This is a genomic window from Streptomyces meridianus (assembly GCF_023703325.1).
Classification (GTDB): Bacteria; Actinomycetota; Actinomycetes; order Streptomycetales; family Streptomycetaceae; genus Streptomyces; species Streptomyces meridianus.
Genome location: NZ_JAMQGM010000037.1, coordinates 170,146 through 215,246 on the forward strand (window position 1 = coordinate 170,146; position 45,101 = coordinate 215,246).

Below are 45,101 nucleotides of genomic sequence, written 5' to 3' on the forward strand. Positions count from 1 at the left end.
CGGAGGGCTCCCCGGCGGTCGACGCACCCGCGCCGCAGGGCGACGGGGTGCATCACGCCCGGACGATGTTGGCGGGGCCGGGTGGCGCCGGAGCGGCGGCGCCCGGCCCCGGAGCGCCCCCGCCCCCCGGTCCTCCGGGCCCTCCCGGACCGGTCGGGAAGCCGCAGGCGCAGTCGCCCGGGACTCCCGCTCCCGGTGTTCCCTCCGCCGGGCAGCGGCCCGGGGACGGCGGAGTGCACCATGCGGCGACGATGCTCGCCGGCCCGTCCGCGTACCCGGGCGGGCCCGGCCCCGGTGCGGCCCCGCCGGTCCGGCACGGTGCGCCCCAACCGCCCGCCGGGCAGCCCATGGTGGGGCCCGGGTACATGGCGGTGCTGCGTTACCGCGCGGCGGACGGGTCGGAGCAGCAGCTGATCCGGCGTTCCGCGCCCGGCACCCCGCATCCGGAGTGGCAGATCCTGCACGAGCTGCGGGCGATGAACGTCCCGCCGCAGCAGGTGCTGGAACTGCACACGGAGCTGGAGTCCTGTGAACTGCCCGGCGGTTACTGCGGCCGGATGATCCGCGAATCCTGGCCGCAGGTGCGGATCAGCCACACCGCCGGGTACGGCCGGGACCATGCGGCCCGCCGGCAGGGGATCGCCCATCTGATCGAGCACCAGGGCGAGTTGCACCAGGTCGCCGACGCCCCGGCGCGGCCGGCTCCCAACCGGGTTCCGCTGCCGCACCCGAGTCAGGTCCGGCCGGCGCCGCCGGTTCCGGTCGAGGGCATCGCGCACGAGCTGATGCAGGCGTTCGGCCCGCAGGCGGTCTTCCGGTTCGACCAGCGCGCGGTCTCCCGCCAGGGAGTGCCGGATGCGGTGGCGCAGACCCTGGTCCTGGCCGGCCTCCCGGTCGAGATCGGCCCGTTCTTCTGGGCACAGGTCCAGCCGGGCCGGCCGGTGCCGACGCTGGCGGAACTCGCCGCCGAGCACGGGGTGCAGCCCGGCCCGGACGCGGGGTCGTACCTGGTCATGGGCAGCGACTTCGGCCGTCGGCTGTGCGTCCGGTACGGCACGGCCGACATCGTGGCGGTGCCGATGGAGGCGCCGTCGGCGGGCGGCCCGCCGACGGCGCCGCAGTTCGTCAACACCGGTCTGCCGGAGTTCGTGCGCTGCCTCGCGCTGCTCGGCCGGATGTGGCGGCTGCGCTACGGGCTCAACCCGGAGCAGGCCGGCCGCTGGACGGTCGACTTCCAGGCGCAGCTCGCGGTGTTGGACCCGGCGGCGCTCGCGTCTCCGGAGAACTGGTGGGCCGTGCTGCTCGAGCAGATGTGGGACGGGATGCTCTGAGGCGCGTTTCCCCGTCCCGGGGCCGTGTCCGGCCGGTGTGCCGGGCGCGGCCCCGCGGTGTTCCCTGGTCCGCAGGGGGTCGTGCACGGGCGCCGTCCGGCTGCGGTGATGCCGTCACGTGTCCGCAAATGGCGCATTCTTGAGCGGCGATTTGGGCGGTGTGTCGCTTTATGTGTGCTTCGCTGTTATCCGTGAGGTGTCCACCGAAGCGCGCAGAGCGCCGCCTCGGGCTGTTCCCCAGGGATTGAAGGGCTTGAAGGATGCGTGCATCTGTCTCATCCCACGGCTTCACCGTCGCCCGCCGCGGATACCGGGCCGAGCAGGTCGATCGGTTGTTCAGCCGGTTGTCCGCCGCACGGGACGAGGCGTGGGAGCGGGTGGCCCGGTTGACCGTGCTGGCCAAGGAGATGGAGGAGCAGGCGGCCGTCCTGCGCGAGCAGGTCGGGCAACTCCCCCCGCAGACCTACGAGGAGCTGGGAACCCGCGCGCAGGAGGTGCTCGCCCTGGCGGAGGCGGAGGCGTCCGACCTGCGCGACCGGGCCGAGGCGGCGGCCGACGAGGTGCGGCAGGAGGCCGAGGAGAGCGCACGGGCGCTGCGGGAGGCCGCGCGGGCCGTGGCGACGACGGTGCGTTCGGAGGCCGAGCAGGAGGCCCGGGACCACGAGGCCGCGGCGCGCGAGGCGGCCGAGGGACTGCTCGCCGCGGCGCGTCAGGAGACCAAGGCGCAGCGGCAGAAGGCCGCCGCCGCCCTGAAGGAGACCCGAAGGAAGGCCGCGGCAGCCCTCGCCGAGGCGGAGAGGAAGCAGGCGCTGCGCGCCGAGACCGCGGAACGTGAACGCGCCGCGCAGGAGGCGGCGCTGGAGGCGGAACTGGCCGAGCGAGCCGAGGCGGCGGACCGGTTGCTCGCTCAGGCCCAGGAGCGGTCGGCGACGACGCGCGAGGCCGTGGCGACCCGCCGGAAGGAGGCCGAGGCACAGGGAGCCGAGCTGATCGCGCAGGCGAAGAAGCAGGCGGAGCGCATCGACCGGGACATCCGGCGCCGGCTGCGGGAGCACGGGCAGCAGCAGGAGGAGGTCCGTGCGCAGCTCGATCAGGTCCGCTCGGTGCTGGCGTCGCTGGCCGGCGGGGACGTGGGCGCGCTCCCGCACCCGGCTCCGGCTCCCGGCACCGAGGACTGAGGCACGGCGACGGGCCGCGAATCGCCGCCGCGGTGTCCCCGGACGCTCGGACGGGGTGGGCCCGCACCCATGCCAGGACTTCCCGGGCATGGGTGTTCGGCGGGGAACACCGGGTGGAAGACGTGTTCCACCCTGGCGTCCCGGACGATGAGCGTCAGGTGCCGGTACAGGGCCTGCCCGCCGGCCTCGAAGGCGGGACGACGCAGGGCTGCGGCCAGGTCGAGGTTCGTCGTCGGCGGCGGTGCACCGGGTGCCGGCGCCGTCCTTGTCGGGGCACCCCCGGGTATGGCCGACGTCCTGCGGGGAGCGGTGGTTCCCGCCACCCCGCAGGGGCGCGGACCGAGTCCACCAGGTGGATCCTCCGCCCGCGGGCCGAGACCCGTAGGGGGACGTACTGCAGATCTCCTACCTCCGCCTGGTACCGGCGGATGACGAACGGTCCTCGTGCGGTGACTAGCCTGGCGGAGCGGCCGGCCCGCCGGGAGTGACGGGGTTGCCGGCGCAGGCCGCGATGCGACGCCGGACCCGAGATTCCGGCGCGCGACCTCGCATTCGCCCGGCGACAGGAGACACGACGTGAGTACGGCTGTATCGACATCCACGACCGGGGGCAGCGGAGAACGAACGGCCGTGGCCGCCCGGGCGCGCAAGGTCGTCAAGGCCTTCGGCACCGGCGACACCCGGGTCGTCGCCCTCGACGAGGTCGATGTCGACATCGAGCGCGGGCAGTTCACCGCGATCATGGGGCCGTCGGGCTCGGGCAAGTCGACGCTGATGCACTGCCTGGCCGGCCTCGACACGGTCACGTCCGGGCAGATCTGGCTCGACGAGACCGAGATCACCACGCTGAAGGACAAGAAGCTCACGCGGCTGCGCCGGGACCGGGTCGGGTTCATCTTCCAGGCCTTCAACCTGATCCCGACGCTCGACGCGCTCGAGAACATCACGCTGCCGATGGCCATCGCCGGACGCAAGCCCGACCGGGAGTGGCTGGACCGGATCGTGGCCACCGTCGGCCTGGCGGACCGGCTGCACCACCGTCCCGCCCAGTTGTCCGGGGGACAGCAGCAGCGGGTGGCCGTCGCGCGGGCGCTGGCCTCCCGGCCCGAGATCATCTTCGGTGACGAGCCGACCGGGAACCTGGACTCGCGCGCCGGCGCCGAAGTGCTGGGCTTCCTGCGGCAGTCCGTGGACGAGCTGGGCCGGACCATCGTGATGGTCACCCACGACCCGATCGCCGCCTCCTACGCGGACCGGGTGCTGTTCCTGGCGGACGGCCGCATCGTCGACGAGATGGCCGATCCCACGACCGACAAGGTCATCGAGCGCATGCGCACCTTGTCCGTCGAGGACACCTCCCGGACCGAGGCCGCCGGGAGCGAGCAGTGACCATCCTCCGGACCTCGATGCGCAACTTCGTCGCGCACAAGGGGCGAATGATCCTCTCCGCGGTCGCGGTGATGCTGTCGGTCGCCTTCGTGTGCGGCACACTCGTCTTCTCCGACACGATGAGTGCCACCTTCGACCGGCTCTTCCGGACGACGGCCGCGGACGTCAGCGTCGCCGCCAAGGAGCAGCGGGGCGCGCAGCAGAACGGACAGCGGACCGCACAGCAGCAGAACGTCCCGGCCTCGCTCCTGGACACGGTGAAGAACGTCGAGGGCGTGGCGTCCGCCCACGGCACGGTCTCCACCGAGACCGCCACCCTCGTCGACGGCGAGGGCCGCAGCATCGGCCCGACCGGCGGCGCGCCCACCATCGTCGGCGCCTGGGGCCCCTCGGCGCGCAAGCAGTTCGACGTGGTCTCCGGTCACGCACCGCGCGGCCCGGGCGATCTGGTCGTCGACGCCGACACGGCGGACAAGAAGCACCTGGAGACCGGCGACCGGGTCAAGGTGATCGCGGTGCCCGGCACGTTCACGGCCCGGATCAGCGGCATCGCCGAGTTCCGCACCACGAACCCCGGGGCGGCGCTGGCCTTCCTGGACGCCGGCAGCGCGCAGAAACGCCTGCTCGGCAAGGGCGACGTGTACTCCTCGCTCAACGTCACGGTCGCCGACGGCGTCGCCGACAGGACCGTCAAGAAGCGGGTCGTCGCGGCGATCGGCGACGACTATCAGGTGCAGACGAAGGGGGAGAGCGTCGAGTCCGCGGGCGAGCAGATCGGCTCGTTCCTGGACTTCCTCAAGTACGTGATGCTCGGGTTCGCCGGGCTCTCCGTGCTGGTGGGCATCTTCCTCATCGTCAACACGTTCTCGATGCTGGTGGCCCAGCGCACCCGGGAGATCGGGCTGCTGCGGGCGATCGGCGCGGACCGGCGGCAGATGAACCGCTCCGTGCTCATCGAGGCGACCATGCTGGGCGTCGTCGGCTCCGTGCTCGGCGTCGGAGCGGGCATCGGACTGGCCGTCGGGCTGATGGAGTTCATGGGCACGGTCGGGATGAAGCTCGACACCTCGGAGCTCACCGTGAAGGCCACCACCCCGCTGGCCGGGCTGGCGCTGGGCGTCGTCGTGACGGTCGTCGCCGCCTACCTCCCGGCCCGGCGCGCCTCGAAGGTCTCCCCGATGGCCGCGCTGCGTGACGCCGGGATGCCGGCCGACCGGCGGGCCGGCCGGGTACGGGCCCTCGTCGGGCTGCTGCTGGCGGCCGCCGGCGGCGCGGCCCTGGCCGCCACCGTCGCGGCCGGCAAGGTCAGCGAGGGCTGGGGCTACCTGGTGGCGGGCATCGTGCTCACCCTCGTCGGGTGCGTCGTGGTCGGACCGGCGCTGGCGGGCCTGGTCGTGCGGGTGCTCGGGGCGGTCGTGCTGCGGGTGTTCGGACCGGTCGGGCGGATGGCCGAGCGGAACACCCTGCGCAACCCGCGCCGTACCGGCGCCACCGCCGCCGCGCTGATGATCGGCCTCGCGCTGGTCGCCGGCCTGTCGGTCGTCGGCTCCTCGCTGGTCGCCTCGGTCGGGGACGAACTCGACCGGTCCGTCGGCGCCGACTTCGTCGTCCGCAGCGACAAACCGGTGCCGGAGGCGGAGCGGGCGGTGAAGTCCGTCGGCTCGCTGAAGCACGTCACCGACATGAAGATGGTCAACGTCAAGTTGACGGCGCCGGACGGCGGGACCGAAACCACCGCGCTGACCGCCACCGACCCGACGTACACCGAGGACGTGCGGCAGAAGACGCTCTCCGGCAGCCTCGCCGACGCCTACGGCCCGGACGCGATGTCGGTGCGCAAGAGCTACGCGGTGCGGCACGGCATCGAGGTCGGCGACCGGATGACCGTCGAGTTCCTCGGCGGGCGCACCGCGAAGCTGAGGGTCGCCGCCGTCACCGCGGACGACTCGTCGATGGGCACCGGCGCCACCTACGTGGCTCTCGGCACCGTCGAGCGGTACCTGGACGCCGACCGGCTGCCGCCCAACGTCATCACCTTCGCCAAGGCGAAGGACGGCGAGGCGGACGCGGCCTACGCGGCGGTGAAGCGGAAGCTCGAGCAGTACCCGCAGTACATGGTGCGCAACCAGGCCGACTACAAGCAGGAACTGGAGGACCAGATCGGGCAACTGCTCAACATGGTCTACGGACTGCTGGGCCTGGCGATCGTCGTCGCCGTCCTGGGGGTGGTGAACACCCTCGCCCTGTCGGTCGTCGAACGCACCCGCGAGATCGGGCTGTTGCGCGCCATCGGCCTCTCCCGGCGCCAGCTGCGCCGGATGATCCGGCTCGAGGCCGTGGTCATCGCCCTGTTCGGCGCGCTCCTCGGCCTCGGCCTGGGCATGGGGTGGGGCGCCACCGCGCAGGACCTGCTGGCGCTGGAAGGGGTCAGGGTGCTGGAGATCCCCTGGCCGACCCTCGTCTGGGTCTTCTGCGGTTCGGCCTTCGTCGGCCTCGTCGCCGCCCTGGTCCCGGCGTTCCGGGCGGGGCGGATGAACGTCCTCGCCGCCATCGCGACCGAGTAGCGGGATCCGGGGCGGTACGGTTGACGGTCCGGCCCCGGTGCGTTCCTCCAAACGCACCGGGGCCGGACTCGTCGGAGCCCCGCTCTCGGCCGTTCGGCGGATTACGGGTGGTGCGCCCGGGGAACGCTGAAGTCCCAGTCCGCCGAGCACAGTTCGCGTACCCCGTGGTTGCGTGTGCGTGCACCGGGACGGTGGTGTCGAGGGCGATCACCGGTTCCCGTACGACTGGTCGCGCAGGCGTTCCCCAGCCCGCGCCTCGGGCCTCCGGCGGCAGAGACCGTCGCCGTCGACGCCGGCGCCCCTGAGAGTGAAGGCGCCGGTCCTGTCGTGCCGGGGCAGCTCCGACCGCAGGCCCTCCTCGACGAGCGCTCCGAGCGTTGTCCCCTCCCGCTGCGCGGTCCGACGGGCGCCTCGGCGGGCAGCGCGTCGGAGATCTCCACCGTGGTCTTCATGTCCCCACCCGGTCAGACGGTCATCAGCCGCACGTCGTATTGCGGAATCCACTTGTCGCGGGTGACCAGCGTCATCCCCTCGATCTGTGCCTGGGCGACCAGCAACCGGTCGAACGGGTCCTGGTGGTGCATCGGCAGCCGACCGGCCCGCACCCCGTGGCCGGCCGTGATCGCGAGCGCGGTGAACTGGCTGTCCCGGACGCGCTCCGCCAGATCGTCGGGGCCCTCGAGCTTGCCGAGCGACTGCTTGACGGCGATCTCCCACGGCGAAACAGCGCTCACGTGGACCGAGGGTTCCGTGTCGAGAAGGACCTTCACGTCGTCGGCCAGCTCGGGGGAGTCCTCCATCCACCACAGGACGACATGGGTGTCGAGCAGCAGCCTCATCAGCGCATCCCGAACGCTTCGGCGATGTCGCCGGGCAGCTCGTCGAAGTCGTCGTGGATGTGGATGCGGCCCTTGAGAGCGCCGCGTCCCGTCCGCCTCACGGTGGGGCGCAGCGGCACGACCTTGGCGACCGGCTGCCCTGCCTTGCTGATGACGACCTCCTCGCCGGTCGCGACCTGTTCGAGGATGCGGGACAGGTGTGTCTTGGCCTCGTGCACGTTGTACTGCCGGGCTGCTTCCACGACCGCCTCACGATATGGGGTGGACTAATGGGTGGACTAAGTCTACGCCCTGTCTCGGCAGATCGCCTGTGCCTCGGTGGAGGAGGCCACCGCCGGCGCCCTCCCGTGCCGGTCGGTCCGTGCTCGTGACCGGTCCGGGAGCCCGCTGTCACCCGGGCGTCGTAGTCTGGAGACCCCGGTCCGTCCCCGGGCCGCCGCGTAGGGGCTCATGCACCGGCCGGGATTTTCGCGCTGCTCACATCTCCACCCCGGGACGGGAAAGCCCTCATGAGCCTGCACGGTCTGCTCGACGCCGTCGTCCGCGATCCCGCTCTCGCCGAGGCGGTCAAGGCCGCCACCGACGGCAACCGCAGCCACCTCGACCTCGTCGGCCCGCCCGCCGCCCGGCCGCTCGCCGTCGCCGCGCTGGCCCGGGACGCCGGACGCCCGCTGCTGGCGGTCACCGCCACCGGACGCGAGGCCGAGGACCTCGCCGCCGCGCTGCGCTGCCTGCTGCCCCCGGACGGGATCGCCGAGTACCCGTCGTGGGAGACGCTGCCGCACGAGCGGCTCTCCCCCCGCTCGGACACCGTCGGCCGGCGGCTCGCCGTGCTGCGGCGGCTGACCCACCCGTCCCCGGACGACCCGGCGGCCGGACCGGTGCAGGTGGTCGTCGCACCCATCCGCTCCGTCCTCCAGCCCCAGGTCAAGGGACTCGGCGACCTGGTGCCGGTCTCCCTGCGCACCGGGCAGAGCGCCGACCTCGGCGAGGTCGTCGACGCGCTCGCGGCCGCCGCCTACGCGCGCGTCGAACTGGTCGAGAAGCGCGGCGAGTTCGCGGTCCGCGGCGGCATCCTCGATGTCTTCCCGCCGACCGAGGAGCACCCGCTCCGGATCGAGTTCTGGGGCGACGACGTCGAGGAGATCCGCTACTTCAAGGTCGCCGACCAGCGCTCCCTGGAAGTGGCCGAGCACGGCCTGTGGGCCCCGCCCTGCCGCGAGCTGCTGCTCACCGAGGACGTGCGCGAGCGGGCCGCGGAACTTGCGGAGAACCACCCCGAACTCGACGAACTGCTCGGGAAGATCGCCGAGGGCATTGCCGTCGAGGGCATGGAGTCGCTGGCTCCCGTGCTCGTCGACGACATGGAGCTGCTGCTCGACGTCCTGCCGGCCGGAAGCATGACCGTGGTGTGTGACCCTGAGCGGGTCCGCACCCGGGCCGCCGATCTCGTCGCCACCAGTCAGGAGTTCCTGCAGGCTTCCTGGGCGGCCTCGGCCGGAGGAGGAGAGGCGCCGATCGACCTCGGTGCCGCCTCGCTGTGGGGTGTCGCGGACGTCCGGGACCGGGCCCGTGAACTGGGCATGATGTGGTGGTCGGTGAGCCCCTTCGCCGGGGACACCGAACTCGACGACGACACCCTCCGCCTGGGCATGAAGGCCCCGGAGACCTACCGCGGCGACACCGCACGGGCCCTGGCGGACGCCAAGGGCTGGCTCGCCGACGGATGGCGCACGGTCTTCGTGACCGAGGGCCACGGCCCGGCGGCCCGGACCGTGGAGGTGCTGGGCGGGGAGGGCATCCCGGCCCGGCTGGAGGGCGACCTCGGAGAGATCGCACCGTCCGTCGTGCACGTCTCCTGCGGCTCCCTCGACAACGGGTTCGTCGACCCGGCGCTGAAGGTCGCGGTCCTCACCGAGACCGACCTGTCCGGGCAGAAGGCCGCGAGCCGCGACATGGGCCGGATGCCGGCCCGCCGGCGCAGGACCATCGACCCGCTGACCCTCCAGGCGGGCGACTTCATCGTCCACGAACAGCACGGCGTCGGCCGCTACATCGAGATGGTGCAGCGCACGGTCCAGGGCGCGACCCGCGAGTACCTGCTCGTTGAGTACGCCCCCGCCAAGCGCGGCCAGCCGGGGGACCGGCTGTACATCCCCACCGACCAGCTGGAGCAGGTGACGAAGTACGTCGGCGGCGAGGCCCCGACCCTGCACCGGCTGGGCGGTGCCGACTGGACCAAGACCAAGGCGCGCGCCAAGAAGGCGGTCAAGGAGATCGCCGCCGACCTGATCAAGCTGTACTCGGCCCGGATGGCCGCTCCCGGCCACACGTTCGGCGCCGACACCCCGTGGCAGCGCGAACTCGAGGACGCCTTCCCGTACGCGGAGACCCCGGACCAGCTCACCACCATCGCCGAGGTCAAGGAGGACATGGAGAAGTCCGTCCCCATGGACCGGCTGATCTGCGGCGACGTCGGCTACGGCAAGACCGAGATCGCGGTGCGGGCGGCCTTCAAGGCGGTGCAGGACGGCAAGCAGGTCGCCGTCCTGGTGCCGACCACCCTGCTCGTCCAGCAGCACTTCGGGACGTTCTCCGAGCGGTACGGCCAGTTCCCGGTCAACGTACGGGCACTGTCCCGGTTCCAGACCGACACCGAGGCCAAGGCCGTCCTGGAGGGGCTGAAGGACGGTTCGGTCGACGTCGTCATCGGAACGCACCGGCTGTTCTCGTCCGAGACCAAGTTCAAGGACCTGGGTCTGGTCATCGTCGACGAGGAGCAGCGCTTCGGCGTCGAGCACAAGGAGCAGCTGAAGAAGCTGCGCGCCAACGTCGACGTGCTCACCATGTCCGCGACGCCCATCCCCCGGACGCTGGAGATGGCGGTGACCGGCATCCGCGAGATGTCGACGATCACCACCCCGCCGGAGGAGCGCCACCCGGTGCTGACCTTCGTCGGCCCGTACGAGGAGCGGCAGATCGGAGCGGCGATCCGGCGCGAACTGCTGCGCGAGGGCCAGGTCTTCTACATCCACAACCGGGTGGAGTCCATCGACCGGGCCGCGGCGAAACTTCGTGAGATCGTCCCCGAGGCACGGATCGCGACCGCGCACGGTCAGATGTCGGAGACCGCCCTGGAGCAGGTCGTCGTCGACTTCTGGGAGAAGAAGCACGACGTGCTGGTGTCCACGACGATCGTCGAGTCCGGCATCGACATCTCCAACGCCAACACGCTCATCGTCGAACGCGGCGACAACTTCGGCCTCTCGCAGCTGCACCAGCTGCGCGGACGCGTGGGCCGGGGCCGGGAGCGCGGCTACGCCTACTTCCTGTACCCGCCGGAGCGGCCGCTGACGGAGACCGCGCACGAGCGGCTGGCGACGGTCGCCCAGCACACCGAGATGGGCGCCGGCATGTACGTGGCCATGAAGGACCTGGAGATCCGCGGCGCGGGCAACCTGCTCGGCGGCGAGCAGTCCGGGCACATCGCGGGTGTGGGCTTCGACCTGTACATGCGGATGGTCGGCGAGGCCGTCTCGGACTACCGGGCCTCGCTCGAGGGCGGGGTCGAGGAGGAGCCGCCGCTCGAGGTGAAGATCGAGCTTCCGGTCGACGCCCACGTGCCGCACGACTACGCGCCGGGGGAGCGGCTGCGCCTGCAGGCCTACCGGTCGATCGCGTCGGCGAACAGCGAGGAGGACATCGCCGCCGTCCGCGAGGAACTCACCGACCGCTACGGCAAGCTGCCGGAGCCCGTCGAGAACCTGCTGTTGGTGGCGGGCTTGCGGATGCTGGCCCGGGCCTGCGGCGTCAGCGACATCACCCTCCAGGGCTCCAACGTCCGCTTCGGGCCTGTGGAGTTGCGCGAGTCGCAGGAGCTGCGGCTGAAGCGGCTGCACCCGCGCGCGATGATCAAGCCGGCCACGCAGCAGATCCTGGTGCCGCGGCCTTCCACCGCCCGGATCGGCGGCAAGCCGCTGGTCGGCCGGGAACTGCTGGCCTGGACCGGCGAGTTCCTGACCACGATCGTCGGCTGATCCGCGCACGCGGTGCGGGGGCGGCGTCTGCCGGGCCGGCGGGGCACCTTCGCGTCGGCGGTCCGGGGGAGTCGCCCCGGCCCGGGCTCAAGCGATGCGGATCTGCTGGTCGTCGACCTCGAGGACGAGGGTGAGTTCCGCGCCGGGGCGCGACCGTCCTCCCCGGCGCGGACCACTCGGGGCACGCGGTCTGTCGGCGGAACCGGAGCAGCCATAGGGTGCGGTCCGTGACGAAACTCGGCGATCGAATAGTGCGGGCCCTGGCCTGCTCCCTCGTCCTCCCCGGTGTGCTCGGTCTGGCCGCGTGCGATCCGAGTGCGGTCGGCGGCCCGCAGGACGAGGCCCCGACCGGACCGTCCGCGTCGTCCGACGGCCACGGAACCAGCCCGCTGGACAACCCCGACGGGACGAAGCCGGGACTCGCGCCGCTCACCTCCGAGGCGGACAGGAAGGCAGCGCTCGACCTCATCGGCAAGGTCGCCACCAAGGGGCGCGGCCCGAAGACCGGTTACGACCGGGACGAGTTCGGCTACGCGTGGCTGGACACCGCCGACGTGCCGCTCTCGCGCAACGGCTGCGACACCCGCAACGACGTGCTGAAGCGCGACGGCCGCGACGTGACGTTTCGCTCCGGGTCCGACTGCGTGGTGGTCGGGATGGCACTCGACGACCCCTACACCGGCACCACGATCGACTTCCGCAAGGAGGAGGCGATGGCCGTGCAGATCGACCACGTCATGCCGCTCTCCTACGACTGGCAGATGGGCGCGGCCCGGTGGAACGAGGGCAAGCGCCGGCAGATCGCCAACGACCCGCTCAACCTGCTGCCGGTCGAGGGACGGGCCAACTCCGCGAAGAGCGACTCGGGTCCGGCTTCCTGGCTGCCTCCGAACAAGCGGATTCGATGCTCGTACGCGGTCCGTTTCGCCCAGGTGGCGTTGAAGTACGACCTCCCCGTCACCGCCCCCGACAAGCGGACTATGCAGCAGCAGTGCGGGAGTTGACCTCTTGCAGAGGCCCCGAGAGAGGACCGGCGGTGGCACACGGTGGGGCCAATGCCGGCGCCACGGTCACGTCCGCAGGCAGGACAATGGGGTGAGGATCGTGACCAGCCGGTCCGCGAGTGAGGTGAGCCGGTGCAGCTCCGGACCGCTGCGCGCGCGGCGGAATCCGTTGCGGCGCCCCCGGAATGCGGCCTGGACGGCATGGAACTGGGCCCAGCGTCGGACACGTTCGCGGTCGGATTCCGCCGCTTCGGTGTACACGTCCAGCAGCCGGTGCACACCCCGCGGCAGGTTGTCCGCATCGAGGAAGGTCAGCGCCCGCGCCTTGAGCAGCGTGCCGGCGTCGTAGGCGGGGTCCCCCGCGCGCCCCTTGGGGTCGACGGCCAGCCACGGCTCCCGGTCCGTGCGCAGGATGTTGCGCGGGTGCAGGTCCCCGTGGACCAGCGTGTCCGGCTGGACGCGGCCCAGCTCCTGTACGGTCGCCACGGCGAAACCCACCGCGTACCGCGGAAGTGAGTGGTTCAGTTCCCCGTCGTCGCGGCGAAGTCGGCACTCCCATGCGTTCGCCTGCTCGTGGAGGCGAGGCAGACCGGGGGGTGCGGGGACCGCCAGGCGACGGCTGATCCGTCCCGCGACCGTCGCGACCTCGTCGTTGTCCTCGATCTCCGCCAGGGTCGACGTCCGGGCCCGCTCGAGGAGCATCGCGAACCGCTCGTCGTCGCGTGCGTACAGCAGGACCGCACCGCGCCCGCCCCACGCCGCGAACGCGTCCGGCTCATGGACGTTGCCGGGGTGCGGAGACGACACCTTCAGCACGGCCGTGCCCCCGGATCGGCGCACCGGGACGATCAGCCCGACGCCGCCGTGCAGAACTTCGCCGTCCGGCAGGCATCCCCAGCGCCCCAGCGCGTCGTCGACCATGCCGGGCAACCCGTCGAGCCATGCCGCTCCACGAACCCCCTCGCGTTCGACGGTGCTTCGCGCGAACTCCTCCGGGACCACGATCATCCGGGCACCCTACGGGCCCGCTCGACGCCGCCACCAGGGAGCGGCGCCAGGTCGGCCACCGGTGCACATCCCTGCCTTCGGCAGGATCGACAACGACCTCCCCGTCATCGCCCCAGACAAGGGGATGACGCTCAAGCAGTGCGGACGGTGACAGGCGTAGCGGCAAGGTGGTGCCGGCCGGACGGTTCTCGACTCCGTGAAGGGGCTACGCCGCATCGGGGGCTGGGCGGCGAAGCCGCCCGAGGCAGCCCGCCGCACCGAGTGCGGCGAGCAGCGCCACCAACGTGCACACTCCCCGCCAACCGGCCCGGCCGTAGATCTGCACCCCGAGCCAGGAGCCGGCGCTGCCACCCAGATAGGCACAGGTCATGTAGGCGGTGTTGAGCCTGTTGCGGGCGTCGGCCCGGAGGGCGTAGATCCGGGCCTTGTTGGCAACCATGCCCGACTGCATCGCGACGTCGAGGAGCAGCGTGCCCGTGACCAGAGCGGTCAGTCCCGGAGTGCCGCCCCGGGCTCCTGCGGCGAGGACCGCTGCTGACACGAGAACCGCGAGCATGCAGACGAGATTGACCGGGTCCGGTCCGCGGCGGTCCGCGATGCGGCCGGCGAGCGGAGTGCACAGCATGGTCGCGCCGCCCACCAGGGCGAGCAGTCCAACGGCCTGGGCGCCCATGCCGTAGACCGGACCGGTGAGGAGGAGCGCCGAGCAGGTCCAGACGGCCGAGAACGCGGCGAACACCGTTGCCTGGTAGAAGCAGGAACGCCGCAGATCCGGCTCGGTGCGCAACAGGCGCAGTGGTTCGGTCAGGAGCTCGCGGAACGGTTGACGTGAGGGCGCGGTTGTGGCGGGCACCGTGCGGGCCAGAACGCCGACCAGCAGCAGAACCAGGGCCGCCGCCACCACATAAGGGGCTCGCCATCCCAGCCGTTCGCCGAGCGCCCCGCCGAACGCGCGGGCCAGCAGCATGCCGCCGATCGACCCGCTCAGCAGGGTGCCGATCACCGCTCCGCGGCGATCGGCCGCCACCAGCCCGGCCGCCAGCGGGCCGACGATCTGAGCAGCCACCGTGGTGAACCCGGTGAAGGCGCCGGCGGCAACGAGGAGCGGCAGGGTGGGGGCGCAGCCCGCGGCGAGAAGGCCCAGGCCGGTCAGAGCGAGCAGAGTGACGAGGAGAGAGCGGGGCGGAATCCGGTCACCGAGCGGTACGAGCAGGAACATTCCAGCCGTGTAGCCGATGTTGGTGGCTGTCACGACCAGGGAGGCGGCATCGGGCGACGTGTGCAGCCCTTCGGCGACCAGGGGAATGAGCGCCTGCGGGAAGTAGAGGTTGCCCACGGCCACCGCGCAGGTGAGCGCCAGCACCAGCGTCATACGACGGCTCATCACCACCGCGGCGCCTGTGTCGCCGACGCCACTTGCCGCCCGCTGAATGTGATGTGCAGGTGTCATGGACGGAAGTTCACGGCATCGACCGCGCATCTCCCATCAATGTAGCCTGTGGCTTAATGATCAGCTTTGTGCTCGGTGTCGAGGACCTGGCGGACACGCGCTTCGCTCTGTCGCCGATGCACGAGACCTTGCTCAGCCTGCGGGTTCTGCAGGACCCGGGGCTTTCCGCGATTCACCTCCCGTGGCGTCGCTCCACGCTCGGCGTGATCGGCACGCTCGACAGCCGGCTCCTGATGTCCCTGGTGGCGCGCAGGCGCACCATCCCCGACTTCCTGACCCCGCAACCGCCAGGCTTCGCGCCGACTTTCGAGGAGCAGCTGGCCGTTGTCCGCCAGGCGTCCCCTGCACGGGTTCGCCAGGACCTGCTGACCGCGCATGCGCCGGACCCGCTTCCCGGAGCCCTGCTCGAAGCCACCGCTGCCGACGACTCATGCGTGGTCCGGCTGCGCGATGCCATTTGCGATCTTCTGCGGCAGTACTGGGAGGTGGCCATCGATCCGGTGTGGCGGCAGATGCGGCTGCTGCTCGAAGCCGACATGACCTACCGCGCACGGCAACTGGCGGTCGGAGGAGCCCGTCTGCTGTTCGCGGACATGCACCCGAACCTGCGCTGGCACAACGGTGTACTGCACATCGACAAGATGATCAGCAGGCACAGCGTTGCCGCGTCCGGCCGCGGCCTGCTGCTTCTGCCCTCCGTGTTCGCGCACAAGCCGGCACCCCCGGTCGGTCCGGAGACACCGCCCAGGCTCGTCTATCCGAGCCGCGGTGTGGCCACGTTGTGGGCCACGCCGGCGACGGCCGATGTGGCAGCCCTCGCGTCACTGCTCGGCGCGCCCAGGGCGCGGCTCCTCACCCTGCTCGAAGAGCCGCTCGCCACGGTGGAGATCGCCCGACGCCTCCGCGTGACTCCGAGCGCCGTCTCGCAGCACCTGCGCGTGCTCCGTGCGACGGGGATGGTCACCCGGGCACGCGATGGGCGGCAGGTCCTGTATTGGCGCAGCCGGCTCGGCGATCGACTCGTCGACTCGAACCAGCCCCACGACCGCATGCCGTCGTGAACCCGCCGCCGTCGGCACTGTTGCGCCCGTTCGGTACGCGGAGGCCCGGCCTCCACGACATGGCGGTCATGACGCACGTGTGGGAGGCGGGCCCCGCCGCTGTCGGACCGGTCTGGAACGCTGTGCGCCATGGGTGAGTTGGTGGAACGGGTCGACGAACAGGACCGGGTGCTCGGCGTCGTCGAGCGGAGCGAAGCCATCCGGAACCGCTGGCTGCACCGCATCGCGACGACCGTCTGCCGTCGCGAGGACGGACGGATCCTGGTGCACCGGCGGCCGGACACCGTGTCCCGCTTCCCCGGCCGGTACAACTGGCTCATCGGCGGAGCGGTGGACGTCGGGGAGTCCTACGAGAGTGCTGCGGCGCGGGAGCTCGCCGAGGAACTGGGAGTCGGCGCATTGCCGCGGTTCGTCCTCAAATACCTGTGCGGCGGGGCCATCAGTCCCTACTGGCTGGGACTCCACGAAGTACTGATCACCGAGGAGATCGTGGTCGACCCGTCGGAGATCGCCTGGCACGCGTGGCTGACCCCTCAGGAGTTCCTGGACGCGATCGAGCGCTGGAGTTTCGTGGCGGACGGCCTCGAAGCGCTGGGCCACTACCGCCGGCACCCCGGTGTGGCCGTCCCCGAAGCGGGCAGCCTGCCGGTGCGTCGCCCCTGAAGCCGTGGTGGTTCAGGACGTCAGCGCCACTCCACGGGTCCGTAGAGTGCGGCGCGGGCGCCGGTGGCCAGGGCCCAGTAGCGGTCCCCGTAGGACCAATGCCACCACTCAGTCGGGTAGTTGACCAGGCCGGCAGCCGTCAGGGCGGCTCCCAGGGTCTCCCGGTTGGCCCGTGCTGCCGCACTGATTCCCGCCGCGTCCGTGTAGCAGGCCCCGTCGCTCTCCTCCGGAGAGGCGTTCATGCGGGTGCCGAGGTCGAGTTCCCGCCCCTGCCCATCGGCGAGGGTCAGGTCGACGGCCGCGCCGGCGCTGTGCGGGGCGATGTGGGGCGGGGAGACGTAGCGGCTCGCGGCGGCGCAGACCTCGGAGTCCGTCCACCCGGGGTTGGCGTCGCGCAGCTGTGCGGCGTACTCCCCGAAGTAGTGCCGCTGGAGGGAGAGCGGCCGGTAGCCCTCGACGAACAGCAGTCGGATTCCCTCAGGCAGCTTCTCCTGGGCGAGAAGCAGACGCTCGAGGACACCCGCCCGGAGACCGGCGAATGCCCCGTCGGTTTCCTCCTTGCGCGGGTCGACCAGGAGCGAACCGTCGGAGCGCACGTCCACTGGGGGTTCGCCGCATTCCCGGACCGGGACGGCCGCCACTCTCGGATCCGACATCAGCACAATTTCTTCCACCCGGCGATCATGCCCCGGCCGTCACCGCTCGCGGGCCGGATCCCCGAACTCCGGCCGAAGACTCAACTGGCTTCCCAGGTCACGGAATCCGAGGGACCGAGCGACCCTCCGGGACGTCTCGGGCCGTGCCCGCCACTGCGGCAGCAGGCCGTCGGCACGCGCATGCGCAACGGCGGCAGAGGCAACCCTGCGCGCCAGCCCGCGCCCGCGCAGCCGCTGATCCGTCAGCACGCTGAGGTGCGCGGTCGCGCCCGGCCAGGTGCGGTACCCCGCTGCCGCGACTACCACCGAGCCGTCGCGGACGACGAATACCGGGGACGTGACGTCCTCGATCCCGCTCTCGTTCGAGCCCTCTTCGCCCACGGACCGCGTCAGCTCTCCCAGGCCGGGATGCCTCGGATCCAGCGCATCGACGCGCTCCCCCGGTGACGGCCGGAAGTCGCCATCGGCGAGGTAGGCGAGGGCAGCCGGGCCCAGAACCTCGGCGACGGGCAGAACGCGGCGGAGGGCATCGGCATCCGTGCGCGTACCGGGCGGCACCGTGGACAGCGCACGGCGCAGCATCCGCGCGCTCCGGCGGTCGGGCGCCGTGACGATCGCCGAGCCGCCCAACTCGACCACGCCGGCCCAGGACGGCGGGCACAGACGGGAACCGGGTGAGGTCACCACCGACAGACCTCCGCGGGACGGGAACGACACCGGCTGCGCCGCCAGGAGTTCCCACAGGCCACGCGCCCGGGCCAGGAGCGGATCGACGTCCATGACCGGATCGTGCCATCGGCGGCCCCACCCCGCAGCGGTTTCGGGCACTACCGGACGCCGATGGCCGGGCCCAGGAGGATCGGGATACGCCGCCCGGCACCGGCGTCTGCGGGGCGCGTGGCCGTCACCGCAGGTCTCACCGCGGGCGCATCCGACCACCGGACCGGCTCGTTCACGAACCAGTGATGTCGAAGCAGTGGTTACCGCCCCCTCCACTGCCTAATATCGATCAACGCAAGGTCGGTGCACCGCCGCATCACCCGTTGCCTCCGGGAGGCTTGATGATCCGCCGTAGGACTGCGATCGGCGTGAGCGCCGTCGCGCTGCTCGCCACGACCCCGCTGCTCACGGCGTGCGGTTCCGACGCACACCCCGGGGCCGCCGCCGTCGTGGAGGGCGACCGGATCACGGTTTCGCAGCTCCAGGCCCAGGTCCGCGACGTGCGCGACGCCCAGGAGGCGTCCCCGCAGTCCGCCGAACTCATCGCCGGCACGGCCCAGCTCGGCCGGGCCACCCTCAATTCCATGATCTTCGACCGGGTGCTGGCGAAGGCCGCCGACGACGCCGGGATCACCGTCTCCCGCCGTGACGTCCAGCAGGCGCGGGCCGAGGCCGAACGCGCCGCCGGTGGGGCCGTGAAGCTGCGCCGGATGTGGCTCCAGCAGTACGCCATCGCGCCCGCACGGATCGACAACACCCTGCGCACGCAGGTGGTGATGGACCGGCTGTCCCGGAAGATCGGCGCAGACAGCTCCACCCCCGAGGGTCAGGCGAAGATCGTCAAGGCACTCGGCGACGCCTCGTCGTCGATGAACATCGACGTCAACCCCCGCTACGGAAAGTGGGACGCCAAGCAGGTCCGGCTCGGCGGCACCCAGGAGCCGTGGCTGCGTCCCGCCGAGCCGCAGGGCGGGGGCGGCGCCGGCATCGGCACCGGCTGACGGCCGCCCGGCGGCGCACCGGAACGCGTGGGTTACGTTCGAAGCGTGAACGCTGACGCCTCCGGCCGCATTGTCCTCCTGACCACCAGCCACCGGGTCGCGCCGGGACTTCTGTCCTGGCCGGCCTGGCAGGCCCTGCGCGGCGCGGACCGTGTGCTGTGCGCCGACCCCGCCCATCCGCAGCTGCCCTATCTGCGGGAGGCGGGGGTGCACGTCGAGGATGCGGTACCGGACGCGCGGGACCTGGTGGACGCCTGCACGGCCGCCGGGGAGTCGGGCGAGGGCCGGACGATCGTCGTCGTCGCCTCCGCCGACCGCGAGCCCCGGCTGACCGACGGTCTGGCCCGGCTCGCCGGTTCCGGCCGCGTCGCCATGCCCGCGCTGGAGCTCCTGCCCGCCTCGTACGACCTGCCGGGCGCGCGCCTGCTCGACCTCGTGCAGATCATGGACACCATCCGCCGGGCGTGCCCGTGGAGCAGCGTCCAGACCAACGAGAGCCTGGTGAAGTACGGGATCGAGGAGGCGTACGAGCTCGTCGAGGCCATCGAGTCCGGCGACCGGGAGGAACTGCGCGAGGAACTCGGCGACGTCCTGCTCCAGGTCGTCTTCCACGCCCGGATCGCGCAGGACGACCCGGACGAGCCGTTCTCGATCGACGACGTCGCCGGTTCCATCGTGGACAAGCTCATCCACCGCCACCCGCACGTCTTCGGCGAGGAGGCCGCCGAGACCGCCGAGGACGTCGAGAGTCACTGGCTGCGCACCAAAGCCGTCGAGAAACAGCGGGACTCGGTCACCGACGGCATTCCGCTCGGCCAGCCCGCGCTCGCCCTGGCCGCGAAACTGGCCTCCCGGGCGCGCAAGGCCGGGCTGGACGTCCCGGTCGACGAATCCGGCGACGACGTCGGTGTCCGGCTGCTGGGCCTCGCCGTCCGGGCGGAGGCGGAGGGCACCGACCCCGAGACGGCGCTGCGCCGGGCTGCACGGGAGTACCGGGACGCCGTTCGTACGGCGGAACGCGACGCGTGACGACCACAGGCCGGGGTACCCGTCGATCATGCTGGAACTGAGTTCGGCACTGGCCGCCAACCGTGACCTGCTGGTGGGCATCGGCCCCTTTGTGGTCGGCATCGCCGTGGTGGCGCTGCTGATCGCGGCGTTCGCCTTCGGCCGTCGGCAGCGTGCCCGCGAGCCCCGCGCCCCCCGCCACCCCGGAGGCCGTTCCGGTGCCTGGGAGACGCCTGAGGAGCGGGAGGACGACAACTGGCCGGAGAACCACGGCCCCGGCCATCAGGAGGACCGGCGCACGCCGATCGTCGAGGAGCACGAGCAGCACGCCCCGCAGGCGATGCCGCAGGACGGCATCCGCCGGACCCCGCACCACCTGCTCGACCCCGACACCTCGAAAACGCAGGAGACGGAGCAGAACGACCGGCGGCCTTCGGAATCGGGCGAAGGGCCGCACACCGCCGGCTGACTCGCGGCCGGGCCACCGGCCGGCGGGCCGGACGCGTCGACCTGCCCGTTGCCCGACGCGTTGCCCGACGTCTCAACCGGCGCTGTTGACCGGATGTCAGCAACGGCGGAACACTGCCGGTCATGGCGACCAGCGAGCGCGGCCGGGGCCCGCTCGTGGCGTTCGGGGCGCTGTCGGCCGCCGACCTTTTCGCCACCGCCCGTACGCCGCGCGGCGCGGGCCGGGTCGGCAAGCCGCTGCTGATGCCCGCCCTGGCGGCGCACGTCATGCGGCAGCGGCGGGTCGGCGAACGGTTGCCCGGGACGCTCGTCGCGGGCCTGGCGTGCGCCGCCGCCGGGGACACCGCCCTGCTCCTGGACGAGCACGAGCCCGCCTTCCTGCTGGGCATGGCCGCGTTCCTGGGCACCCAGGTCAGCTACACCGCCGGTTTCACCGGCCTGGGCGCGCTGCGCGGGATCGCCCGCAGGCCCTGGCCCGCGGTGGGGTGCCTGGCGGGCTGGGCGGTGGCGAACGCCGTCCTCGGGCCCTCGCTGGAGCCCCGGCTGCGGGCGCCCGTCGCCGGCTACAGCCTCGCCCTGGTGACGATGGCCGCCACGGCGCTGGGCGTCGGCGGCAAGGTGGCGGCCGGTGCGGTGTCGTTCGTCGCCTCGGACCTGCTGATCGGGCTCAAGGCCGCCGGGCGCCGGGTGCCCTCCCAGGAGGTGCTGATCATGGCGGGCTACCTGTTCGGACAGTATCTGATCACCAGCGGCTGGCTGGAGGAGCTGGACCGGCGGGCGGCCGGCCCGGCCTGATCCCGCGGGCATCCCGGCGGCCGCCTGCCCGACCGGGCCGGCACCGGCCCGGAGCATCGACGGTCCCGCGCCGGCGTCGTCCCGGGGCTCACGCGGGCAGTGTCACCGTGAACGCCGTGTGCCCGGGCCGGCTGTCCACCGCAACCGTGCCGCCGTGCGCGCTCACCACGGCCTGCACGATGGCCAGCCCGAGCCCGGTGCTGCCCGCGGCGCGGGACCGCCCGGCGTCGGCTCGTACGAAACGCCCGAAGACCTCGGCCCGCACGTCCTCCGGGATGCCGGGGCCGTTGTCGCTCACCGTCAGCCGTACCCGCCCGTCCTCCTCCTCGAGCCGGACCGTCACCTCGGTGCCCGCCGGGGTGTGCGAGCGGGCGTTGGCAAGGAGGTTGCCGACGACCTGCTGGAGCCGGTGGGCGTCGCCGCGCACCGTCACCGGCTCCGCGGCGAGGTCGAGCAGCCAGCGGTGACCGGGCCCCGCCGCCCGGGCGTCGTCGGCGGCATCGAGGACCAACCGGGTGAGGTCCACCGGATCGCGCTCCAGCGGGCGGCCGGCATCGAGCCTGGCCAGCAGCAGCAGATCGTCCACCAGGCGGCTCATGCGTTCCGACTCGGCCTGAATGCGCTCCAGGTTGCGGCGGACGTCATCGGGAAGGGGGCCGTGGTGGCGCAGGGCCAGCTCGGCGTGCCCGCGGACGTTGGCGACGGGGGTGCGCAGCTCGTGGCTGGCGTCCGCGGCGAAGTGCCGCAGCCGCTCCTCGCTCGCCTGCCGCCGCTCCAGCGCGTTGCCGACGTGGCCCAGCATGCGGTTCAGCGCCGTCGCGAGCCGGCCGGTCTCGGTGCGCGGATCACCCACCGGGACCGGGGCCGGCATCGCCACCTCACCACTGGCGAGCGGCAGTTCTGCCACGTCCGTCGCCGTCGCGGTCACCCGGCGCAGCGGGCGCAGCGACAGCCGTACCCACAGGGCGCCCGCGAGACCGGTGGCCGCGAGGGCCACGCCGAACACCACGGCCTCCACGATCTCGAGCCGGTGCACGGTCTCCTCCACCGGACCCAGCGGCTGACCCGTGATCAGGGTGTCGCCCTCGTCCCCGGTCTCGGCCACCACCCGATAGGCGCCCAGCCGGGAGAGCCGGATACTGTGCCCGCCGCCGTCGGCCGGGACCCGCGCGAGCGTGCGGCGGTCGCTCGCGGTGAGCGGAAGGTCCTGAACGGATTCGTCCTCGACGACCGCGGCCCGGGTGGTCCGGCCGTGCAGAAGCCGCGCCGCGAAGGTGTGCTCAGCCTGCCCGCGGGTGTCCGGGGCGTTGTCGGCGTCGGGACGCCGCTCGTCCTCCAGGCTGGTGGCGAAGCGCCCGTCGGAGGCGACGATCTGCTGATCCAGGCGCTGGACCAGGAAGCCCTCGAGCGCGATGACGGTCGTGACGCCGACGGCCAGGCAGGCGGCGGCGAGCAGGGCCACCAGCCCCGCAGTGAGCTGGCCGCGCAGGGTGTGCGGGCCGGGACGCCTCATGCCGGCCCCGGCTTCAGGACGTAGCCGACCCCGCGCACGGTGTGGATCATCGGCGGCCGTCCGGCGTCGATCTTCTTGCGCAGGTAGCTGATGTAGAGCTCGACGACGTGGGCACGGCCGCCGAAGTCGTACGACCAGACCCGATCGAGGATCTGCCCCTTGGACAGCACCCGCCGCGGGTTGCGCATCAGGTAGCGCAACAGCTCGAACTCGGTCCGGGACAGCTCCACCACCGTCCCGGCCCGGCTGACCTCGCGTGCCTCCTCGTCCATCACCAGGTCGCCCACGACCAGCCGGTCGTCGCCCCCCGGTTCCCGCGCCATCCCGGCCCGCCGCAGCAGGCCGCGCAGCCGTGCCAGCACCTCCTCCAGACTGAACGGCTTGGTGACGTAGTCGTCGCCGCCCGCCGTGATCCCCGCGATCCGGTCCTCCACCGCGTCCCGCGCGGTCAGGAACAGCACGCACACGTGCTCCAGTTCGCCGCGCAGGTCCCGCAGCACCTGCAGGCCGTCCGTGTCCGGCAGCATCCAGTCGAGGACCACCGCGTCGGGCCGGAAGCGGCGGCCCTCGGCGACCGCCGAGGTCCCGTCGGCCGCGGTGCGCACGTCCCAGCCCTCGTCGGCCAGGGCGGCCGAGAGCACCTCGGTCAGGTCGGGTTCGTCGTCGACGACCAGGACTCGGACGGGGGCGCCGTCGCTGCGGCGCAGGTGCGGGGCCGGGCTGTGGTTCTCCATGGTCACTCCAGCATCCCCCGGCGACGGCGGGGACGGGGCCGCGGCAGCCTCTGAGTTTCCTGAGAATCCGGCCGGAACGTCCCCGCTCAGAGGGTTCTCAGAGAATGCGTTGCCACGCTGGCGGCTCCTGACCCCCCCTGGAGGTGGAGCCATGGCGATCCGCACCGACGAGGCCGGGTCCGCCCTGGCCGAGGGCCCGCGTCCGGGGCCGCGCGTCACGGTGCCGCCGTCGCTGGTGCAGGCCGTGATCGCGGCCGGGGGCGCGGGCGTGCTCGCGCTGTGGTGGACCGGCACGTCCTCGGTCGTGGGTGCGGCCGGCTGGCTCACCGGAGCCGGGCGCATCACCGGCCTGCTCGCGGGTTACGCGTGCGCGGTGCTGCTATTGCTGATGGCCCGGACACCGCTGCTCGACCACAGCGTCGGCACGGACCGGCTGGCCCGCTGGCACGCGGCGGCCGGCCGCTGGACGATTTCCCTGGTGGCCGCGCACACCCTCCTGATCATCTGGGGGTACTCCCTCACGCAGCACCGGGGGCCGCTCGCGCAGACCGGGGACCTCGTCCTGCACTACCCCGACATGCTGAAAGCCACCGCGGCCTTCCTGATCCTGATCGCCACCGGTGTCCTCTCGGCGCGCGCCGCGCGCCGCCGGATGCGCTACGAGACCTGGTACCACCTGCACCTCGCCACCTATCTGGCGGTCTTCCTGGCCTTCGGGCACCAGCTCGCCGACGGGGCCGACTTCGTCGGCAACCGCGCCGCGCAGATCGCCTGGTACGCCCTCTACCTCGGGGTCGCGGCGCTGCTCCTGCGGTACCGCCTGCTCGTGCCGGTCCGCCGGATCCGCCGCCACCGCATGCGGGTGACCGGGGTGACCCGGGAGGCGCCGGGCATCGTCTCCGTGCACGTCACCGGCGATCACCTGGACGAGCTGCGCGCCGAGCCGGGCCAGTTCTTCCGCTGGCGCTTCCTCGCGCCCGGGCTGCGGTGGAGTGCGAACCCGTACTCCCTGTCCGCCCCGCCCGGCCCGCACGGGCTGCGGATCACGGTCAAGGCGGCCGGTACGCACAGCGCGGCGCTCGCCCGCCTGGAGCCGGGCACCCGGGTGTGGGCCGAGGGACCGTACGGCTCGTTCACCGCCCGGCGGCGGCGCACGGACAAGGTGCTGCTGCTCGCCGGAGGGGTCGGCATCACACCGCTGCGTGCCCTGTTCGAGACGCTGCCGGGCGAGGTCGCACTGATCTACCGGGCGCGCCGGGCGGAGGACCTGGCCCTGCGGGGCGAACTCGACGCCATCGCCGCGGCGCGCGGCGCGCCGGTTCGGTACGTCGTCGACGAGCCGGCCGTGCACCACTCGCCGCTGACCGCCCGCGCCCTCCGCCGGATGGTGCCGGACCTTGCGGAGCGGGACGTCTACCTGTGCGGGCCGCCCGGGATGACGCACGCCGCCGTGCGGGCTCTGAGGGCCGCCGGTGTGCCCCGCCGCCGCATCCACCACGAGTCGTTCGCCCTCTGAAGGAGTCCGCCCGTGCGCCGAGCCGTTCTCGCCACCGCCTCGACCAGCGCCCTGGTCGTCTCCCTGTTGCTGCTGAAGCCGCACCAGAGCGGAGCTCCGCAGACGCCGTCGCCGTCGCCGAGGGGGAACGGCACCCCGGCGGCGCCTGCGCACCGCACCGGGACGTTCGCCGGCGACCCGGTGGACACCCGGTACGGGACGGTGCGGGTGGCGGCAGTCGTCAACCAGGGGCGCCTCACCGCCGTCAAGGTCCTCGAGACGCCCTCGGCCAACGGGCGGGACCGGCAGATCGCCGCCGACGCGGTGCCCCGCCTGACGCGCGAGGCGCTCGCCGCCCAGAGCGCGCACATCGACGCCGTTTCCGGCGCCAGTTACACCAGCGAGGGGTACGTCCGGTCCCTGCAGAGCGCACTGGACCGGGCCGGTGCCTGAGCGCACGGTGCACGGGCTGCGCCACGTCGAGCACGTGATGGGCACGGTCTTCTCCTTCGACGTGCGGGGCCCGGACATTCCCGCGCTCCGCAGGGCGCTCGACGACGCGGTGACCCTGCTGCACCGGGTCGACGAGGTGTTCTCGACCTATCGCCCGGACAGCGCCGTCAGCCGCCTGGGCCGGGGCGAGACCGTGCTCGAGGAGTGCCCCTCGGAGGTCGCCCTGGTGCTGGGGCTGTGCGAGGAGGCCGGACGGGTGAGCGGCGGCTGGTTCAGCCACACCCCGGGCGGCACGCTCGACCCCTCGGGTCTGGTCAAGGGCTGGGCGATCGAGGCCGCCGCGCGACTGCTGCGGGAGGCGGGCGCGTCCGGCAGTTGCGTCAACGGCGGCGGCGATCTCCAGCTCTGCGGGGAGGCATCCGCGGGGGCCCCGTGGCGGATCGGCGTCGCCGACCCGCTGCGCCGCGGCCTGCTGGCCGCCGTGGTGTCCGGCCGGGACCTGGCCGTGGCGACCACCGGCACCGCGGAGCGCGGCCTCCACGTCCTCGATCCGCGTACGGGCCGGCCGGTGGCGCCGCTGGCCTCGGCCACCGTGACCGGTCCCGGCGCGGGTCTCACAGACGCCTACGCGACCGCGGCGTTCGCGATGGGCGGGGCCGCCCTCGACTGGGTGGCCTCCCTCGACGGCTACGAGGCTCTCCTCATCGGCCGGGACGGCCGGACCGCCTGCACCCCGGGTTTTCCGCGCTCCGGCTCCTGAGCGCGGCCGGGCCGCGACGTGTACCGGGCCCCGAGCACGCTCCTGCGGTACCCGGCACCCCGGACGATCCCCGGGGTGCGCCGGGCGGGCCCGGCGCACCGTGTCGAGTACCGTCGAGGCGTGCCCGACCAGAACGCCGCCTGCCCCGTCACCGGACCGTCGCCGACCCTCTTCACCTGGGAGTTCGCGACCGACCCCTACCCGGCGTACGCCTGGCTGCGGAAGAACGCTCCGGTGCACTGGACCGAGCTGCCCAGCGGCGTGCACGCCTGGCTGGTCACCCGGTACGCCGACGCGCGCCAGGCGCTGGCCGACCCCCGGCTCTCCAAGAACCCGGCCCAGCACAGCGAGTCGGCGCACGCCAAGGGAAAGGTGGGCATTCCCGGAGAGCGCAGCGCCGACCTCATGACGCACCTGCTGAACATCGACCCGCCGGACCACACGCGCCTGCGGCGACTGGTCTCCAAGGCGTTCACCCCGCGCCGCGTCGCCGAGTTCGCGCCCCGCGTCCAGCAGTTGGCCGACGAGCTGGTCGATGCGATCGTCGCCGACGGCACCGGCAGCGCCGACCTCATTCACGAACTCGCCTTCCCCCTGCCCATCTACGCCATCTGCGACCTGCTCGGCGTACCCCCGGAGGACCAGGACGACTTCCGTGACTGGGCGGGCATGATGATTCGGCACGGCGGCGGACCGCGCGGCGGAGTGGCCCGCTCGGTCAAGAAGATGCGCGCCTACCTCGCCGAACTCATCCACCGCAAACGGGCCGAACCGGGCGACGACCTCATCTCCGGCCTCATCCGGGCGAGCGACCACGGCGAGCACCTCACCGAGGGCGAGGCGGCGGCGATGGCGTTCATCCTGCTGTTCGCCGGCTTCGAGACGACCGTCAACCTCATCGGCAACGGGACCCTCGCGCTCCTGCGCCATCCGGACCAGCGGCAACGTTTCGAGGAGGCCGTGGCGGCGGACGACAACCGGCTGATGACCACGGCCGTGGAGGAACTGCTGCGCTACGACGGCCCGGTCGAGCTCGCCACCTGGCGGTTCGCCGCCGAACCCCTGGAGATCGGTGGCGAACGCATCGGCCGCGGCGAGCCGGTGCTGGTCGTCCTTGCCGCCGCGGACCGGGACCCCCAGCGCTTCCCCGACCCGGACCGGCTCGACGTCACCCGCCGCGACAACCAGCACCTCGGCTACGGGCACGGCATCCACTACTGCCTGGGCGCCCCGCTCGCCCGACTGGAGGCGCAGACGGCGCTGGCGACCCTGCTGCGCCGCCTTTCCGGCTTGCGGCTTGCGGTGGATCCTGACGATTTGCGCTGGCGGGGCGGGCTCATCATGCGCGGACTGCGGAAGCTGCCGGTCGAGTTCGACGTCTGACGAATGTGACGGGGTGTCAACAGCGTGACCTCGGCGTGATCCCCGGTACACCGCCTTGTGACGGCCGGGAACGCCGACTACGGTCTACCCGGCACCGCACCGTCGAAAGGCACCTCTCCATGCGCAACGGCAACGGCAGACACCGTCGGCCCCGTCAGGCCCCGGCCATCTTCGTGACCGCCGGAGTGACCGGCGCGGGGATCGCGATGCCGCTGCTGGGCGCGGGTGGCGCACACGCCGCGGATGCCGGCACCTGGGACCGGGTCGCCCAGTGCGAGACCGGCGGGTCCTGGAGCGAGAACGCCGGCAACGGCTTCTACGGCGGACTGCAGATGACGCAGGAGGCGTGGGAGCAGTTCGGGGGGCGTACCTACGCGCCGCGCCCCGACCTCGCCAGCCGTTCGCAGCAGATCGCGATCGCCGAGAAGGTGCTCGCGGGCCAGGGGATGGATGCCTGGTCCCGGTGCGGCGCACGCGCCGGCCTGGCCGGGGACGACTCCGACGCCGAGGTGGACCCGGGCCTGATCGATCTCGACCTCGATCTGGGCGACGCCCTGGGGGACCCGTCAGCCGGGGACGGCGGCTCCGGCTCGGCGGACCGGGAGCGTTCGGATTCCGGCAGTGGCCCGGACAGCGCGGAGTCCGGGAAGGCCGGTGGCGCGGACGCCGGCGCCGCGGACGGTGAGGAGGCCCGGAGCGGCGGGACTTCCGGGCCCGAGGCTCCGGCTTCGTCGGGGCGCCATCGCGGTGACCCCGCACCCGAGGAGGCCGGTGACGGCGCCGTACCGGACGGCCGCACCTCCCGCGACCACACCCGTGGCACGGGCGGGGACTACACGGTGAAGGCCGGCGACAGCCTGTCCGCCGTCGCCGCCGCGCACGACCTGAACGGCGGCTGGACCGCCCTGTACGAGGCCAACCGGGACCGTCTCGGCCCGGACCCGGACCTCATCCACCCCGGCGAGCACCTGGACTTCGACGGGCTGCGCTGACCGAACCGCACTCCGCCCTCCCCCGGGCCCGGCTCCGGCCGGGCCCGGGGGAGTCGTCGTCGTGCGGTGCCCGCGGGCGACGGCTGCGGGGATTCACCCGTGCGGAGGGGTGATCAGGTCGGGCCCGTTCCGGACGGTGTGCGCACTGCCGTGTCCGGAACCTCATCTCACGTGCGGGGACCGCACGTTGATGGCCACATGCCCCATTCGTTCCTCGGTGAGACAAGCATCTCACCCGCCCAACGCCCGGGCACCGCCTGCCGGATGGCCGTTCCCGGCCCGACCAGCGACGATGGTTGTTCCGCAGCGTCCGTGCCCCGCTCGGGGTCGTGATGTCCCGCTTTGATGCCGGGCCTTTCGTGTGCTTACGGTCTGAACCGCTCGCCATCGCGGGCACCGTCGATCATCACGCCGAATCCTGCCGGTGATCGGGGGGGAACCCGACGCGTCAAGCGCCGTAGGCAGGAGCGGGGGACCCAAGGTAAGCGCCGGGACGGCCTGTTCGGCAGGCCGTTCGGCTAGGGGTGAAGCGGGGTGCGTCAGCATCCGGCCGGGCTACTCCCTGCCCGAACCCGACAGCTCACCTCGTAGGCGTCGGTTGAGGAGTCATCATGCTGTTCTCCGGCAAGGGCACGCACCGCGCCCCGTCGAAGGCCGTCCGTCTCGCCACGCTCGCCGGTGTCGCCGGCAGCGCGCTCGCCGTCCCGTTCGTCGGCGCCACCTCCGCCTCCGCGGCCTCGGTGTCGACCTGGGAGAAGGTGGCCGAGTGCGAGTCCAGCGGCAACTGGTCCATCAACACCGGCAACGGCTACTACGGCGGCCTGCAGTTCTCGCAGTCCAGCTGGTCCGCCGCGGGCGGCACCCAGTACGCGGCTCGCGCCGACCTGGCCACCAAGTCGGAGCAGATAGCCACGGCCGAGAAGCTGCTCGACATGCAGGGCCCGGGCGCCTGGTCCTGCGCCGGCCAGGCCGGTCTGACGGCCGGCGGCCCGACGGCGGACGTCGACACCGACCGTGGTTCCGCCGGACGTGCCGACCGTACGGACCGCGCCGACCGTCCGGCCGCCAAGCCCGCATCCAAGATCAAGAAGGGTGACGGCGACTACAAGGTCAAGTCCGGTGACACGCTCGGCAGGATCGCGAAGGCCGAGGACGTCGAGGGCGGCTGGAAGAAGCTCTTCGAGCTGAACAAGGACATCGTCGAGAAGGCCGACCTGATCTTCCCGGGACAGCGGCTCCACCTGAGCTGACCTCGGCCGGCTCCGGCCGGTAGCAGGCCGCAGGCCCCGGCAGTCCCGCCATCCCCCTCGGCGGCACCCTGCCGGGGCCTGCTCGGCTGTTCCGCCCGCCTCTCGGGCCGTATGCCGTTGTTGTCAGCATGTGTGGAGCTTTCGGGCATATGGCCGTCTCGTCGAGCGGGCGCGGGCCGGACGCCTCGGCCGGTCCGGTTAGGCTCATCCGCAGAGGCGGCCCTCGGAGCCGTCCCGAAGCAAGCGTCACACCCAGAAGGAGATGCTCGTGCCGTCCATCGACGTCGTCGTAGCCCGGGAAATCCTCGACTCACGAGGCAACCCCACCGTCGAGGTCGAGGTCGGCCTCGACGACGGCAGCACCGGTCGTGCCGCCGTTCCGTCCGGCGCCTCCACCGGTGCCTTCGAGGCCCTCGAACTGCGTGACGGCGACAAGGGCCGTTACGGAGGCAAGGGCGTCGAGAAGGCCGTCCTCGCCGTGATCGAGCAGATCGGCCCGGAGCTCGTCGGGTACGACGCCACCGAGCAGCGGCTGATCGACCAGGCGATGTTCGACCTGGACGCCACCCCGGACAAGTCGTCGCTCGGCGCGAACGCCATCCTCGGCGTCTCGCTGGCCGTCGCGCACGCCGCATCCGAGGCGTCCGACCTGCCGCTGTTCCGCTACCTCGGCGGCCCCAACGCGCACCAGCTGCCGGTGCCGATGATGAACATCCTCAACGGCGGCTCGCACGCCGACTCCAACGTGGACATCCAGGAGTTCATGATCGCGCCCATCGGCGCCGAGTCGTTCTCCGAGGGCCTGCGCTGGGGCGCCGAGGTCTACCACACGCTCAAGGGCGTGCTGAAGGAGCGCGGCCTGTCCACCGGTCTCGGCGACGAGGGCGGTTTCGCGCCGAACCTCGACTCCAACCGCGAGGCCCTCGACCTCATCGTCGAGGCGATCGAGAAGGCCGGCTACGCCCCCGGCCAGGACATCGCGCTCGCTCTCGACGTGGCCGCCAGCGAGTTCCACAACGACGGTGGCTACACCTTCGAGGGCAAGTCCCGCACCGCCTCCGAGATGACCGACTACTATGCCGAGATCGTCGAGGCGTACCCGCTCGTGTCCCTCGAGGACCCGCTGAACGAGGACGACTGGGAGGGCTGGAAGACCCTGACCGCCCGGCTCGGCGACAAGGTCCAGATCGTCGGCGACGACCTTTTCGTCACCAACCCCGAGCGCCTCGCCCGGGGCATCGAGGAGAACGCGGCCAACGCCCTGCTGGTCAAGGTCAATCAGATCGGCTCGCTCACCGAGACCCTGGACGCCGTCGAGCTGGCCCAGCGCAACGGCTTCAAGTGCATGATGTCGCACCGCTCCGGTGAGACCGAGGACGTCACCATCGCCGACCTGGCCGTCGCCACCAACTGCGGCCAGATCAAGACCGGCGCTCCGGCCCGCTCCGAGCGCGTCGCCAAGTACAACCAGCTGCTGCGCATCGAGGAGATCCTCGACGATGCCGCGGTGTACGCCGGCCGCAGCGCCTTCCCCCGCTTCAAGGGCTGACGACATCCCGAGGCGGGCGCTGCACGGCCCGGCGCACCGTCCGGCCGCCGCGCGTGACACCGCCGCGGTGAGCGGAACGGCGCAAACGCCACGTCCCCGGCCACGGTCCCGTACCGTGACCGGGGACGTAGTGATGTCCGATGCCGTACGGGAGGCGATGTGGCCGCGGACCGGGACCGGTTCTCCACCGCGACCAGGCTGATGCTGGGCGAGCAGGCCGCCGCCCGGGTCTACCGGGCCGGCCCGGCGGCCCGCCGCTCCAAGCTCACCGGCCGGGCGGCGCTGCTCGCCCTGGTCGTGTGCTCGCTCGTCGTCGCGCTCGCCTACCCGACCCGGCTCTGGATCTCCCAGCGCGCAGAGATCGCCGACCAGCAGCGGCAGGCCCAGGAGGCGCGGGAACGCGTGGAGCGGCTGCGCGACCTCAAGGCGCGATGGCAGGACCCGGCGTATGTCGAGCGGCAGGCCCGCGAGCACCTGCACTACGTTCGACCCGGCGAGACCGGCTACACCGTCGCCGACGGCGACGAGGGCGAGCCCCGTCGCGGCCCGGCCGGCGAGAGCCCCGACCAGCCCTGGTACGGCAGGCTGTGGGACGGGCTGGACACCGCCGACGCTTCCTAGGAGCGCACCCGAAGATCTCTCCCGGGCCCCGGAGCCGGGCCAGGACCTTCACCTCGCTCCTGCGGCCGCCGGGAGATGATGGGACGGCCCCGCCGGGGCCGCATCCGAACCGACCACCGACGAAGAGACCCACGCAGGCATGGACACGCCCCCTCCCAAGACCGATCCCACCCCGCCGACGGAAGCCGACATCCGGGCCATCGGTGACCAGCTGAGCCGCGTGCCGCGTGGCCTGCGCACCATTGCGCACCGCTGTCCCTGCGGACAGCCGGACGTGGTCGAGACCGCGCCGCGGCTCGAGGACGGCACCCCGTTCCCCACTCTCTATTACCTGACCTGTCCGCGGGCCGCCTCTGCCATCGGCACACTGGAGGCGAACGGGGTCATGAAGGAGATGACGGCCCGCCTCGCGGAGGACCCGGAGCTGGCCGCCGCCTACCGGGCCGCCCACGAGGACTACATCCGGCGCCGGGACGCGATCGAGGTGCTGGAGGGGTTCCCCAGCGCCGGCGGCATGCCGGACCGGGTGAAGTGCCTGCACGTCCTCGTCGGCCACGCACTGGCCGCCGGCCCCGGGGTCAACCCGCTGGGCGACGAGGCGATCGCCATGCTCCCCGAGTGGTGGCGCAAGGGCCCGTGCGTCGGCTGCCCCTCCACGGAGGGCGACCGATGACCCGGGTCGCCGCCGTCGACTGCGGTACCAACTCGATCCGGCTGCTCGTCGCGGACGTGGACCGGGAGACGGGTGAGCTCGTGGAGCTCGACCGGAGGATGAAGATCGTCCGGCTGGGCCAGGGCGTGGACCGGACCGGCCGGCTCGCGCCCGAGGCGCTCGAGCGCACCTTCGCCGCCTGCCGCGAGTACGCCGAGGTGATCCGGGAGCTCGGGGCGGGCGCGGTGCGCTTCGTGGCCACCTCGGCCTCGCGCGACGCCTCGAACCGGGACGACTTCGTGCGCGGGGTGACCGGCATCCTCGGGGTCGAGCCCGAAGTGATCACCGGCGACCAGGAGGCGGCGTTCTCCTTCGCCGGGGCGACCCAGGAGCTGGGCGGACCGGACGCCGGTGCGAAGCCGCCGTCCCACCCGGAGAAGCCGTACCTGGTCGTCGACATCGGGGGCGGCTCGACCGAGTTCGTCCTTGGCGACGACCAGGTGCGCGCGGCGCGGTCCGTCGACATCGGATGCGTCCGGCTGACGGAACGTCATCTGACCGTCTCCGGCCAGGTCTCCGACCGGCCGGCGCCCGGTGCGGTCACCGCTGTGAAGGCGGACATCGAGGCCGCCCTGGACGAGGTGGAGAAGACCGTTCCGCTGCGCCCGGGCAGTGAGGGCGGTGCGCGGACGCTCGTCGGGCTGGCCGGTTCGGTCACGACCGTGGCGGGTATCGCGCTGGGGCTGGAGGCCTACGACTCCGCTGCGATCCACCATGCGCGGGTCTCCGTGGCCGACGTCCGGGAGATCACCGGCAGGCTGCTGTCGTCCACACATGACGAGCGTGCGGCCATCCCCGTGATGCACCCGGGGCGGGTGGACGTCATCGCGGCCGGTGCGCTGGTGCTGCTGGCGATCATGGAGCGGACGGGGGTGCCGGAGGTCGTGGTCAGCGAGCACGACATTCTCGACGGCATCGCCTGGAGTTGCGCGCCCGCCGAGTGACTTTTGTGCGCGAGCCTCGACGGCACAGCCTGGAGCCCTTGCCGGCTGCCGTCACCGCTCGTCCTCGTCAACGGTGCGGTCGATGTCGCGCGCCAGCCTGCGCGTGATCACCACGTCCCGACGGTCCGCTCCTCCGGTAGCGGCGGGCCGGTGGCCGGGTCGGCTGTCCGACGGGGCCGCCGGGCGGGAGCGCAGGTGGTCGGCCCGCACGGTGGACGAGGCGTCGATGACCGGGCCGCCGGCTTCGCCTCCCGCGGACCTTCAAGGCGGATGCCCGTCGGACTCGCCGCCCTCCCGCCTGCGCCTCGGGCGGCGAGGCGCGGTGTCGTCGTCCCTGCCCCTCGCCATGCGCTCCCGGGTCCGCCCGGCGGAACCGGCCCTGCCCGCCGACTTCTTCGCCGCCCGGGCGGACTTGCCGCGGGTCTTCCCGCCGAGCCCGCCGGCGGCCTCTGCGGTCCGCGCGGCGCCGTCGACCGCCCCCCCGGCCCCTTCCGCCGCCTTCCCGGCTCGGCCGCCGACCTCCTCGGCCACGGCTTCTCCGGCTCCGCGCCCGACGCCTTCTACGGCTTCTCCGGCGTGCTCGCCGACGTCCTCCACGGCTTCTCCGGCTCCGCGCCCGACGTCCTCGACGGCTTCCCCGGCACCTCTGCCGAGCTCGCCGACGGCTCGACCCGCGTCGCTCGCCAGATCCTCGGCGCCCGCGCCGAGTCCCGAGGTGATCTGCTCCAGGATCTGCGGGTTGCGGTCGATCGTCGTCAGCACCCTTCCGACGACGGCCACGACCTGGTCCAGTCGCACCTTGAGCAGCGCCTGCGCCTCCACGCCCTTGATGTCAAGGTGCACGCTGCCCAGCGACACGTCCGCTCCGACGCTGAGCTTGAGCAGGTCGAGCACCTCGGCCCGCAACGACACCCGGGCCCGGAGGTCTTCGACGTCCAGGGTGATCTCGTCGACGCTGAGCTGCGGTACGTCGAGAAGGACGTCCGGATCCGCGGACCGCTCGCCGACCGGTTCGCCGGTGCCGTCGTCGTACGCGTCGGGCTCGGCGTCCGGGTCGTCCGCGTCGTACAGCTCCCTGCTGTTCCCGTCCTCGACCATGCTGTGCCTCCTGGAGGCGACCGACGCATGTCCCTGCCTGCGCATTTCACGATAGGGCGACCTCGGGACGGTTGCTTTGTGGCGAGGGGGCCGCGGGGTGCCCGAGCCGGTTCCGGCAGGCCCGGGAGCCCTCTTCGGACCGCCGCCGCGACGAACTTCGTGAAACTCTTCACATGAAAAAGTGCGCTTGTGGGCGCGGGATCCGGCCGTAAGGACGGTGTAAGCGGGTCGTGGTGGGGCCGTGCACCGGAATCCGTGCCTCCGTCGGGTCCGGGCACCGCCCGGATCGCAGGCAAGTGGTCTACTCATGGGTAGCCGGACATGGCCAGTTCAAGAGGGGTTCCAACGCTGATCCGGCAGTCGTGGTTCCCGCTCTGCGGCATGACCTCGGTCACGGGGCGGCGGAGTGTAGCAGAGGGTGGGAAGGGGCTTGTGAAGGGGCTCACGAGCGACCCCTCCGAGGGTGCTGGATACTCGATGCCATGAGCACCACGGAGCGTCCACGGATCCTCGTAGTAGGCGGCGGTTACGTCGGCCTGTACGCGGCGCGTCGCATTCTGAAGAAGATGCGCTACGGCGAGGCGACTGTCACAGTCGTCGACCCGCGCTCGTACATGACGTACCAGCCCTTCCTCCCCGAAGCAGCTGCCGGCAGCATCTCGCCGCGCCACGTCGTGGTCCCGCTGCGCCGTGTGCTCCCCAAGGCGGAGGTCCTCACAGGCCGCGTCTCCACCATCGACCAGGACCGCAAGGTCGCCACGATCGCCCCCCTGGTCGGCGAGGCGTACGAACTGCCCTTCGACTATCTGGTGGTCGCGCTCGGCGCCGTCTCCCGTACCTTCCCGATCCCCGGCCTCGCCGAGAACGGCATCGGCATGAAGGGCGTCGAGGAGGCCATCGGCCTGCGCAACCACGTGCTCGAGCAGCTGGACAAGGCCGACTCGACCACCGATGAGGACGTCCGCCGCAAGGCCCTCACCTTCGTCTTCGTCGGCGGCGGCTTCGCAGGTGCGGAGACCATCGGCGAGGTCGAGGACATGGCCCGCGACGCGGCCAAGTACTACCCCAACGTCAGGCGCGAGGACATGCGCTTCGTCCTGGTCGACGCCGCGGACAAGATCCTTCCCGAGGTCGGCCCCGAGCTCGGCAAGTGGGGCCTGGAGCACCTTCAGAACCGCGGTGTCGAGGTCTACCTCAGCACCTCCATGGATTCCTGCATCGACGGCCACGTCGTACTGAAGAACGGCCTCGAGGTCGACTCCAACACCATCGTGTGGACCGCGGGCGTCAAGCCCAACCCGGCGCTGGCCCGCTTCGGCCTGCCGCTCGGCCCGCGCGGCCACGTCGACACCGCTCCCACCCTCCAGGTGCAGGGCACGGACTACATCTGGGCCGCCGGCGACAACGCCCAGATCCCCGACCTCGCCGCCGGCGACGGCAAGTGGTGCCCGCCGAACGCGCAGCACGCCCTGCGCCAGGCCAGGGTGCTCGGCGACAACGTCATCTCCGGCCTCCGGGGCTTCCCGCAGCAGGAGTACAAGCACGCCAACAAGGGCGCCGTGGCCGGGCTGGGCCTCCACAAGGGCGTCGCCATGCTGGTGTTCGGCAAGGTGAAGGTCAAGATCAAGGGCCGCCTCGCCTGGTACTTCCACCGCGGCTACCACGGCCTGGCCGTACCGACCTGGAACCGCAAGATCCGGGTCTTCGCCGACTGGACGCTGGCGATGTTCCTCAAGCGCGAGGTCGTCTCCCTCGGCGCGATGGAGAACCCGCGCGAGGAGTTCTACGAGGCCGCCCGCCCCGTCTCCGACGCCGCCGCGGCCGAGACCGTGACCGCTTCGCAGGGAGAGAAGGCCAAGGCCTCCTGACCCCAGCAGCTCCGCCGAAGGGCGCCCGCCATCCGTGGTGCGGGCGCCCTTCTGCATGTCCGGCCGGCCGCGGTCCAAAACCGCCCCCCGAACGGGGGTCCGTACCCGGCGGGCGGGTGGAATTGGACGGCCTTCGGGGGCGAACGGGAAGTTCCGGGGCCGGTGTTGACGTTTCCTGTTTGACGGACGGGATCGCCACATCTGTCGTCTCGGAGGTACAGGACATGACCGGTGCCGCGCCGCGGCTCGCAGCTATCGCCGAAACACTTCTCGACGCCCCACTGCCGGTGCGCCTGCGCGCCTGGGACGGCAGCGAAGCCGGGCCGCCCGGCGCGCCCGTCCTCGTCGTCGGAGACCGTCAGGCCCTGCGCCGGCTGCTCTGGCGGCCCGGGGAGCTCGGGCTGGCCCGCGGCTGGGTCGCCGGCGAGATCGACATCCCCGGCGACCTCTACGAGGTGCTGGACCGGATCGGCGGACTGCTCTGGGAGCGCAGCTCCGGCACCCGCACGGGGCGCAGCGCCGTCGCCCGGATCGCCTCGCTGCGCGATCCCCGCATGCGCGGCGCACTGCGTGAACTGGTCTCCCTCGCCGGGCCCGGCCTGCCGCCGCCCCCGCCCGTCGAGGAGGTGCGCCACCGGCACGGTGCCCTGCACACCCTCCGGCGCGACCGGGCCTCCGTCAGCCACCACTACGACGTCGGCAACGACTTCTACGCCCTCGTCCTGGGCCCCTCCCTGGTCTACTCGTGCGCCTACTGGGAGGACGGGACCACCCTCGAGGAGGCGCAGCGCGCCAAGCTCGACCTGGTCTGCCGCAAGCTCGGGCTCCGGGACGGCGACCGGCTGCTCGACGTCGGCTGCGGCTGGGGGTCGATGGTGATCCACGCCGCCCGGGAGTACGGCGTGGAGGCGGTCGGCATCACCCTCTCGTCCCAGCAGGCCGCCCTGGCCCGCAAGCGGGTCGCCGAGGCCGGCCTCTCCGGCCGGGTGGACATCCGCGTCCAGGACTACCGGTCGGTCGCCGACGGGCCGTACGACGCGATCTCCTCGATCGGCATGGCCGAGCACGTCGGCACCGACCGCTACCGCGACTACGCCGCCGCGCTGCACCGCCTCGTGAAACCCGGCGGGCGGCTGCTCAACCATCAGATCGCGCGACGCCCCGAGCCCGACGAGGACGCCTACACCGTCGACGAGTTCATCGACGGCTACGTCTTCCCGGACGGCGAGCTCGCCCCCCTGGGCCGTACGGTGGGGCTGCTCGAGGACGCCGGATTCGAGGTGCGCGACGTGGAGGCGATCCGCGAGCACTACGGGCGCACCCTGCGCGGCTGGGTCGCCAACCTCGAACAGCACTGGGACGCGGCCGTCCGGCTCACGTCCCCCGGGCGGGCCCGGGTCTGGCGGCTCTACATGGCGGCCTCGGCGCTCGCCTTCGAACGCAACCGGATCGGCGTCAACCAGGTCCTTGCCGTGCGTACCCCGGAAGCGGGGGACTCCGGAGTGCCGCTGCGCACGCGTGCCTGGCTGAGCTGAGGATTTACGGCCTCCGCCCCTCGCGGGTCCGGCCGTGCCGCTTTCTTGCCCGGGCCGGCGTGCCGTGGGGGACCGGGGAGGAGCCGGCGGGCCGCTGCGGGGGCGGGTGAGTTCGGCGTTCCGTCGATATTGCGTCATTCCCGGGGCGGGGAGCCGGCCGGCGTGGTCCGTACGGGAGGTGGCAAGCGCCGTGAAGCGTCATCTGACGGCCCCTCACGCATCGATAAAATCAGACAACCTCACTGTATGAGGCCTGAGTTGGGGACCTGAAGCCGGATAGGCTCGGACCGCGCCCCGGGGAGGACCGTACGCAGCGCGTGCGGTCAGGCATGCCTGCTCCCCGGCCCCCACGCGCAGTTCCGGGGGCTCGGTGCGGGGATCGCCCGGATGGTGGAATGCAGACACGGTGAGCTTAAACCTCACTGGCCTACGGGCCGTGCCGGTTCAAGTCCGGCTCCGGGCACACCTTCGGTCCCCCGGGCGCACCCTCGTCGCCGGGGTATCCGGCTCCGACCTCCTCGGGGCTCCCCGGGTTTCTCAAAAATCATCCCAGGGCACTAGAGTGCAATCTTTGCCTACCCATTACTCTTGAGCGAAGGTCGCACAGGGTGGCCATGGAGGAGTGAGATGAGGAGCAGCAACCCGGTCTTCTCGCGACGGGGATTCAGCCGTGACAGCGGCTACGCGGGCTTCAACGCCGCACCGCAGGCCGGGGGGCCCGTGGCGGCCCCGGGTGGCAACCCCTACGCCGGCGGCAACCCGTACGCCCAGACCACCGAGCCGTACGCACCCCCGGTAGGCCCGCCGCAGGCGGGCCGCATGACGATGGACGACGTCGTCATGCGCACCGGCATGACCCTCGGCACCGTCGTCGTCGGTGCGGCCGTCGCGTGGATCATGCAGCTCCCGCTGGGGCTCGCCATCGGCGCCGCGCTCGTCGCGATGGTGCTGGCCCTGGTCCAGTCGTTCAAGCGCAAGCCGTCGCCGGCGCTGATCCTCGCCTACGCGGCGTTCGAGGGCCTGTTCCTCGGGGCGCTGAGCGGACTGATCAACGCCAAGTTCGAAGGCGCCCCCATGCAGGCGGTCCTCGGCACGATGGCTGTCTTCGTCGGTGTGCTGATCGCCTACAAGACCCGGCTGATCCGGGTGAACCGTCGCTTCTACCGCTACGTGATGGGCGCCGCGATCGGTTTCCTCCTCCTGACCGCGGTGAACCTGCTGTTCGCGGCCTTCGGCGGCGGTGACGGCCTCGGCTTCCGCTCCGGCGGCCTGGGCATCCTCTTCGGTGTGATCGGTGTCATCCTCGGCGCCTGCTTCCTCGCCCTGGACTTCAAGATGGTCGAGGACGGCATCGCCTACGGCGCTCCGCGCGAGGAGTCCTGGATGGCCGCCTTCGGCCTCACCATGACCCTGGTGTGGATCTACCTCGAGCTGCTGCGCCTGATCTCGATCCTGCGCGGCGACTGACCGCGGTCGGCGAGCCGTAGCCTGGCTCTGTCCGCCACACATCCGAAGGGCCCGCGAGACGCGTCTCGCGGGCCCTTCGGATGTGGTGGGCGGGTCCGGCTCAGGCGAAGTGCCGGGCGGCCCGCCTCATGTCGTACTCGTGGATGATCGCCTTGGCGTGCCCGTAGGCGAGGTTGTGCTCGCCGCGCAGCCAGCTGACCTTCTCCTCGAAGCGGATGAGGGTGGGTCCTTGGTCGACCATGCGCAGCCAGTCGGAGATTTCACGGCCGGTGCACTCGGGGATTCGGGAGAGCATATTCCGGTGGGTCTCTTCGGAGAAGACTTGGGACATCGGCGCCTCCGGGCGGTTCCGACACGGGCCCTGACGCGGCCCGCGGGTGGTCCTTGACGCCACGGTGCCTGACACTCGGCCCGTTGGCAACAGTCCCGGGGAGGCGCACGGTCTCACGCGGGCTCCCGCCCCCGCTGCGGACGGCCGACGTGCCCCGGGCGCACCGGCCGTCCGTGACGCCTGAGGTCAGCGGGTGACCAGGGCGAACCCTCCCGGCGGCACCGTGATCCGCAGCTTCCGGCTGCTGTCGGTGCGGGCCGTCCGCTGCCGTCCCGAGGCGTCGTAGCAGCGGATGTCGGCCTCGCCGCCGCCGGGCACATCGATCTCGACGGTGCGGCCGGTGGCCGCGGCGCTGTGCAGCAGGGCTGCACCCGTGCCGTCCTGCCCGAGAACGATGCGGGACACCAGGGGCTGCAGCATGAGCGCGTCGATACGGCCGGTGCCGCCGGTGGTGCGGGCGGTCAGGGTGCCCGCCTGCGCCGGGAACGGCTTGTCCAGGGTGGTCGGCAGCAGGGCTCCCGGCGCCGGAGAGTCGCCCTGCGGGCCGACGGCCCCGTGGTCGAGCGTTCCGAGGGCGCTGCCCTCGCGGGTGAAGCGGGTGACGGCCTTGGAGCCCGGGGCGAGGTCCGCCACGACCCGCACCGAGCGCGGCTGGCCGGCCGCCGGGAGATTCCAGCGCAGGGACGAGCCGGGACCGGCCGCGGAGTACGCCCCGCCACTCCACTGGGACTCCCCGGTCCAGGCGCTCTCCGGCTTCACCGTCTCCGCCTCACCGGAGACCTCACCGGACTCGGCCTCGATCAGCTTCCGGCCGTCGCGCTCGACGACGTGGGAGGCGGCGCCCTGCGCGAGCTCCCTGAGCTCGGGTGCCGCGTCCAGGGCCTGCATCGTCAGCAGCCCGTGGATCGTGGACTCGGCTCCGGAGTTGCGGTTGATCCGGCCGTCGACATCGACCCCGTCGAAGGTGACACCGGTCCGGGGGTCGTACACGGGCGTCCCGGAGCGGTTCTGGCCGAAGAACCAGCCCGCGGCGAACCCGGCCAGACGGCGCAGGCCGGGCCGGTCCGCCGCCTCGGCGACGGAGAGCAGGTTCTGGACGCGCGAGTCTGCGCCGTAGGCGATCTGGGAGCGGTCCACGGGGGTGGGCAGCAGACCGTTGTCGGGGCCGGACGAGGTGAGCAGGTCCGGGGTGAACACGGCCGCGTCGCGCACCGCGCCGTCCAGCAGCCGCGGCTTGCCGAGCACGTCGGAGGCGCGGGCCAGCGCCGACGGCATCTGGGCGCCCCAGCCGTGCCAGACCGAGCGGGACTTCGCCCAGGGCATGGCGGCGCCGTACGGCCATTGCCCGGTGTCCGTGCCGCCGCTCATCGCAGCGATGCCCTCGGCCAGCCGGGAAGCGGCGCGCACGGCCGCGTCGCGGCTCGCGGAGTCGGGCGCCGCCTCCGCGTAGGCGGTCAGCCCGAGCACGGCCTCGGACGAGGCGTCGGCGCCGTCGGCGATGAGCCAGGCCGGGGTCTGCACCCCGTCGATGTCGAGGTAGTCGCCGTACTCGTCGAACGCGTCCCGGTCGAGCGCCTGCACCGCCAGGTCGAGCCGCTCCCGCAGGAACGCGGCGAATTCGGGATCGGCCTTCTCGTACGCGGCGTAGCCCTCGCCGAGCGCCCAGATGGTGCGGGCCAGCCAGTAGGAGTCGTCCGAGTCCGACGGGTCGGGCTCCTCCCGGGGCTTCGCACTCGGGTTGAGGGTGCCGTCGGGCTGCATCCACAGCACGACCTCGCCCGCGTTCGGGCCCGTGGCGGTCTGCATGTAGGTGAGGCCGCGCAGCATGCCGTACGCCTGGTCGCGGGCGTGCTCGTCACCGGTGGCCCGCCACTGGCGCAAGTTGACGACGGCCGCGCGGGATATGTCGTCGGCGTCGTAGGCGCCCTGCTCGTAGGTGTCGGTCGCCGGGTCGTACGCGCCGCCGCCCACGTTGCGGTAGCCGCCGTCGTCCTGGTGGTCGGCGTACACCCACAGCACCCCGATCCCGGGCTGCTCGTCCAGCCGGTAGGTGGTGTGACCCGGCTGGTCGGGCGGGGTGACGGTGGTGCTCAGCCGGTCCAGGTGGGCCAGGTTGGTGAGCGGGGCAGTGCCTGCGGCAGAGTCGGTGGCGGAGCCGGTGGCCGGGCCGGCGGCGGCCAGGGTGGCCGGCACCAGTGCGGCGCAGAGGCCGATCGCGGCGGCGAGCGCCGTCCATCGTCGTCGGGACATGCTTTCTCCAGAGGGTGCGGGCCGGGCCGAGGGGGATCGGCAGTCGGAAAACGGCTTTCCGGTGACGCTCGGTCGGGGGCGGCCGCCGTGGCTCGCACGGCGGTGATGCGGACGGTGGTGCGGTTCTCAGAGCGGCGGCGCGGTGGACCTCCTCAGCACCAGCTGCCCCGGGGGCAGTTCGACGTCGTCCGGGCGGTCGCCGGCGACCAGGCCGAGCAGCAGCCGGGCGGCGGTCCGCCCCCACTCGAGGGCGTCGGCCGTCACGGTCGTCAGCGCCGGGTGGACGTGCGCGGCGAGGGTCATGTCGTCGAAGCCGGTGACGGACAGGTCGTACGGCAGCCGCAGGCCGCGCTCGCTCGCCACGGACATGCCCGCCACCGCCATGAGGTCGTTGGCGTAGACGATCGCGGTCGGCCGTTCCGCCAGGTCGAGCAGGGTCCGGGTGGCGGCGGCGCCCGAGGCCGCGCTGAAGTCGGCCTCGACGCAGGCGCGGGCGTCGAGGCCGGCCTCGCTCATCGCCTCCTCCCAGGCAAGGCGCCGGCTCACGCCGTGCAACAGGCCGACAGGCCCGCCCACATGGGCGATGCGGGTGTGGCCCAGGGCGGCGAGGTGTTCGACGGCGGCCCGGATGCCCGGCCGGTCGTCGAGGCAGACGGCGGGGAACGGGGACGGCCCGCCGGGGCGGTTGAGCGTGACGGCCGGGATCCCGAGTTCGCCGAGCAGGGGGATGCGCGGGTCGTCGCGGCGCAGGTCGGCAACGAAAACACCGTCCACCCTGCGTTCGCCGGCAAGGCGGCGGTAGGCGGCCTCCTCCGTCTCCGCGTCCGGCACCACCTGCAGCACCAGGGACTGCTTCGTCCGCCACAGCACCGTCTCGACCCCGGCGATGAAGGAGGGGAAGAACGGGTCTGCGCCCAGCAGTTCGGGAGGCCGGGCCGCGACCAGGCCCAGGGCCAGCGCCTGACGGGTGGACAGCGAACGGGCCCGGGCGCTGGGCTGCCAGCCCAGCTCCGCGGCCGCCGCGAGGATGCGCCTGCGGGTCTGCTCGCCCACGCCGGGCTTGGCGTTGAGCGCGAACGAAACCGCCGCCGCGGAGACGCCGGCGCGGGCGGCGACATCGGCGATGGTGGGACGGAGTTCTGCCAACGTTCCGATCCGTGGTCGTCGCTCCGGCTCGGGTTGCGGAGCGAGGGTGGCGGCAGGGCGGCCGAATGCTGCTTAAGCGCTTAAGCTCGCGCCTTGGGGACCAGCCAAGCGTCCGGCACGGGAGGCGTCAACCCTTCGGAACGGTCCGATGCCCGGGAAGCCGGTGAAGTGGTGGCCGGTGCACGCATTGGCGACCGGCCCGAGCAGCCGCATAGGGTCGCGGGGTGCCTGACGTGATGCCCTTGGTGACCGCCGTGGACCAGCTCGCCGACCGGCTGCGCTCTCTCCCGCAGAGCCGGCTCCGGCAGGGAGCCGCAGCCCACGGCCTGGACCTGGCCCGAGAACTCTCCGCGCGTGCCCAGCGGTTGGAGTTCCCCGACCGCGAGCCCCGGAGCGTCCCGGACGAGGGGCTGTTCGTGGTCGCCGACCAGGTGGCCGTCACCGGCCGTGATCTCGCCGAGGCCATGCGGACGGCCTCCGCCCACGAGGTGGCGGAGGCCGTGAAGCTGGTCGAGGAGGCGGCCCGGCGCTGCGAGGGGACCGGCTGAACCGGGCGTCGCGCCCCGGGTGCCGGTGCAGCCCGATCAGACGGAGGCCACGACCCGGTCCGCGATGATGTAGACGTTCGAGTCGCCGTAGGCGAACGTCAGCGTGTAGGCGCCCGAGACCCCGGAACCCCCGAGGAGGACCGGCGCGTCACCGCGGCGAAGTGCGTCCCCGAGCTGCTCGGCGGTCGCCCGCTGGCCGGGAGTCATGCAGACCGTGGTGCCGTCGGCGAAGACGTAGACGTCCAGTGTGCCCAGCGGCCCGGGGCGGACGTCGGCGAGCGGCGTACCGGCCTCGGCCAGCTCCGTGAGCCGGGCGACCGTGCGCTCGTGGTCCGCGACGGCGGTGACGGGCCTGAAGTCCGGGTGCGAGGGGTGACGGCGCCTGGCCGCGGCCAGCTCCGGCGACTCGTCCGGTCCGTCGCCGGCAGGGGCCGCCGTGCCGTCCGGGAGTTCGGTGTCCGGCGCGTCGAGGACCGCTTCGTCCCGGTCGAGCGCCTCGTGGGGGAGGGGGTCGGCCCCGAGCAGGGGCTCGAGGCCGGCGAAGTCGGCCTGCCGCGGGACATAGATCGCGTCCACCGCGGCGTCGAAGTGCTCGTCGATCTCGTCGGGGGCGCTGTCGAACCCGGAGAGGCTGCCGAGGAGGGGCGGAGCGTCGGACGGGTCGCGGACCTCCTGCGCGGCCCAGAAGGCGCGGGCCTCGGCGAGTTCCCGCTCACGCTCGTCGGCGAGGGCCTCGGCGACGGCCGTGCGTATCTCGGTCAGAGTCTCGGTCCCGAGCTCCGTGCGCGCTGCGGGGACCCGTGCCGCTTCCGTGCCGCTGCGGGCGGCGAGCTCGGTACGCAGGGCGCGCAGCTCCTTGCGCAGCCCGTGAGCCGTGTACAGAGCGGCTGCGCCCACGGCTGTCGCGCCGGTCGCGGCAAGCAGCAGGGCAAGGGATTGAGCGCTCACTGACGTACTCCCGGTTCGTCGATCCCCCGAACTCCTACCTCAGCTTGGTCCGTCCCGAGCCCCCGCGTCAGTGCAAAACGTCACTTAACGTCCGGGACTTTGGGCCCGAGCAGCTTAGCGGCAGCGGGCTCGCCCCCGAAAAGAGGGCTCCCCCGGGACGGGCGTCCATCCTGGGGGAGCACACGCCGAACGGGAAGCCCTGTGGACCGTCCGGCCGGGCTCGGTCACGCAGTGCGGCCGGCCGTGCGGATGTTGTCGCCGCCTGTGCTGGGCTTCGCTTGCGCTGTGGGCGGGTGCCCGCTTCGTTCCTCGGCGGACCCCCACCCTCCGCT

The 45,101-nt window shown here is 72.5% G+C and carries 39 protein-coding genes, 1 tRNA gene and 1 riboswitch (1 of these 41 running past the window's edge); of the genes, 27 read left to right on the forward strand and 13 right to left on the reverse strand.

Annotated elements, in window-relative coordinates; translation table 11 throughout:
* From M1E25_RS17615 to M1E25_RS17630, 4 genes are all read left to right on the forward strand, one after another.
* Positions 1-1,331 carry the 3' portion of an SUKH-4 family immunity protein gene (locus M1E25_RS17615; RefSeq protein WP_251416607.1) on the forward strand. 1,054 nt of this gene lie to the left of the window's left edge, so the window shows 1,331 of its 2,385 coding nt (coding positions 1,055-2,385); the start codon falls outside the window, past its left edge; its stop codon occupies positions 1,329-1,331.
* A 260-nt stretch (positions 1,332-1,591) separates the two neighbouring features.
* Positions 1,592-2,509 carry a coiled-coil domain-containing protein gene (locus M1E25_RS17620; RefSeq protein ID WP_251416609.1) on the forward strand — a complete coding sequence of 306 codons (918 nt, stop codon included), beginning with the start codon at positions 1,592-1,594 and terminating at the stop codon, positions 2,507-2,509.
* A 576-nt stretch (positions 2,510-3,085) separates the two neighbouring features.
* Positions 3,086-3,898, forward strand: a complete 813-nt coding sequence (locus tag M1E25_RS17625) for an ABC transporter ATP-binding protein (RefSeq protein WP_251416611.1) — start codon at positions 3,086-3,088, stop codon at positions 3,896-3,898.
* Entirely contained in the window at positions 3,895-6,462 is a 2,568-nt protein-coding gene (locus M1E25_RS17630; RefSeq protein ID WP_251416613.1) for an ABC transporter permease, read from the forward strand. Before M1E25_RS17625 ends, M1E25_RS17630 begins: the two co-directional genes overlap by 4 nt.
* A 464-nt stretch (positions 6,463-6,926) precedes the next feature.
* On the opposite strand, the gene M1E25_RS17635 is transcribed toward M1E25_RS17630, so the two are convergent.
* Both M1E25_RS17635 and M1E25_RS17640 read right to left on the reverse strand, forming a co-directional pair.
* Positions 6,927-7,301: a type II toxin-antitoxin system VapC family toxin gene (locus M1E25_RS17635; RefSeq protein WP_251416615.1), complete on the reverse strand. Its 375-nt coding sequence runs from the start codon at positions 7,299-7,301 to the stop codon at positions 6,927-6,929.
* Positions 7,301-7,543 (reverse strand): type II toxin-antitoxin system Phd/YefM family antitoxin, encoded by a 243-nt coding sequence (locus M1E25_RS17640; protein ID WP_251416617.1) that lies wholly within the window; start codon positions 7,541-7,543, stop codon positions 7,301-7,303. Before M1E25_RS17640 ends, M1E25_RS17635 begins: the two co-directional genes overlap by 1 nt.
* 267 nt (positions 7,544-7,810) lie before the next feature.
* Here M1E25_RS17640 and mfd point away from each other — a divergent pair, with 267 nt between their 5' ends.
* Positions 7,811-11,338: a transcription-repair coupling factor gene (mfd, locus tag M1E25_RS17645; protein WP_251416619.1), complete on the forward strand. Its 3,528-nt coding sequence runs from the start codon at positions 7,811-7,813 to the stop codon at positions 11,336-11,338.
* Between the two features lie 227 nt (positions 11,339-11,565).
* A complete protein-coding gene (locus M1E25_RS17650; protein ID WP_251416622.1) occupies positions 11,566-12,342 on the forward strand; it encodes an HNH endonuclease family protein in 777 nt (258 codons plus the stop codon).
* Positions 12,343-12,408: 66 nt separating this feature from the next.
* Here the strand turns inward: M1E25_RS17650 and M1E25_RS17655 are convergent, their stop codons facing one another.
* Both M1E25_RS17655 and M1E25_RS17660 read right to left on the reverse strand, forming a co-directional pair.
* Entirely contained in the window at positions 12,409-13,350 is a 942-nt protein-coding gene (locus M1E25_RS17655) for an aminoglycoside phosphotransferase family protein (protein WP_251416624.1), read from the reverse strand.
* Positions 13,351-13,555: 205 nt separating this feature from the next.
* A complete protein-coding gene (locus M1E25_RS17660) occupies positions 13,556-14,800 on the reverse strand; it encodes an MFS transporter (RefSeq protein ID WP_372500998.1) in 1,245 nt (414 codons plus the stop codon).
* A 56-nt stretch (positions 14,801-14,856) separates the two neighbouring features.
* Here M1E25_RS17660 and M1E25_RS17665 point away from each other — a divergent pair, with 56 nt between their 5' ends.
* The gene (locus M1E25_RS17665; RefSeq protein WP_251416809.1) at positions 14,857-15,861 is read left to right on the forward strand and encodes an ArsR/SmtB family transcription factor; all 1,005 of its coding nucleotides are present in this window, start codon (positions 14,857-14,859) and stop codon (positions 15,859-15,861) included.
* A 129-nt stretch (positions 15,862-15,990) separates the two neighbouring features.
* Positions 15,991-16,524 carry an NUDIX hydrolase gene (locus M1E25_RS17670; RefSeq protein ID WP_251416626.1) on the forward strand — a complete coding sequence of 178 codons (534 nt, stop codon included), beginning with the start codon at positions 15,991-15,993 and terminating at the stop codon, positions 16,522-16,524.
* A 20-nt stretch (positions 16,525-16,544) separates the two neighbouring features.
* Here the strand turns inward: M1E25_RS17670 and M1E25_RS17675 are convergent, their stop codons facing one another.
* Together M1E25_RS17675 and M1E25_RS17680 are read right to left on the reverse strand one after the other, a co-directional pair.
* On the reverse strand, positions 16,545-17,198 hold the full coding sequence (locus M1E25_RS17675) for a M15 family metallopeptidase (RefSeq protein WP_251416627.1): 654 nt from the start codon (positions 17,196-17,198) through the stop codon (positions 16,545-16,547).
* A gap of 21 nt (positions 17,199-17,219) precedes the next feature.
* Positions 17,220-17,960: a GNAT family N-acetyltransferase gene (locus M1E25_RS17680; RefSeq protein ID WP_251416629.1), complete on the reverse strand. Its 741-nt coding sequence runs from the start codon at positions 17,958-17,960 to the stop codon at positions 17,220-17,222.
* Between the two features lie 281 nt (positions 17,961-18,241).
* On the opposite strand from M1E25_RS17680, the gene M1E25_RS17685 reads away from it, so the two are divergent.
* The 4 genes from M1E25_RS17685 (at position 18,242) to M1E25_RS17700 (ending at position 21,172) form a co-directional block, all read left to right on the forward strand.
* On the forward strand, positions 18,242-18,901 hold the full coding sequence (locus M1E25_RS17685) for a SurA N-terminal domain-containing protein (protein WP_251416631.1): 660 nt from the start codon (positions 18,242-18,244) through the stop codon (positions 18,899-18,901).
* Between the two features lie 45 nt (positions 18,902-18,946).
* Positions 18,947-19,930 carry a nucleoside triphosphate pyrophosphohydrolase gene (locus M1E25_RS17690; protein ID WP_251416633.1) on the forward strand — a complete coding sequence of 328 codons (984 nt, stop codon included), beginning with the start codon at positions 18,947-18,949 and terminating at the stop codon, positions 19,928-19,930.
* A gap of 28 nt (positions 19,931-19,958) precedes the next feature.
* The gene (locus tag M1E25_RS17695; RefSeq protein ID WP_251416635.1) at positions 19,959-20,378 is read left to right on the forward strand and encodes a DUF6479 family protein; all 420 of its coding nucleotides are present in this window, start codon (positions 19,959-19,961) and stop codon (positions 20,376-20,378) included.
* Positions 20,379-20,500: 122 nt separating this feature from the next.
* Positions 20,501-21,172 carry a lysoplasmalogenase gene (locus tag M1E25_RS17700; RefSeq protein ID WP_251416638.1) on the forward strand — a complete coding sequence of 224 codons (672 nt, stop codon included), beginning with the start codon at positions 20,501-20,503 and terminating at the stop codon, positions 21,170-21,172.
* 88 nt (positions 21,173-21,260) lie between these two features.
* Here the strand turns inward: M1E25_RS17700 and M1E25_RS17705 are convergent, their stop codons facing one another.
* Positions 21,261-22,685, reverse strand: coding sequence for a sensor histidine kinase (locus tag M1E25_RS17705; RefSeq protein ID WP_251416641.1), 1,425 nt, complete (start codon positions 22,683-22,685; stop codon positions 21,261-21,263).
* Positions 22,682-23,419, reverse strand: a complete 738-nt coding sequence (locus M1E25_RS17710; protein WP_285830873.1) for a response regulator transcription factor — start codon at positions 23,417-23,419, stop codon at positions 22,682-22,684. The genes M1E25_RS17705 and M1E25_RS17710 overlap by 4 nt, the downstream gene beginning before the upstream one ends.
* Before the next feature lie 151 nt (positions 23,420-23,570).
* Between M1E25_RS17710 and M1E25_RS17715 the strand changes: the two genes are divergently transcribed.
* The 10 genes from M1E25_RS17715 to M1E25_RS17765 all read left to right on the forward strand — a co-directional run bounded on the left by M1E25_RS17715 (position 23,571) and on the right by M1E25_RS17765 (position 33,578).
* A complete protein-coding gene (locus M1E25_RS17715; protein ID WP_251416644.1) occupies positions 23,571-24,935 on the forward strand; it encodes a ferredoxin reductase family protein in 1,365 nt (454 codons plus the stop codon).
* Between the two features lie 12 nt (positions 24,936-24,947).
* Positions 24,948-25,367, forward strand: coding sequence for an FMN-binding protein (locus M1E25_RS17720; protein ID WP_251416647.1), 420 nt, complete (start codon positions 24,948-24,950; stop codon positions 25,365-25,367).
* A 37-nt stretch (positions 25,368-25,404) separates the two neighbouring features.
* Positions 25,405-26,127 (forward strand): FAD:protein FMN transferase, encoded by a 723-nt coding sequence (locus tag M1E25_RS17725; RefSeq protein WP_251416814.1) that lies wholly within the window; start codon positions 25,405-25,407, stop codon positions 26,125-26,127.
* A 120-nt stretch (positions 26,128-26,247) separates the two neighbouring features.
* Positions 26,248-27,510 carry a cytochrome P450 family protein gene (locus M1E25_RS17730; protein ID WP_251416649.1) on the forward strand — a complete coding sequence of 421 codons (1,263 nt, stop codon included), beginning with the start codon at positions 26,248-26,250 and terminating at the stop codon, positions 27,508-27,510.
* A gap of 119 nt (positions 27,511-27,629) precedes the next feature.
* A complete protein-coding gene (locus tag M1E25_RS25675) occupies positions 27,630-28,502 on the forward strand; it encodes a LysM peptidoglycan-binding domain-containing protein (protein WP_285830874.1) in 873 nt (290 codons plus the stop codon).
* Positions 28,503-28,901: 399 nt separating this feature from the next.
* Positions 28,902-29,112: riboswitch (cyclic di-AMP (ydaO/yuaA leader) on the forward strand.
* A 1-nt stretch (position 29,113) separates the two neighbouring features.
* Positions 29,114-29,752 (forward strand): LysM peptidoglycan-binding domain-containing protein, encoded by a 639-nt coding sequence (locus M1E25_RS17745; RefSeq protein ID WP_251416651.1) that lies wholly within the window; start codon positions 29,114-29,116, stop codon positions 29,750-29,752.
* A gap of 268 nt (positions 29,753-30,020) precedes the next feature.
* Positions 30,021-31,301: a phosphopyruvate hydratase gene (gene eno / locus M1E25_RS17750; RefSeq protein ID WP_251416653.1), complete on the forward strand. Its 1,281-nt coding sequence runs from the start codon at positions 30,021-30,023 to the stop codon at positions 31,299-31,301.
* Positions 31,302-31,460: 159 nt separating this feature from the next.
* On the forward strand, positions 31,461-31,922 hold the full coding sequence (locus tag M1E25_RS17755) for an FtsB family cell division protein (protein WP_372501008.1): 462 nt from the start codon (positions 31,461-31,463) through the stop codon (positions 31,920-31,922).
* A 139-nt stretch (positions 31,923-32,061) separates the two neighbouring features.
* On the forward strand, positions 32,062-32,595 hold the full coding sequence (locus M1E25_RS17760; RefSeq protein WP_251416655.1) for a DUF501 domain-containing protein: 534 nt from the start codon (positions 32,062-32,064) through the stop codon (positions 32,593-32,595).
* On the forward strand, positions 32,592-33,578 hold the full coding sequence (locus M1E25_RS17765; RefSeq protein ID WP_251416657.1) for a Ppx/GppA phosphatase family protein: 987 nt from the start codon (positions 32,592-32,594) through the stop codon (positions 33,576-33,578). The genes M1E25_RS17760 and M1E25_RS17765 overlap by 4 nt, the downstream gene beginning before the upstream one ends.
* 261 nt (positions 33,579-33,839) lie before the next feature.
* On the opposite strand, the gene M1E25_RS17770 is transcribed toward M1E25_RS17765, so the two are convergent.
* On the reverse strand, positions 33,840-34,676 hold the full coding sequence (locus M1E25_RS17770; RefSeq protein ID WP_251416659.1) for a hypothetical protein: 837 nt from the start codon (positions 34,674-34,676) through the stop codon (positions 33,840-33,842).
* Between the two features lie 482 nt (positions 34,677-35,158).
* On the opposite strand from M1E25_RS17770, the gene M1E25_RS17775 reads away from it, so the two are divergent.
* The 4 genes from M1E25_RS17775 to M1E25_RS17790 all read left to right on the forward strand — a co-directional run bounded on the left by M1E25_RS17775 (position 35,159) and on the right by M1E25_RS17790 (position 39,546).
* Positions 35,159-36,544 carry an NAD(P)/FAD-dependent oxidoreductase gene (locus tag M1E25_RS17775; RefSeq protein ID WP_251416661.1) on the forward strand — a complete coding sequence of 462 codons (1,386 nt, stop codon included), beginning with the start codon at positions 35,159-35,161 and terminating at the stop codon, positions 36,542-36,544.
* Positions 36,545-36,768: 224 nt separating this feature from the next.
* Entirely contained in the window at positions 36,769-38,079 is a 1,311-nt protein-coding gene (locus M1E25_RS17780) for a class I SAM-dependent methyltransferase (RefSeq protein ID WP_251416664.1), read from the forward strand.
* Between the two features lie 381 nt (positions 38,080-38,460).
* Positions 38,461-38,542: transfer RNA gene (locus tag M1E25_RS17785), tRNA-Leu, on the forward strand.
* A gap of 164 nt (positions 38,543-38,706) precedes the next feature.
* Positions 38,707-39,546 carry a Bax inhibitor-1/YccA family protein gene (locus tag M1E25_RS17790; protein ID WP_251416665.1) on the forward strand — a complete coding sequence of 280 codons (840 nt, stop codon included), beginning with the start codon at positions 38,707-38,709 and terminating at the stop codon, positions 39,544-39,546.
* Positions 39,547-39,646: 100 nt separating this feature from the next.
* Here M1E25_RS17790 and M1E25_RS17795 read toward each other — a convergent pair whose 3' ends face one another.
* From M1E25_RS17795 to M1E25_RS17805, 3 genes are all read right to left on the reverse strand, one after another.
* The gene (locus M1E25_RS17795; protein ID WP_251416667.1) at positions 39,647-39,877 is read right to left on the reverse strand and encodes a DUF4287 domain-containing protein; all 231 of its coding nucleotides are present in this window, start codon (positions 39,875-39,877) and stop codon (positions 39,647-39,649) included.
* 186 nt (positions 39,878-40,063) lie between these two features.
* Positions 40,064-42,127 (reverse strand): glycoside hydrolase family protein, encoded by a 2,064-nt coding sequence (locus tag M1E25_RS17800; RefSeq protein ID WP_251416669.1) that lies wholly within the window; start codon positions 42,125-42,127, stop codon positions 40,064-40,066.
* Between the two features lie 126 nt (positions 42,128-42,253).
* Positions 42,254-43,273: a LacI family DNA-binding transcriptional regulator gene (locus tag M1E25_RS17805; protein ID WP_251416671.1), complete on the reverse strand. Its 1,020-nt coding sequence runs from the start codon at positions 43,271-43,273 to the stop codon at positions 42,254-42,256.
* A 236-nt stretch (positions 43,274-43,509) separates the two neighbouring features.
* Here M1E25_RS17805 and M1E25_RS17810 point away from each other — a divergent pair, with 236 nt between their 5' ends.
* Positions 43,510-43,821 (forward strand): hypothetical protein, encoded by a 312-nt coding sequence (locus tag M1E25_RS17810; protein ID WP_285830904.1) that lies wholly within the window; start codon positions 43,510-43,512, stop codon positions 43,819-43,821.
* A 36-nt stretch (positions 43,822-43,857) separates the two neighbouring features.
* On the opposite strand, the gene M1E25_RS17815 is transcribed toward M1E25_RS17810, so the two are convergent.
* Positions 43,858-44,769 (reverse strand): hypothetical protein, encoded by a 912-nt coding sequence (locus M1E25_RS17815; RefSeq protein ID WP_251416675.1) that lies wholly within the window; start codon positions 44,767-44,769, stop codon positions 43,858-43,860.
* Between the last annotated feature and the right edge of the window lie 332 nt (positions 44,770-45,101).

Bases quoted from the DNA above. Each gene is read 5' to 3' on its own strand.
- M1E25_RS17795 (WP_251416667.1), bottom strand. From the start codon at position 39,877: ATGTCCCAAGTCTTCTCCGAAGAGACCCACCGGAATATGCTCTCCCGA.
- M1E25_RS17770 (WP_251416659.1), bottom strand. From the start codon at position 34,676: ATGGTCGAGGACGGGAACAGCAGGGAGCTGTACGACGCGGACGACCCG.
- M1E25_RS17725 (WP_251416814.1), top strand. From the start codon at position 25,405: ATGGGCACGGTCTTCTCCTTCGACGTGCGGGGCCCGGACATTCCCGCG.
- M1E25_RS17715 (WP_251416644.1), top strand. From the start codon at position 23,571: ATGGCGATCCGCACCGACGAGGCCGGGTCCGCCCTGGCCGAGGGCCCG.
- M1E25_RS17800 (WP_251416669.1), bottom strand. From the start codon at position 42,127: ATGTCCCGACGACGATGGACGGCGCTCGCCGCCGCGATCGGCCTCTGC.
- M1E25_RS17670 (WP_251416626.1), top strand. From the start codon at position 15,991: ATGGGTGAGTTGGTGGAACGGGTCGACGAACAGGACCGGGTGCTCGGC.
- M1E25_RS17810 (WP_285830904.1), top strand. From the start codon at position 43,510: ATGCCCTTGGTGACCGCCGTGGACCAGCTCGCCGACCGGCTGCGCTCT.
- M1E25_RS17685 (WP_251416631.1), top strand. From the start codon at position 18,242: ATGATCCGCCGTAGGACTGCGATCGGCGTGAGCGCCGTCGCGCTGCTC.
- M1E25_RS17760 (WP_251416655.1), top strand. From the start codon at position 32,062: ATGGACACGCCCCCTCCCAAGACCGATCCCACCCCGCCGACGGAAGCC.
- M1E25_RS17695 (WP_251416635.1), top strand. From the start codon at position 19,959: ATGCTGGAACTGAGTTCGGCACTGGCCGCCAACCGTGACCTGCTGGTG.
- M1E25_RS17655 (WP_251416624.1), bottom strand. From the start codon at position 13,350: ATGATCGTGGTCCCGGAGGAGTTCGCGCGAAGCACCGTCGAACGCGAG.
- M1E25_RS17705 (WP_251416641.1), bottom strand. From the start codon at position 22,685: ATGAGGCGTCCCGGCCCGCACACCCTGCGCGGCCAGCTCACTGCGGGG.
- M1E25_RS17660 (WP_372500998.1), bottom strand. From the start codon at position 14,800: ATGACACCTGCACATCACATTCAGCGGGCGGCAAGTGGCGTCGGCGAC.
- M1E25_RS17780 (WP_251416664.1), top strand. From the start codon at position 36,769: ATGACCGGTGCCGCGCCGCGGCTCGCAGCTATCGCCGAAACACTTCTC.
- M1E25_RS17710 (WP_285830873.1), bottom strand. From the start codon at position 23,419: ATGGAGAACCACAGCCCGGCCCCGCACCTGCGCCGCAGCGACGGCGCC.
- M1E25_RS17765 (WP_251416657.1), top strand. From the start codon at position 32,592: ATGACCCGGGTCGCCGCCGTCGACTGCGGTACCAACTCGATCCGGCTG.
- M1E25_RS17620 (WP_251416609.1), top strand. From the start codon at position 1,592: ATGCGTGCATCTGTCTCATCCCACGGCTTCACCGTCGCCCGCCGCGGA.
- M1E25_RS25675 (WP_285830874.1), top strand. From the start codon at position 27,630: ATGCGCAACGGCAACGGCAGACACCGTCGGCCCCGTCAGGCCCCGGCC.
- M1E25_RS17665 (WP_251416809.1), top strand. From the start codon at position 14,857: ATGATCAGCTTTGTGCTCGGTGTCGAGGACCTGGCGGACACGCGCTTC.
- M1E25_RS17790 (WP_251416665.1), top strand. From the start codon at position 38,707: ATGAGGAGCAGCAACCCGGTCTTCTCGCGACGGGGATTCAGCCGTGAC.
- M1E25_RS17700 (WP_251416638.1), top strand. From the start codon at position 20,501: ATGGCGACCAGCGAGCGCGGCCGGGGCCCGCTCGTGGCGTTCGGGGCG.
- M1E25_RS17775 (WP_251416661.1), top strand. From the start codon at position 35,159: ATGAGCACCACGGAGCGTCCACGGATCCTCGTAGTAGGCGGCGGTTAC.
- M1E25_RS17635 (WP_251416615.1), bottom strand. From the start codon at position 7,301: ATGAGGCTGCTGCTCGACACCCATGTCGTCCTGTGGTGGATGGAGGAC.
- M1E25_RS17745 (WP_251416651.1), top strand. From the start codon at position 29,114: ATGCTGTTCTCCGGCAAGGGCACGCACCGCGCCCCGTCGAAGGCCGTC.
- mfd (WP_251416619.1), top strand. From the start codon at position 7,811: ATGAGCCTGCACGGTCTGCTCGACGCCGTCGTCCGCGATCCCGCTCTC.
- M1E25_RS17680 (WP_251416629.1), bottom strand. From the start codon at position 17,960: ATGGACGTCGATCCGCTCCTGGCCCGGGCGCGTGGCCTGTGGGAACTC.